The organism is Faecalibacterium sp. OF03-6AC (assembly GCF_003478175.1).
Classification (GTDB): domain Bacteria; phylum Bacillota; class Clostridia; order Oscillospirales; family Ruminococcaceae; genus Faecalibacterium; species Faecalibacterium taiwanense.
In genome coordinates, this window is record NZ_QUEN01000005.1 from 112769 (window position 1) to 170439 (window position 57671).

48 protein-coding genes (2 of these 48 running past the window's edge) are annotated in these 57671 nt (G+C 58.1%); 3 read left to right on the forward strand and 45 right to left on the reverse strand.

Annotated elements, in window-relative coordinates:
- From rpsL to coaD, 16 genes are all read right to left on the reverse strand, one after another.
- Positions 1 to 235 carry the 5' portion of a 30S ribosomal protein S12 gene (gene rpsL, locus DXA66_RS07510; RefSeq protein ID WP_005940205.1) on the reverse strand. It extends 194 nt beyond the left edge of the window, so only the first 235 of its 429 coding nucleotides appear in the window; its start codon is at positions 233 to 235; its stop codon lies off the left edge, out of view.
- A gap of 288 nt (positions 236 to 523) precedes the next feature.
- Positions 524 to 4096 (reverse strand): DNA-directed RNA polymerase subunit beta', encoded by a 3573-nt coding sequence (gene rpoC / locus DXA66_RS07515; RefSeq protein ID WP_118527943.1) that lies wholly within the window; start codon positions 4094 to 4096, stop codon positions 524 to 526.
- A gap of 128 nt (positions 4097 to 4224) precedes the next feature.
- Positions 4225 to 8067 (reverse strand): DNA-directed RNA polymerase subunit beta, encoded by a 3843-nt coding sequence (locus DXA66_RS07520; protein WP_118527945.1) that lies wholly within the window; start codon positions 8065 to 8067, stop codon positions 4225 to 4227.
- 51 nt (positions 8068 to 8118) lie between these two features.
- Positions 8119 to 8337, reverse strand: coding sequence for a hypothetical protein (locus DXA66_RS14120; RefSeq protein WP_143405523.1), 219 nt, complete (start codon positions 8335 to 8337; stop codon positions 8119 to 8121).
- A gap of 275 nt (positions 8338 to 8612) precedes the next feature.
- Positions 8613 to 9692, reverse strand: coding sequence for an RNA polymerase sigma factor RpoD (gene rpoD / locus DXA66_RS07525; protein WP_118527947.1), 1080 nt, complete (start codon positions 9690 to 9692; stop codon positions 8613 to 8615).
- Between the two features lie 50 nt (positions 9693 to 9742).
- Entirely contained in the window at positions 9743 to 11518 is a 1776-nt protein-coding gene (gene dnaG, locus DXA66_RS07530) for a DNA primase (protein ID WP_118527949.1), read from the reverse strand.
- Between the two features lie 25 nt (positions 11519 to 11543).
- Complete coding sequence (locus tag DXA66_RS07535) at positions 11544 to 12542, reverse strand: deoxyguanosinetriphosphate triphosphohydrolase (RefSeq protein WP_097778128.1); 999 nt, start codon at positions 12540 to 12542, stop codon at positions 11544 to 11546.
- A gap of 167 nt (positions 12543 to 12709) precedes the next feature.
- Entirely contained in the window at positions 12710 to 13330 is a 621-nt protein-coding gene (locus tag DXA66_RS07540) for a YigZ family protein (RefSeq protein WP_118527951.1), read from the reverse strand.
- 195 nt (positions 13331 to 13525) lie between these two features.
- A complete protein-coding gene (locus tag DXA66_RS07545; RefSeq protein WP_118527953.1) occupies positions 13526 to 14464 on the reverse strand; it encodes a CAP domain-containing protein in 939 nt (312 codons plus the stop codon).
- Between the two features lie 624 nt (positions 14465 to 15088).
- Positions 15089 to 16183 carry an acryloyl-CoA reductase electron transfer subunit beta gene (gene acrA / locus DXA66_RS07550; protein ID WP_097778131.1) on the reverse strand — a complete coding sequence of 365 codons (1095 nt, stop codon included), beginning with the start codon at positions 16181 to 16183 and terminating at the stop codon, positions 15089 to 15091.
- Between the two features lie 21 nt (positions 16184 to 16204).
- Complete coding sequence (gene acrB / locus DXA66_RS07555) at positions 16205 to 16999, reverse strand: acryloyl-CoA reductase electron transfer subunit gamma (protein WP_097778132.1); 795 nt, start codon at positions 16997 to 16999, stop codon at positions 16205 to 16207.
- A 17-nt stretch (positions 17000 to 17016) separates the two neighbouring features.
- Positions 17017 to 18186, reverse strand: coding sequence for an acyl-CoA dehydrogenase (locus tag DXA66_RS07560; protein ID WP_097778133.1), 1170 nt, complete (start codon positions 18184 to 18186; stop codon positions 17017 to 17019).
- A 104-nt stretch (positions 18187 to 18290) separates the two neighbouring features.
- Complete coding sequence (locus tag DXA66_RS07565; RefSeq protein WP_097774829.1) at positions 18291 to 19163, reverse strand: 3-hydroxyacyl-CoA dehydrogenase family protein; 873 nt, start codon at positions 19161 to 19163, stop codon at positions 18291 to 18293.
- Between the two features lie 197 nt (positions 19164 to 19360).
- On the reverse strand, positions 19361 to 20146 hold the full coding sequence (locus tag DXA66_RS07570; RefSeq protein WP_097778134.1) for an enoyl-CoA hydratase-related protein: 786 nt from the start codon (positions 20144 to 20146) through the stop codon (positions 19361 to 19363).
- 122 nt (positions 20147 to 20268) lie between these two features.
- The gene (locus tag DXA66_RS07575; RefSeq protein WP_118527955.1) at positions 20269 to 21486 is read right to left on the reverse strand and encodes an acetyl-CoA C-acetyltransferase; all 1218 of its coding nucleotides are present in this window, start codon (positions 21484 to 21486) and stop codon (positions 20269 to 20271) included.
- A 79-nt stretch (positions 21487 to 21565) separates the two neighbouring features.
- Positions 21566 to 22072, reverse strand: coding sequence for a pantetheine-phosphate adenylyltransferase (gene coaD, locus DXA66_RS07580; protein ID WP_118527957.1), 507 nt, complete (start codon positions 22070 to 22072; stop codon positions 21566 to 21568).
- 513 nt (positions 22073 to 22585) lie between these two features.
- On the opposite strand from coaD, the gene DXA66_RS07585 reads away from it, so the two are divergent.
- Positions 22586 to 23932, forward strand: coding sequence for a butyryl-CoA:acetate CoA-transferase (locus DXA66_RS07585; RefSeq protein ID WP_118527959.1), 1347 nt, complete (start codon positions 22586 to 22588; stop codon positions 23930 to 23932).
- A gap of 48 nt (positions 23933 to 23980) precedes the next feature.
- Entirely contained in the window at positions 23981 to 25246 is a 1266-nt protein-coding gene (locus DXA66_RS07590) for an AI-2E family transporter (protein WP_187119386.1), read from the forward strand.
- A gap of 389 nt (positions 25247 to 25635) precedes the next feature.
- Here the strand turns inward: DXA66_RS07590 and glmS are convergent, their stop codons facing one another.
- The 25 genes from glmS to DXA66_RS07715 form a co-directional block, all read right to left on the reverse strand.
- Entirely contained in the window at positions 25636 to 27456 is a 1821-nt protein-coding gene (glmS, locus tag DXA66_RS07595) for a glutamine--fructose-6-phosphate transaminase (isomerizing) (protein ID WP_118527963.1), read from the reverse strand.
- 301 nt (positions 27457 to 27757) lie between these two features.
- Entirely contained in the window at positions 27758 to 28315 is a 558-nt protein-coding gene (locus DXA66_RS07600) for a hypothetical protein (protein ID WP_118527965.1), read from the reverse strand.
- Positions 28312 to 29181 (reverse strand): DUF5685 family protein, encoded by an 870-nt coding sequence (locus DXA66_RS07605; protein WP_118527967.1) that lies wholly within the window; start codon positions 29179 to 29181, stop codon positions 28312 to 28314. Before DXA66_RS07605 ends, DXA66_RS07600 begins: the two co-directional genes overlap by 4 nt.
- A gap of 272 nt (positions 29182 to 29453) precedes the next feature.
- Positions 29454 to 30659, reverse strand: a complete 1206-nt coding sequence (locus DXA66_RS07610) for a class I SAM-dependent RNA methyltransferase (protein WP_118527969.1) — start codon at positions 30657 to 30659, stop codon at positions 29454 to 29456.
- 105 nt (positions 30660 to 30764) lie between these two features.
- Positions 30765 to 31334, reverse strand: coding sequence for a S1 RNA-binding domain-containing protein (locus DXA66_RS07615; protein ID WP_118527971.1), 570 nt, complete (start codon positions 31332 to 31334; stop codon positions 30765 to 30767).
- Between the two features lie 39 nt (positions 31335 to 31373).
- Positions 31374 to 31679 (reverse strand): septum formation initiator family protein, encoded by a 306-nt coding sequence (locus tag DXA66_RS07620; protein WP_097778142.1) that lies wholly within the window; start codon positions 31677 to 31679, stop codon positions 31374 to 31376.
- A 30-nt stretch (positions 31680 to 31709) separates the two neighbouring features.
- Entirely contained in the window at positions 31710 to 32150 is a 441-nt protein-coding gene (locus tag DXA66_RS07625; protein ID WP_118527973.1) for a hypothetical protein, read from the reverse strand.
- Positions 32147 to 32431 carry a YabP/YqfC family sporulation protein gene (locus DXA66_RS07630; protein WP_097778144.1) on the reverse strand — a complete coding sequence of 95 codons (285 nt, stop codon included), beginning with the start codon at positions 32429 to 32431 and terminating at the stop codon, positions 32147 to 32149. The genes DXA66_RS07625 and DXA66_RS07630 overlap by 4 nt, the downstream gene beginning before the upstream one ends.
- Before the next feature lie 48 nt (positions 32432 to 32479).
- Positions 32480 to 32737 carry an RNA-binding S4 domain-containing protein gene (locus tag DXA66_RS07635; protein WP_005940129.1) on the reverse strand — a complete coding sequence of 86 codons (258 nt, stop codon included), beginning with the start codon at positions 32735 to 32737 and terminating at the stop codon, positions 32480 to 32482.
- Between the two features lie 70 nt (positions 32738 to 32807).
- Complete coding sequence (locus DXA66_RS07640; RefSeq protein WP_097778145.1) at positions 32808 to 33077, reverse strand: HU family DNA-binding protein; 270 nt, start codon at positions 33075 to 33077, stop codon at positions 32808 to 32810.
- A gap of 55 nt (positions 33078 to 33132) precedes the next feature.
- Positions 33133 to 33843 (reverse strand): MazG family protein, encoded by a 711-nt coding sequence (locus tag DXA66_RS07645; RefSeq protein WP_243089054.1) that lies wholly within the window; start codon positions 33841 to 33843, stop codon positions 33133 to 33135.
- Between the two features lie 161 nt (positions 33844 to 34004).
- Positions 34005 to 34439, reverse strand: coding sequence for a zinc ribbon domain-containing protein (locus tag DXA66_RS07650; protein WP_118527977.1), 435 nt, complete (start codon positions 34437 to 34439; stop codon positions 34005 to 34007).
- Between the two features lie 169 nt (positions 34440 to 34608).
- Complete coding sequence (locus tag DXA66_RS07655; protein WP_097778148.1) at positions 34609 to 35571, reverse strand: uridine kinase; 963 nt, start codon at positions 35569 to 35571, stop codon at positions 34609 to 34611.
- Positions 35537 to 37006, reverse strand: coding sequence for a coproporphyrinogen dehydrogenase HemZ (gene hemZ / locus DXA66_RS07660; protein WP_118527979.1), 1470 nt, complete (start codon positions 37004 to 37006; stop codon positions 35537 to 35539). Before hemZ ends, DXA66_RS07655 begins: the two co-directional genes overlap by 35 nt.
- A gap of 12 nt (positions 37007 to 37018) precedes the next feature.
- Positions 37019 to 37636 (reverse strand): MBL fold metallo-hydrolase, encoded by a 618-nt coding sequence (locus DXA66_RS07665; RefSeq protein WP_118527981.1) that lies wholly within the window; start codon positions 37634 to 37636, stop codon positions 37019 to 37021.
- Positions 37637 to 37641: 5 nt separating this feature from the next.
- Positions 37642 to 38103, reverse strand: a complete 462-nt coding sequence (gene dtd, locus DXA66_RS07670; protein WP_005940113.1) for a D-aminoacyl-tRNA deacylase — start codon at positions 38101 to 38103, stop codon at positions 37642 to 37644.
- 3 nt (positions 38104 to 38106) lie between these two features.
- Entirely contained in the window at positions 38107 to 40446 is a 2340-nt protein-coding gene (locus DXA66_RS07675) for a bifunctional (p)ppGpp synthetase/guanosine-3',5'-bis(diphosphate) 3'-pyrophosphohydrolase (RefSeq protein ID WP_097778151.1), read from the reverse strand.
- 1 nt (position 40447) lies between these two features.
- Positions 40448 to 42580: a single-stranded-DNA-specific exonuclease RecJ gene (gene recJ, locus DXA66_RS07680; RefSeq protein WP_097778152.1), complete on the reverse strand. Its 2133-nt coding sequence runs from the start codon at positions 42578 to 42580 to the stop codon at positions 40448 to 40450.
- Positions 42577 to 43929, reverse strand: coding sequence for a 5-bromo-4-chloroindolyl phosphate hydrolysis family protein (locus DXA66_RS07685; RefSeq protein ID WP_243089055.1), 1353 nt, complete (start codon positions 43927 to 43929; stop codon positions 42577 to 42579). The genes recJ and DXA66_RS07685 overlap by 4 nt, the downstream gene beginning before the upstream one ends.
- A 10-nt stretch (positions 43930 to 43939) precedes the next feature.
- A complete protein-coding gene (locus DXA66_RS07690) occupies positions 43940 to 45535 on the reverse strand; it encodes an NAD(P)/FAD-dependent oxidoreductase (protein WP_118527985.1) in 1596 nt (531 codons plus the stop codon).
- 23 nt (positions 45536 to 45558) lie between these two features.
- A complete protein-coding gene (locus DXA66_RS07695; protein WP_118527987.1) occupies positions 45559 to 46863 on the reverse strand; it encodes a YbbR-like domain-containing protein in 1305 nt (434 codons plus the stop codon).
- Complete coding sequence (gene cdaA / locus DXA66_RS07700) at positions 46860 to 47759, reverse strand: diadenylate cyclase CdaA (RefSeq protein WP_005940107.1); 900 nt, start codon at positions 47757 to 47759, stop codon at positions 46860 to 46862. The genes DXA66_RS07695 and cdaA overlap by 4 nt, the downstream gene beginning before the upstream one ends.
- A 16-nt stretch (positions 47760 to 47775) precedes the next feature.
- Positions 47776 to 48951 carry a 2-C-methyl-D-erythritol 2,4-cyclodiphosphate synthase gene (gene ispF / locus DXA66_RS07705; protein ID WP_371287949.1) on the reverse strand — a complete coding sequence of 392 codons (1176 nt, stop codon included), beginning with the start codon at positions 48949 to 48951 and terminating at the stop codon, positions 47776 to 47778.
- Between the two features lie 127 nt (positions 48952 to 49078).
- Complete coding sequence (locus DXA66_RS07710) at positions 49079 to 50761, reverse strand: phospho-sugar mutase (protein ID WP_118527989.1); 1683 nt, start codon at positions 50759 to 50761, stop codon at positions 49079 to 49081.
- A gap of 121 nt (positions 50762 to 50882) precedes the next feature.
- On the reverse strand, positions 50883 to 51239 hold the full coding sequence (locus tag DXA66_RS07715; RefSeq protein WP_180806617.1) for a hypothetical protein: 357 nt from the start codon (positions 51237 to 51239) through the stop codon (positions 50883 to 50885).
- Positions 51240 to 51399: 160 nt separating this feature from the next.
- Here DXA66_RS07715 and DXA66_RS07720 point away from each other — a divergent pair, with 160 nt between their 5' ends.
- Positions 51400 to 52938, forward strand: a complete 1539-nt coding sequence (locus DXA66_RS07720; protein ID WP_118527991.1) for a YifB family Mg chelatase-like AAA ATPase — start codon at positions 51400 to 51402, stop codon at positions 52936 to 52938.
- A 149-nt stretch (positions 52939 to 53087) separates the two neighbouring features.
- On the opposite strand, the gene DXA66_RS07725 is transcribed toward DXA66_RS07720, so the two are convergent.
- The 4 genes from DXA66_RS07725 to DXA66_RS07740 form a co-directional block, all read right to left on the reverse strand.
- The gene (locus DXA66_RS07725) at positions 53088 to 54527 is read right to left on the reverse strand and encodes a TrkH family potassium uptake protein (RefSeq protein ID WP_118527993.1); all 1440 of its coding nucleotides are present in this window, start codon (positions 54525 to 54527) and stop codon (positions 53088 to 53090) included.
- 12 nt (positions 54528 to 54539) lie between these two features.
- Positions 54540 to 55910: a Trk system potassium transporter TrkA gene (trkA, locus tag DXA66_RS07730; protein WP_118527995.1), complete on the reverse strand. Its 1371-nt coding sequence runs from the start codon at positions 55908 to 55910 to the stop codon at positions 54540 to 54542.
- 168 nt (positions 55911 to 56078) lie between these two features.
- On the reverse strand, positions 56079 to 57398 hold the full coding sequence (locus DXA66_RS07735) for a thymidine phosphorylase (RefSeq protein WP_118527997.1): 1320 nt from the start codon (positions 57396 to 57398) through the stop codon (positions 56079 to 56081).
- 172 nt (positions 57399 to 57570) lie between these two features.
- Positions 57571 to 57671, reverse strand: the end of a protein-coding gene (locus DXA66_RS07740) for an ABC transporter permease (RefSeq protein WP_118527999.1). It continues 817 nt past the right edge of the window; the window shows 101 of its 918 coding nt (coding positions 818-918); the start codon falls outside the window, past its right edge; its stop codon occupies positions 57571 to 57573.

The following is a 57671-nucleotide window of genomic DNA, read 5'->3' on the forward strand; positions in this document are numbered from 1 at the left end:
AAGAGGTGACCTCGATACCATTCGTGAGGCGGACACGAGCAACCTTACGCAGAGCAGAGTTGGGCTTCTTGGGGGTCATGGTACGAACAGCAGTGCAGACACCACGCTTCTGGGGGCTGTTCAGATCAGAATACTGTTTCTTCTGAGAATTGTAGCTCTTCAGCAGTGCGGGAGCGGTGCTCTTGGTAGCCAGAACCTGACGGCCCTTGCGTACAAGCTGGTTAAAAGTAGGCATTTTGTTTCTCCTTTCTTAATAATGCACATCGGACTTTTTCCGACTTTTTTGCCGCACTATCCCCATGAGGGATGCGCAACAGTTATATAATACTCGCTTTACAGGCGGATGTCAACAGTTTTTGCAAAGTTTTTTGCATTTATTCCAGATTTTTTCTTTCAGCATTTTTTCGACGCAAAACGCACGGTTTTCTCCCCTGTTTCCGCTTTTCCGGGCATATAAAAACCGCCCTGCAGGCGGATGCCCACAGAGCGGTCCATTGTTTTATTTCAGAAGAAGGAGCTTTGCTTACTGTACAGCAGCTGCCAGTTCAGCAGCGACCTCAGCATCGCGCTCAGCCTCACGGTTCTTCAGATCCTCACGGACTTCCGGCAGACCGGTACCTGCGGGGATCAGCTTACCAATGATGACGTTCTCCTTCAGGCCGGCCAGCGGGTCGACCTTGCCCTTGATGGCAGCTTCGGTCAGCACGCGGGTGGTCTCCTGGAAGGATGCAGCGGACAGGAAGGAGTCGTTTGCCAGAGCAGCCTTGGTGATGCCCAGCAGCACCTGCTGGTACTCGACCAGCTTCAGGCCCTCTTCACCAGCGTCGATGCGCTGCTGCAGATCGGCGTTGATGTTCTCCACTTCCAGACGGCTTGCCAGTGCACCGCCAATCAGGTTGGAAGAACCGGAATCCGTCACGCGCACTTTGCGGCACATCTGACGGACGATGACTTCGATATGCTTATCGTTGATTTCAACGCCCTGCAGACGGTAGACCTTCTGAACTTCGTTGATCAGGTAGTTCTGGACATCCTCCAGACCCTTGATTGCCAGAATATCCTGCGGATACAGAACACCTTCACGGGTGATGATGTCGCCCTTCTCCACACGGTCACCCGGCATCACGCGGGAATGCTGGGTGAACGGGATGGAGTAGCTCTTTACGACCTCGGCACCGTTCTCGTCCTTGCCGGTCACCTTGATAACGACATTCTTCTTGGTATCGTCCTGAGAAACGACACCAGAGATCTCGCTCATGATGGCCATGCTCTTGGGACGGCGGCTCTCGAACAGCTCTTCAACACGGGGAAGACCCTGCGTGATATCTTCAGCAGATGCGATACCGCCGGTATGGAAGGTACGCATGGTCAGCTGCGTACCAGGCTCGCCGATGGACTCTGCGGCGATAACGCCGACAGACTCGCCCAGACGGACCGGCTCGCCGTTTGCCATATCGGAACCGTAGCAGCGTGCGCAGACACCGGTCTTTGCACGGCAGGTCAGCAGGCTGCGGATCTTCAGCTTGGTAATGCCAGCAGCCTCGATCTCGTTTGCATCGTACAGGTCGATCATCTTGCCTTCGGGCACGATGACCTTGCCGGTGACGGGGTTGACCACATCGCCCACAGCGAAGCGGCCGATCAAGCGCTCGCGGAAGCTCTCGATCTTCTCCTTGCCCTCGTGGATCTCAGACACCCACAGGCCGTCGGTGGTGCCGCAGTCGATCTCGCGCACGATGACATCCTGAGAGACATCGACCATGCGGCGGGTCAGGTAACCGGAGTCAGCGGTACGCAGAGCGGTATCGGCCAGACCCTTACGGGCGCCACGGGCAGAAACGAAATATTCCAGAATATTCAGACCTTCACGGTAGTTGGCACGAATGGGCATCTCGATGGTGTGGCCGGCGGTGTTTGCCAGCAGGCCGCGCATGCCGGCCAGCTGCTTGATCTGGTTCATAGAACCACGAGCACCGGAGTCTGCCATCATATAGATCTCATTATCCTTGGGCAGGTTGTCTGCCAGAGCCTTGGAGACCTTATCGGTGGTAGCCTGCCAGATTGCAATGGTCTGGTTGTAGCGCTCGTTGTCGGAGATCAGGCCGCGGTTGAACAGCTTGCCGACCTTTGCGATCTGCTGGTCAGCCTCAGCGATCAGCTCCTGCTTCTGCGGCGGGATCACAGCGTCGCACACAGCGACGGAGATCGCAGACAGAGTGGAGTACTTGTAGCCCTGCGCCTTGATGGCATCCAGCATCTTTGCACACTTGCGGGTGCCGTTGCGGGTCATGCAGCGGGAAATGATATCGGGCAGAGTCTTCTTGGTCACGCGGAAGCTGACCTCGTACTCCAGCCAGTGCTCGGGATCAGTACGGTCGATATAACCCAGATTCTGAGGAACAGGGTTATTGAAGATGATGCGGCCGACGGTGGCTTCCACCAGACCGGTGCGCTCCACGCCGTCAATGGTCATGGTGCGGCGCACCTTGATGGGTGCGTGCAGGGTAACGATGTGCTCTGCATAAGCCATCAGGGCTTCGTTCTCATCGCGGAACACCTTACCTGCGCCCTCGTCATTTTCACGAACGGTGGTCAGGTAGTAGCTGCCCAGGATCATATCCTGCGTAGGCACGGTAACAGGTGCGCCGTCAGAGGGCTTCAGCAGGTTGCCGGAAGCCAGCATCAGCATCTTGGCCTCACGGCAGGCATCCTCGCCCAGGGGCAGATGCACTGCCATCTGGTCACCGTCGAAGTCGGCGTTGAATGCGGTACATGCCAGCGGGTGCAGCTTGATTGCACGGCCCTCCACCAGCACCGGGTTGAACGCCTGAATGCCCAGACGGTGCAGGGTAGGTGCACGGTTCAGCAGAACGGGGTGGCCCTTGATCACCGTCTCCAGGCTGTCCCACACTTCGGGCTTAGCGCGCTCCACCATCTTGCGGGCGGACTTGATGTTGTTGGCAATGCCCTTCTCCACCAGATCCTTCATGACAAAGGGCTTGAACAGCTCCAGAGCCATTTCCTTGGGCAGACCGCACTGATCCATCTTCAGCTCAGGGCCGACGACGATAACGGAACGGCCGGAGTAGTCAACACGCTTGCCCAGCAGGTTCTGACGGAAGCGGCCCTGCTTGCCCTTCAGCATATCGGAAAGGCTCTTCAGGGCGCGGTTGTTGGGGCCGGTGACCGGACGGCCGCGGCGGCCGTTGTCGATCAGGCTGTCCACTGCTTCCTGCAGCATACGCTTCTCGTTGCGCACGATGATGTCGGGAGCGCCCAGCTCCAGCAGACGGCGCAGACGGTTGTTGCGGTTGATCACGCGGCGGTACAGGTCGTTCAGGTCGGAGGTGGCAAAACGGCCGCCGTCCAGCTGGACCATGGGGCGCAGGTCAGGCGGCAGAACAGGCAGCACATCCATGACCATCCATTCAGGACGGTTGCCGGAAATGCGGAATGCCTCAACTACTTCCAGACGCTTGAGGATGCGCACGCGCTTCTGGCCGGAGGACTTTTCCACCTCGGCAGTCAGCTCTTCACTCAGCTGATCCAGATCGATCTCCTTCAGCAGATCCTGAATGGCCTCAGCGCCCATAGCAGCCTCGAACTCATCACCGTAGTGGTCGCGCATCTCACGATACTCGCTCTCGGTGAGCAGCTGCTTCTTTTCCAGACGGGTAGCGCCCGGATCCGTGACGATATAGCTTGCAAAGTACAGCACCTTCTCCAGCAGGCGGGGGCTGATGTCCAGCATCAGGCCGATGCGGCTGGGGATGCCCTTGAAGTACCAGATGTGGCTGACGGGAGCGGCCAGCTCAATGTGGCCCATGCGCTCACGGCGGACCTTAGCCTTGGTCACTTCAACGCCGCAGCGGTCGCAGATCTTGCCCTTGTAGCGGATGCGCTTATACTTACCGCAGTGGCACTCCCAGTCCTTGGTAGGTCCAAAAATGCGCTCACAGTACAAGCCGTCGCGCTCCGGCTTCAGGGTGCGGTAGTTGATGGTCTCAGGCTTTTTGACCTCGCCGTAGCTCCAGTTGCGGATCTGCTCCGGGGAGGCAAGGCCGATCTTGATGGAATCGAAAACGTTGTTTTCCATGAAACGAACCCTTTCTTAATCTCTAGTTGTCTCGATGATACAGGCGGCTTTCTTGTTCAGACCACAGGCCCCTCTCCCCTGCCGCAGCACGCGGAACAGGGGGCTTGAGGCTTGTGTTCTTTGTCTGATCAGAAATCTACTTCGTCAGAAGAAGCGGGAGCTTCGGCACCGGAGTTATTGTCCTCCAGCACAGAAGGATCATCGAAACCGGCATCGGCATCCTTAATATTATAATCGTTGAGCAGTTCGCTCTCCTGCACGACGTTCTCAGTGCCGGCAACATCGCGCATATCAAAGCCGGTCTCTTCGTCGTCGAAGTTCTGACGCATGTCGATCTCGTTGCCGTCCTTGTCCTGAACAACAACGTCCAGACCCAGAGACTGCAGTTCCTTCAGCATAACGCGGAAGGACTCGGGGATGCCGGGCTGCGGGATCGGCTCACCCTTAACGATGGCCTCGTAGGTCTTCACACGGCCCTCCACGTCGTCGGACTTGACGGTCAGAATCTCCTGCAGAGTGTAAGCAGCGCCGTAAGCTTCCAGTGCCCAGACTTCCATTTCGCCAAAGCGCTGGCCGCCGAACTGGGCCTTGCCGCCCAGAGGCTGCTGAGTGACCAGAGAGTAGGGGCCGGTAGAACGTGCATGGATCTTATCATCGACCAGGTGATGCAGCTTCAGGTAGTACATATAACCGACGGTAACGCGGTTATCGAACTTTTCGCCGGTGCGGCCATCGTAAACGGTGGTCTTGCCATCGCGGTCCAGCTCGATCTTGGAGAAGTCGATGATGTGTCCCTTCTCGCCCATGATCTTGGGGAGCTTCGTGGGATATGCAGGAGCATTCTCGCCATGCCACATCTCGCGGGCGGTATCAAAGGTATCGCCGATGTCGTTCTCACGAGCAGAGTCGAAGACGGGAGTCATGACCTTGATGCCGCATGCCTTGGCAGCGTAGCCCAGGTTGACTTCCAGCACCTGACCGATGTTCATACGGGAAGGCACGCCCAGAGGGTTCAGCACGATGTCCAGCGGGGTGCCGTCGGGCAGGTAGGGCATGTCCTCCTGCGGCAGAATGCGGGAAACGACACCCTTGTTGCCGTGACGGCCTGCCATCTTATCGCCAACGCTGATCTTGCGCTTCTGGGCAATATAGCAGCGGACGACCTCGCGCACGCCGGGCTGCAGTTCGTCGCTGTTCTCCGGGGTGAACACCTTGACGTCCACGATGATGCCGTATGCACCATGGGGCACGCGTAGAGAAGTATCACGCACTTCGCGTGCCTTCTCGCCGAAGATGGCGCGCAGCAGGCGCTCTTCAGCGGTCAGCTCGGTCTCGCCCTTCGGGGTGACCTTACCGACCAGAATGTCGCCGCTCTTGACCTCGGCACCGATGCGGATGATGCCGCGCTCGTCCAGATCCTTCAGTGCATCCTCGGAAACGTTGGGGATATCACGGGTGATCTCTTCGGGTCCCAGCTTGGTGTCGCGGCTCTCGGTCTCGTACTCTTCAATATGAATGGAGGTGTACACGTCCTCGCGCACGATCTTCTCGTTCAGCAGAACGGCATCCTCGTAGTTGTAGCCTTCCCAGGTCATGAAGCCGATCAGAGCGTTCTTACCCAGAGAAATTTCGCCGTTGCGCATTGCAGGGCCGTCGGCCAGCACCTGACCGGCCTTGACGCTCTCGCCGACCTCCACGATGGGACGCTGGTTGATGCAGGTGCCTGCGTTGGAGCGTGCGAACTTGACCAGAGGATAATCCTCCAGCTCGCCCTTGTTGTTGCGCACAACAACATGGTCGGCATCCATCTTCTCAACGATACCGTCATTCTTTGCCAGAACAGCGGTGCCGGAGTCGGTAGCAGCCTTGTACTCCATACCGGTAGCAACGATGGGCTGCTGGGTGACCATCAGAGGCACTGCCTGACGCTGCATGTTGGAACCCATCAGAGCACGGTTACAGTCATCGTTCTCCAGGAAGGGGATGCAGGCGGTAGCAACAGAGACCATCATTCGCGGAGAAACGTCCATGTAATCGACTTTCTCTGCATCAATTTCAAGGATCTCGTCGCGGCGGCGGGCAGACACACGGGGACGGATGAAGTGCTTGCCCTCATCCAGCGGCTCGTTGGCCTGTGCCACAACGTACTCGTCCTCGACATCAGCGGTCATATACTCCACTTCGTCGGTAACGACCTGCTCGAGCAGGCGGCCGTTCTCGTCGTAGGTCTTCTTGACCTTGCGGTACGGAGCTTCCACGAAGCCGTACTCGTTGATCTTGGCGTAAGATGCCAGATAGGAGATCAGACCGATGTTGGGGCCTTCAGGAGTCTCGATGGGGCACATACGGCCATAGTGGCTGTAGTGAACGTCGCGGACCTCGAAACCTGCGCGGTCACGGCTCAGACCGCCGGGGCCCAGAGCAGACAGGCGGCGCTTGTGGGTCAGCTCAGCCAGCGGGTTGTTCTGATCCATGAACTGGGACAGCGGAGAAGAACCGAAGAACTCCTTGATGGCTGCCACCACCGGACGGATGTTGATGAGGGCCTGCGGGGTGATGACGCTCTGATCCTGGCTCTGCAGGGTCATACGCTCACGGATGACGCGCTCCATGCGGGAGAAGCCGATGCGGAACTGGTTCTGCAGCAGCTCGCCCACGCTGCGGATGCGGCGGTTGCCCAGATGGTCGATATCATCGGTGGTGCCAATATTGTGGCCCAGACCGTTCAGGTAGTTGATGGAAGCCAGAATATCGGCGACCGTAACGGTGCGGCCGATCAGCTGGTCGTGGTTGCGGCGCAGCATCTCCTTCTGCTCTTCCACATCAGAGGTGGTGTCGAGGATCTTCTTGATCTCATCGAAGGAGCAGCGCTCGTTGATGCCGCACTCCTTCACGTCGAAGGAGAAGAAGCCCTGTGCATCCACACAGCCGTTGGTGATAACCTTGACCTTCCGGCTCTCTTCCTTCATGGGATCGTCGAGTTTCAGCACGACCAGATTCACACCGGCATTGTCAGCCTTCTCAGCCAGCTCGCGGGTGATCTTGGCACCAGCCTCGATCAGGATCTCGCCGGTCAGCGGAGCGACCACATTCTCAGCAGCCACCTGACCGGTGATGCGGCGTGCCAGAGACAGCTTCTTGTTCATCTTATAACGGCCGAAACGAGACAGGTCATAACGGCGCGGGTCGAAGAACAGCATGTTGATCTGGCTGGTAGCAGACTCCACCGTGGGAGGCTCGCCGGGGCGCAGCTTGCGGTAGACCTCCAGCAGGCCCTCTTCCTGATTCTTGGTGGTATCCTTTTCCAGAGTAGCGAGGATGCGCTCATCGTCGCCAAAGAAGTTCAGGATGTCCTCGTTGGTGGACAGGCCCAGTGCACGGCACAGCACGGTGACAGGCAGCTTGCGGTTCTTATCGATACGGACATAGAACACATCGGAAGCATCGGTCTCGTACTCCAGCCATGCGCCGCGGTTGGGGTTCATGGTGGCGCTGTACAGGTCGTTGCCCACCTTATCCTTGGCATCGCCGTAGAACACGCCGGGAGAACGCACCAGCTGGCTGACGATAGCACGCTCTGCACCGTTGATCACAAAGGTGCCGGCATCGGTCATCAGCGGGAAATCGCCCATGAAGATCTCCTGATCCTTCACTTCGCCGGTCTCCTTGTTCAGCAGACGGGCGGTGACGCGCAGGGGTGCTGCATAGGTCACGTCGCGCTCCTTGCACTCCTTGATGCTGTACTTCGGCTCCTTATCCAGGCGGAAGTCCACAAAGCTCAGTGCCAGATTGCCGGTGTAGTCCTCAATGGTGCCGATATCGTGGAAGACCTCTTTCAGGCCCTCGTCCAGGAACCACTGATAAGAGTTCTTCTGGACCTCGATCAGGTTCGGCATACTGATGACTTCGTCGATGTGGGAGAAGCTCATGCGCTCGGTTTTGCCGAGCTTTACGGGCTTGACTTTCATCATAAAATCAACCACTCCTTACTTTTATACTCTACGGGATGTCGTATACACGGGTCAAATTTGAGCAGACACACATAATTCGACCCGCGTCGAAGGGAACCTTTCGGCGTTTTTCACAAACTTTTCGGTTTGACCCGTCCAGCCACCGCCTGCGTATTCCTCTTTTTGGCGCACTAGTCCATTATGTGATACTAATGCAGTATACACCCTAAAAGCCTTGCTGTCAAGCCATTTTTCAGATTTTTGCCAAAACAAATTTATTTTTTCTTTCATTTTCGCACGCCCGGTTGCGTGTTGTGTTTTGCTGTTTTAGGGCTTGATTTTTTTATTTTGCACGTTCCTGTTCATAATCCCCTTGTGCAATTTGTCTATCTTTGCTCTTGTGTTTTGGCGTATTACTTTTACAGTCGGATATGCCCGTTTTCCCTTGCGGCCCTTTTTTGTGAAAAAGCAGCTCAGAAAAGCTCGCAGGCTTTTCTGAGCTGCAAATATAAAAATAATGTTTCCTCTAATATTGCCAGAGCGCAAGCGGCGGCAATTATAATCGTTCACTCATCCAGATAATCCCGCAGACGTTTTGCACGGCTGGGATGCCGCAGCTTGCGCAGGGCCTTGGCTTCGATCTGCCGCACCCGCTCCCGGGTCACATTGAACTCCTTACCCAGCTCTTCCAGCGTATGCGCCCGGCCATCCTCCAGCCCGAAGCGCAGTGCAATCACCCGCTCTTCTCTCGGTGTCAGGCTCTTGAGCACGCTGAACAGTTCCCGCCGCAGCAGCTGCCGCCCGGCTTCATCCACCGGGACGCCTGCATCCTCGTCCTGAATAAAATCTTCAAGGTGGGCATCCTCTTCCTCGCCCACCGGCGTTTCCAAGCTGATGGGGTCCTGCGCCAGCTGCAGCAATTCCCGCACACGGTCCGGCTCCATGTCCAGCTGAACAGCGATCTCTTCCGCGGTAGGCTCCCGGCCATTTTTCCGCAGCAGGTCACCCGTCGTCTTTTTGACCCGGTTGATGCTCTCCACAAGGTGCACCGGGATGCGGATGGTCCTCCCCTGATCTGCAATGGCGCGGGTGATGGACTGACGGATCCACCACGTGGCATAGGTGGAAAATTTGAAGCCGCGCTCCGGCTCAAACTTTTCCGCCGCCTTCATCAGGCCGAGATTGCCTTCCTGAATGAGATCCAGAAACGGCAGGCCCCGCCCCGCATAGCGCTTTGCCACCGACACCACCAGCCGCAGGTTCGCTTCGCTGAGCTTCCGCCGGGCATCCTCGTCCCCTGCCTGCGCGGCACGAGCAAGCTCCGCCTCCTGCTCTGCCGTCAGCAGCGGCACCCGGCCGATCTCCTTCAAATAGGCCTTTACCGGGTCGTCCAGCGCCACCCCCTCTGCCGAAAGCTCATGTTCCAGCCTGCCGATCTGCGTTTCATCCAACGCAGGCAGGTCCGCTTCCTCTTCGGTCAGGTGCACGCCGCGGGCCTCCAGTGCCGTATACAGCTCGTCCAGCTGCGCCACATCGTAATCCTGCTCGTCCATGGCACGGCTGATCTGCTCCGGTGTCAGGGCATGGCGGCGTGCCCGCGCAGCCAATGTTCTGGCCAATTCCTCCGTTTGCGACAATTTCTGCATGGTTCCTGCTCCTTTCCTCTCCTGCTCCAGCCGGAGGGGAAAGCGGGGGATCATTCTTCTACAGGCACATTTCCCTGCTTCTTTTCGCGCATCGACTGGAGGTAATCACTCAGTTCCTCATTGGACATATGCGCCGCCTTGCCTGCCATGGGCATCCCCCGGGCAATGCGGTCCAGATACAGCCGGATATCATCCGGCGTACAATTCACATCGCTGTATTGTGCCGCAAGATGGCTCAGTTCATTCAGCGCTTCTTCGCTTACAAAAGCGCGCAGTGTGGTCAGGCTGATCTCAATGCCCTCCTGTCGGCAGCGCAGCATGGCTTCAAACAGCTCCTTCTGCTGCGGCAGCACGAACTGTTCTGCGGTCAGCTGCCCCTGCACCAGATCGATATAGTGCGGCTCCCGCAGCATGGCCGCCAGCAGCCGCTGCTGTGCACTGGCAATGCCCAGCGCCTGACTGCCGCCCGCACTGTACGGCACGCTGATCTGATTCATCTCACCGGACTTGAGCGCCTGCTGCTTTTTCTCCCAGCGGTGCTTGCTGCCCGCCCTCTTCACGGCGGTCTCCAGCTGGGTCATGATAGCTGTTTTGGAGATGTTGGTCTCCTCAGCCAGACGCCCCGCATACACTTCCTGCTCGGTAGGGTTGGAGCGCTCTGCCAGCATATTCACAGCTTCCTTCACGTATTCCAGCCGCTGGGCATCCTGTGCCAGATCATACTGGCTGCGCAGACGGCCCAGCCGGAAGTCCAGTGCATTGCCCACACCATCCAGCAGAGCCTTGAACCGCTCTGCGCCATACTTTTTGATGTACTCGTCCGGGTCCTTTGCACCGGGGATCTGCAGCACACCCACCTTTACCGGGCTGTTGCGGAACAGTTCCAGCGAGCGCAGCGTGGCCTTCTGGCCTGCTTCGTCCGAATCGTAGCTCAGGATTACCTCGTCAGCATACTCGCTGATAAGCCGCACCTGCTCCGGGGTCAGGGCCGTGCCGCAGGCGCACACTGCTGTGTCGATGCCTGCCTGATGCATACTGATCACGTCCATGTAGCCCTCGCACAGCACGAACCGGCGCACCGCGCTGCGCTTTGCGATCTGCAGCGCAAACACCGTCTCTGATTTGTGGTACACCAGCGTTTCCGGGCTGTTGACATATTTCGGTTTGGAATCGTCCAGCACGCGCCCGCCAAACGCAATGATGTTGCCGCGCAGGTCAAAGATGGGGGTCATCACCCGCTTCCAGAACAGGCAGTAGATGCGGCCGGACGCACTGCGCTTGAACAGGCCGCTGGCATCCAGCTCCTGCTGATTGTAGCCCTTATCGCGCAGGAACTGATACAGCGCCTGTCCGTCGTTGGGCGCATAGCCCAGCCCGAACCGGACGATCGTCTTGTCGTCCAGACCGCGCCGCCGCCAGTAGGCACGGGCCTGCCGGGCTTCTTCCACGGTGGAGTTCAGGCAGGCGTGGAAAAACCGTGCTGCCTCCTTGTTCATGGAGAGGATGCGGCTGCGCATCCGGCCTGTTTTGTCGTCCTCCTGCGGCTCCGGCATACCGGCCCGCGCTGCCAGCAGCTTAACGGCCTCCGGGTAATCGATGCTGTTGATCTTTTTCGTAAAGGTAATGGCATCGCCGCCTGCGCCGCAGCCAAAGCAGTAAAAGCTCTGGGTGTCCGGGTAGACGTAGAATGAGGGCGATTTTTCGCTGTGGAAGGGGCACAGGCCGCCATACAAACGTCCCTTGCGCTTGAGCTGCACATAGCTGCCCACCAGCTCCACAATGTCGGTGCGGCGGGTCAGTTCTTCAATGTATTCGTGTGGGATCATGGATCTTTCAAACGACCTTTCGGATTTATAGGACATGCCACTTCCGGGGCACAAACAATTCCTCAAACGTGCGGATGGCAAATTCATCGCTCATGCCACTGATGTAATCAGTCACTGCGCGTTCTCTGCCCTCCTGATAAGCCAGCTGGATGTAGAAATTGGACATCCGGTCCACATGGTTCAGGTAGTAATCGTACAGTTCCCCGATCACCTTGTCCACCTTCTGCTCTTCCCGCTTGGCGGTCTTGTCCACGTACACGGTGGCGTACATGAAATCCCGCAGCGCAAGGAAGGCTTCGTTTTCCTCTGCGCCCACCTTCACATCCCCATCGCTGTTGGCAAGAATACTGTTGATCATGGTGGTGATGCGGGCAGATTTTGTCTGGCCCAGCACGGCGGTGCATTCCTTCGGCAGGGTGGCTGGGTCCAGCACACCGGCGCGCACCGCGTCCTCAATGTCGTGGTTCACATAGGCGATCTGATCCGCCATGCGCACGATGCGCCCTTCCGGCGTTGCCGCCCAGGTGCCCTTTGTGTGGGTCACGATGCCGTTGCGCACCTCCCACGTCAGGTTCAGGCCCCGGCCGTCCTTTTCCAGCTTGTCCACCACACGCAGGCTCTGCATGTAGTGCTTGAAGCCGTCCGGGCACAGCTCATTCAGCGCGCGCTCCCCGGCATGGCCAAACGGCGTGTGGCCCAGATCATGGGCAAGGCTGATCGCTTCGGTCAGATCTTCGTTCAGTCGCAGGGCGCGGGCAATGGTCCGCGCGATCTGCGAGACCTCCAGCGTATGGGTCAGTCGGGTGCGGTACAGGTCTCCCTCCGGCGAGAGGAACACCTGCGTCTTTTGTTTGAGCCGTCGGAATGCCTTGCAGTGCAGCACCCGGTCACGGTCACGCTGGAACACCGGCCGGATCGGGTCCTGCTCTTCCGGCAGCATGCGGCCGCGGCTCTGGTCGCTGAAGGTAGCCCACGGCGCGAAGGTCATATGTTCGATCTCTTCTGTGCGCTGACGTACATCCATACAAAGTCGCCCTCCCTTTTTGTCGCCATTCCCCCTCTCTGTTTCGGCACAGCCGATCCCAATTGCTGCGTCTGCGGCAATTGTAGCACACCCGCTTTGTCGAAGGGGGAAAAAGCCTGTCGGTTCGCAAAATAATGCTTGCTTTTTTATTTTTGCCGCTGCTGGGTTCAGAACGGTGCGTAGAACGGGTCGGATACCGTCACCTGTGCGCTGCCGCGCGTCAGCTCCCGCAGCTGTTCCAGCAGCGGGCCTTCGGTGTGTTCCGGCATCTGCCAGCACAGGGTCACGCGATCCGTGAACTGCGGCGCGGCCTGCTTTGCTCCCGCTGCATCGATCAGCAGCGATGCACGCTCATAAAGGGAGTAATCCACCGTCACGCGCAGCTCCACCACGCTGCGCACCGTGACCACCTCGGCATTTTCCAGTGCACGGGCCGTAGCCGTGGTGTATGCACGCACCAAACCACCGGTGCCCAGCAGCACACCGCCAAAGTAACGGGTCACCACCACGATCAGATCCGTCAGGCCGCTGTGCTGCAGCACCTCCAGCGCTGGTGTGCCCGCCGTCTTGGCCGGTTCCCCATCATCTGAATAGCGTTCCCGGTTGCCTTCCCGCAGGCGGTAGGCATACACATTGTGGCGGGCGGTGCGGTTGGCCGCACGCACCTGTTCCAGAAATGCAACGGCAGCTTCCTCGCTGTCCGCAAATGACAGCGACGCAATGAAGCGGCTCCTCTTTTCCTCGTATTCTCCTGTGGCCGTGCCACGGATGGTGCGGTAATCCTCCACTGTGGTTCCTCCTGCATGTTATTCAAATCAAGTATAACATAAATCGTCCGTTGTGCAACCACTGCCGCATACGTTTTTGCGTCAAGGCCAGCTCCCTGTACTGCTGCCCGCATGTTCTCTGCCAGAAAAAAGCGCAACAAAAAATCGGCCAAGCCTTGCAGCTCAGCCGATCTTTTATTAGAAGAAAGCAGATGATCACTTCGTAAAAAGCTGGATCCACTGATGGCCCCAAGTGCTGGAGCTATTGTAGTAGTAGCCCACACCCATTGCACGAGCTTCGGGATCCAGAATGTTTGCGCGATGGCCTTCGGAGTTCATCCAGGCATTCACGACTTCTTCAGGAGAAACGCTGCCCCATGCGGCATTCTCGCCAGCAGCGGCATCCGTCACGCCGTACTCGCTGAGAACAGTGTACCACTTGGTACCATTGGGACGAACGTGAGAATTGACGGTTGCGATCTCTTCGGCGCGCTGCTGAGCAGCTGCGGTGAGCTTTGCATCGCCCATGACCAGGGGCTGCAGGCCGTACTTTGCACGCTCGGCATTGACCAGATCCAGAACTTCCTGACGGTAGTTGCTGGTGTAAGAGTTTTCGGGGTAAGAGAAGATCAGCACCCAGTAGTTGTTGTAAACGCCGCCTTCGTAGTGGCCCACACTCATGGTGGTCACATCCGCATTCAGCATGCGCTCACGTGCGAAATCAATGTTCATCCACTGATCCACCGCTGCATCGGGGGTAGAAACGCCAGCTATGTAGTTTTCACCAACAGACACATCGTCGATACCATTCTCGGCGAAGATGGTGAAATCGCGCTGACCGTTGGGACGAACGTAAGAGTAAGAAACAGCCAGCTCTTCAGCGCGCTCCTGAGCGGCATTGTTGTGGCTGCTGTCGCCCAGCTGAACGGGCTTCAGGCCAGCCTTTGCGCGCTCGTTGTTTACGCGGCGCAGGAACTCGTTCTGATAAGCTTCGTCCTGAAAGTTGATGTAGGAATTTTCTTCTTCGACGGAGACAGAAACCGAAGCCTCAGCTGCGTTTGCAGTAACGGGCTTGAGAGATGAAGCACCAAAAACTACAGCCAGAGTCATAGCTGCTGCTGCGATATTCTTCAGGGTGCGCATCTCGAGTTTCATAAGACATCCTCCGTAAGCCTTTGTATATAAAAGCTTTTTTGCATTCCTGCGAATGCGTGCCGCAACATATTCGCAACGCTTTCGTTTCAAACGTGTCACTCTTGTGCAACAAGAGTATCACAAGAATATCTCATCGTCAAGGGGTTTCTGTCGATTTTTTTGAGAAAAAATGCAAAAAAATCAAAATTCCCTGTTCCAAAAGCGTTTCACAAGTGCAACAGGCTCAACCAGGATCCCGTAAATTTGTTACGCCTGTGTTGCACTTCACCGTTTTCGGGATTGTTTCGTCACACTTTACGTGTTGCATTTTATTTTTCTACACTTTTTCTGCAGTGTTTTTCATGCATTTTTCCGTATGTTTATTCGCTTACATGCATATTTCAAAGTATAACAGACTTTTGTGTGCGCTTTTTCCGTTCCACTCCCCTCCCGCAGCCCTTTTCTGGGCTGCAGCAGGCCTTTGGCTGTACTTTCTGCAACAAAAAACAGCACAGGCAGCCTTTTCAGGGCCATCTGTGCTGTGCCGTATTTCTTATTTAAAAATTATATAAAAAGAAGAGCGGCTCCGAAGAGCCGCCCTCCCACAATTCAGGCTATGCTATAAAAAGATCTCGCGTCAGTCGATTACTGAGCAGCCTTTGCTGCCTCGATCTGCTTGATCAGCTCGGGCACGACCTTGAACAGGTCGCCCACAATGCCGTAGTCGGCAACACCGAAGATGGGTGCGCCCTCATTCTTGTTGACAGCGATGATGCACTCGGAGTCCTGCATACCAGCAGTGTGCTGGATAGCGCCGGAAATGCCCAGAGCAACATAGATCTTGGGATGCACGGTCTTGCCGGTCTGGCCAACCTGATGGTCAGCAGTCATCCAGCCTGCATCGGTGACGGCACGGGAAGCGCCCACAACGCCGCCGCCCAAAGCGGCAGCCAGCTGCTCAGCCAGCTCAATGCCCTTGTTGACATCCTTGCTGATGCCGCGGCCAACAGAGACGATCACGTCTGCGCCGATCAGATCGACCAGCTTTTCAGCTGCCTTCTCAACGCTCAGCACTTCGGTCTTAACGTCGTCAGCGGTCAGGCTGAAGGCGGGCTTCACGATCTGGCAGGCATCAGCCTTGGCCTGATCGAAGGGAGCCTTCTTCATAACGCCCGGGCGGACGGTGGACATCTGCGGACGGAAGCGGGGGCAGATGATGGTAGCCATCAGATGGCCGCCGAATGCGGGACGGGTCATCTTCAGGTTGCGATCCTCATAATCGAACTTCTGCTTGGACAGGTCGATGGTGGAGCTTTCCTTCAGGAATTCGACATACTTTGCAGTGTCGATATCCAGATGGGTAGCATCGGCGGTCAGGCCGGTGTGCAGGCGGGCTGCGCAGCGGGGGCCGAGATCGCGGCCGATGTTGGTTGCACCGATCAGCAGGACTTCGGGCTTATACTCGTTGACCATGTCGCACACGACCTTAGCGTATGCATCGGTGGTGTAGTCCTTCAGCAGGGGGCTGTCGCAGACCATGACCTTATCAGCGCCATAGCCGCCCAGTTCCTTGGCAATGCCTTCCACGTTGTCGCCCAGCAGCAGGCCGGTGACCTCGCAGCCCAGCTCATCAGCCAGCTTGCGAGCCTCGCTCACCAGCTCGAAATCAGTGGACATCAGTGCGCCCTGGCGCTGCTCGCAGAAGACCCAGACGCCCTTGTATTCGTTAAAATCAGCCATTGTAATCCTATGCTCCTTTCATCAGATCAGGTGCTTCTTGGCCAGGATACCAGCCAGCTGGGCAGCAACATCGTCGCCCTTCAGCATGGTGCCTGCGCCCTTCTGCGGAGGAGTGAAGGACTTAAAGACGTTCGTCGGAGAACCCTTCAGACCGATGGTATCAACCTCGATCAGCGGATCGTCCTTCAGTGCGTTGTAATCAAACACTTCCATCGGCTTATCGTAGCAGGTGAAGATGCCGTTCACGCTCATGTAACGGGGCTGGTTCAGCTCCTTGATGCAGGTCAGCAGGCAGGGAGTCTGCACCTTGACCATCATGTAGCCGTCTTCCAGCATACGCTTCACAGTCAGGGTGTTGCCATCCTTCTGGATGTCTGCCACATAGGTGACCTGAGGCAGATGCAGCTTTTCAGCGATCTGCGGGCCGACCTGTGCGGTATCGCCATCGATTGCCTGACGGCCGCAGAACACAACGTCCTCGGGGCCAACGCCGATCTTGTTGACAGCAGCAGCCAGGATCTGGCTGGTTGCAAAGGTATCGGAGCCGCCGAACTCACGGCCGGAGACCAGAACAGCCTTATCAGCGCCGCGGGCCAGCAGCTCACGCAGCATGCCTTCTGCCGGCGGGGGACCCATAGTAACAACAACGACCTCGCAGCCGGTCTCGTCCTTCAGCTTCAGAGCAGCCTCCAGAGCGTTCAGGTCATCGGGGTTGGTGATGGTAGCCATCGAAGCACGATCCAGAGTGCCGTCAGCCTTAACGGCGACCTTGCCGGAGGTATCAGGAACCTGCTTTACACAAACAATTGCTTTCATTGTAACTCTTGCCTCCCTTACTTCAGCAGCGCGCCGGAAATGACCATCATCTGCACTTCGCTGGTGCCCTCGTAGATCTCGGTGATCTTGGCATCACGCATCATGCGCTCGATGGGATAGTCACGGGTGTAGCCGTAACCGCCGAACAGCTGCAGGCAGCGGCGGGTCACATCGCTTGCGGTGCGGGCTGCGATCAGCTTTGCCTGAGCAGCCTCGACGCTGTAGCGGACCTTCTTACCGTCCATAGCCTCCTGCTTCTTCAGAGCAGCGGCGTAAACCAGATACTTTGCAGCCTCAACGCGGGCCTTCATCTCAGCCAGCTCGAACTGAGTGTTCTGGAAAGCTGCGATGGCACGGCCGAACTGCTTGCGCTCCTTGACGTAAGCCACGGTCTCCTCCAGAGCGCCCTCGGCAATGCCCAGAGCCTGAGATGCGATACCGATACGGCCGCCGTCCAGAGTAGCCATAGCCAGCTGGAAGCCCTTGCCGCGCACGCCCAGCATACGATCCTTCGGAATGCGGCAGTCCTCAAAGATCAGCTCGCAGGTAGAAGAACCGCGAATGCCCATCTTGTCCTCAGCCTTACCGACGGAGAAGCCCGGGTCGGTACGCTCCACGATGAAAGCAGAGCACAGCTTGGTGGGACGGCCCTTCTTGTCCAGCACATTGTCGGTGACGGCAATGACGATGAACACATCAGCAAAACCTGCATTGGTGATGAAGATCTTGGAGCCGTTCAGCACCCAGCAGTCGTCCTCTTCCTTTGCAATGGTCTGCTGGCCCTGTGCATCGGTGCCGGCACCCGGCTCGGTCAGGCCGAAAGCACCCAGCCACTCACCGCTGCACAGCTTGGGCAGATACTTTGCCTTCTGCTCGGGAGTACCATTTTCATAAATAGGAGCAGCACACAGGCTGGTGTGAGCAGAGACGATGACACCGGTGGTGCCGCAGACCTTGCTCAGTTCTTCCACTGCCATGACGTAGGACAGCACATCGCCGCCTGCACCGCCGACCTCAGTCGGGAAATAAATGCCCATCATGCCGAGCTTGCCCATCTTTTCGACGGTCTCTTTGGGGAAGTACTCTTCCGCATCAACCTTCTTTGCCAGGGGCTTGACTTCGTTCTCAGCAAACTCGCGGTACATTTTCTGTACCATCTGCTGCTGCTTGGACAGAGTAAAATCCATCGCTATATCCTCCTAACGGGTCTTTTTCATTTACCGGAATTGCCCGGTGCAAACAAATTCCTCCCGGCCGCTTTTCCACGGTCGGGAGAAACGTTTATCAGAATTTACAGCTGGTCAACAGGGGTCTTGGTGCGGTCTGCGTTGTAAACGTAGAAGCCCTTGCCGCTCTTGCAGCCCAGGTTGCCGCCGCGGACCATCTTACGGATCAGCGGGCAGGCACGGTACTTGCTGTCGCCGGTCTCCTTGTACAGCACATCCATGATGGCCAAGCAGATATCCAGGCCGATGAAGTCGCCCAGCTCCAGGGGACCCATGGGGTGGTTGGCACCCAGCTTCATAGCGGTGTCGATGCCGGCGATATCGGAAACGCCTTCCATCTTGATGAAAGCAGCTTCGTTGATCATGGGGATCAGGATACGGTTGACAACGAAGCCTGCAGCCTCGTTGACCTGAACCGGCTGCTTGCCGATGGCAACAGAGATCTCCTTGATCTTCTCAACGGTCTCAGCGGGAGTGTTGCAGCCTGCGATGACCTCGATCAGCTTCATGCGGTCTGCGGGGTTGAAGAAGTGCATGCCGACCAGCGGACGGCCAACGCCCTTGCCGATCTCGGTGATGGACAGAGAAGAAGTGTTGGAAGCGAAGATGCACTCGGGCTTGCAGATCTTATCCAGTTCGCCGAAGGTGGTCTGCTTGACCTTCATATCCTCAAAAGCAGCCTCAACGACCAGATCGCAGTCAGCGCACAGGTCTTCCTTCAGGCCCGGGGTGATGGCAGCAACGATAGCGTCTGCCTTTTCCTGCGTCATCTTTCCCTTGGCAACTAGCTTCTCGTAGCCCTTCTTGATCTTTGCCAGACCATTCTCGGCCCACTCCTGCTTGATGTCGCACAGAGCAACGGTGTTGCCCTCAACCTGTGCAAATGCCTTTGCGATGCCCTGGCCCATGGTGCCAGCGCCGATAACACCGATCTTCATAGGAAACCTCTCCTTATCAATCAATAATGTAGTTGATTTGCATCAAATGGTTACTCCTTCAGCCACGGCTTCGCCGTGACAGCTCCCTCAAGGAGGGAGCCTCTGGCGAAGAGATAAAGCTTTCGGTTTTGCCAAGGTCTCCCTCTCAGAGGGAGGTGGCATCGTGCAAGCGATGACGGAAGGAGTCTTTTTCGATTTTAGTTGTTGGTGAACACTGCCTTGGGCTTCGGCTTCTCACGGCTCAGGAAGCAGGCCATGCCTTCCTTCTGGTCGTGGGTCTCGAAGCAGTCGCCGAACAGCTTTTCCTCGACCTCAACAGCCTTCTCGATGGGCAGGCTGATGCCGCCGTTGATTGCCTTCTTGCAGTTGCGCACAGCGATGGGTGCATTCTTTGCGATCTTGCCGGCCAGCTTCAGCACGTTCTCCATCAGTTCAGCCTGAGGATACACAGCGTTCACCAGACCAATGCGCAGAGCCTCGTCCGCCTTGATGTTCAGTGCAGAGTAGACCAGCTGCTTTGCCATACCCATGCCGACCAGACGTGCCAGACGCTGGGTGCCGCCGAAGCCCGGGGTGATGCCCAGACCCACTTCCGGCTGGCCGAACACAGCGTTGTCAGAGCAGATGCGGATGTCGCAGCTCATAGCCAGCTCGTTGCCGCCGCCCAGTGCAAAGCCGTTCACGGCTGCAATAACGGGGATGGGGAAGCTCTCGATCATCAGGAACACATCATTGCCCAGCTTGCCGAAGGCCTCGCCCTCTGCCTTGGTCATGGTGCTCATTGAGCCGATATCTGCGCCTGCCACGAAGCTCTTGTCGCCTTCGCCGGTCAGAACGATGCAGCGGACAGTCTCCTGATCCACAGCCTCAAAAGCTGCCTTCAGGTCTGCCAGAACTTCGGGGTTCAGGGCATTCAGTGCCTTGGGACGGTCGATGGTGATGATCTCAACTGCGCCCTGCACCTCGGTTTTTACAAATGCCATTGTGAAAACCTCCAATTCAAATCTTATCAATTATCACAAACAGCCCCCGGACGGAGGAAAGGCTCTCCGGTTCCCTTCCCCGTCCGGGTCTGTCATTCAGTCAGGATTCCAAGAGGTGGAACTTAGTCCATCTCAACGATGGTAGCGCAGCCCATGCCGCCGCCGATGCACAGGGTAGCCAGACCCTTGTGAGCACCACGGTGCTTCATAGCATACAGCAGGGTGACCAGGATACGAGCGCCGGAAGCGCCGACCGGGTGGCCCAGAGCGATTGCGCCGCCGTTGACATTCAGCTTATCCTTATCGAAGCCCAGAGCCTCGCCGACAGCGATGGACTGTGCTGCGAAGGCCTCGTTTGCCTCGACCAGATCCATGTCAGCAACGCTCATGCCGGTCTTAGCCATGACCTTCTTGGTAGCAGCGATGGGGCCCAGACCCATGACTTCCGGCTCAACGCCAGCCAGAGCACCTGCGACCCAGGTAGCCAGAGGCTTCACGCCCAGCTCCTTGGCCTTCTCCTCGCTCATGACGACCAGAGCAGCAGCGCCGTCGTTGATGGCAGAGGAGTTTGCAGCGGTCACGATGCCGTCCTTGGTGAAAGCGGGCTTCAGCTTTGCCAGCACTTCGGGAGCGCTCAGACGGGGACCTTCATCGGTATCGAACACGGTGTCACCCTTCTTGCCCTTGATCACAACGGGAACGATCTCGTCCTTGAAAGCGCCGTCCTTGATGGCCTTGTCAGCCTTCAGCTGGCTGTTGTATGCGAACTCGTCCAGCATCTCACGGGTGATGGGGCTGTAGCCGTATTTCTTCTGATAGGTCTCGTTGGTGCAGACATTCTCAGCGGTCATGCCCATGTGCTTGTTGAAGCCGCAGGCATCCCACAGAGCATCGTTGACCATGGTATCCACGATCTCGCTCTTGCCCATGGGTGCGCCCATGCGGTAGCCGTAACGAGCCTTCTGCAGTGCGAAGGGAGCCATGTCCATGTTCTCCATGCCGCCTGCGACCACGATGTCAGCATCGCCAGCCTCGATCATCTGAGCAGCCATGTTGACGCAGTTCAGACCGGAACCGCACACCACGTTGACGGTGACAGCCGGGGTCTCGATGGGCAGGCCAGCCTTCAGAGCAGCCTGACGAGCGACGTTCTGGCCCAGACCGGCCTGAATGACGCAGCCCATGTAGACATGGTCGACCTGCTCGGGAGCGACGTTTGCACGGTTCAGAGCTTCCTTGATGACGATGGAGCCCAGCTCAGCTGCGGGAACGTTTGCCAGAGTGCCGCCGAACTTGCCAATAGCGGTACGGCATGCAGATGCGATAACGATCTTTTTCATGTGAATAGCCTCCTGAATTGTGTATGTGTTACTTTTCGTAAGCCATTTTTATCAAAACGCCCGTAGGCGCTTTTACAAATTAGGTCTCGGGGTCTTTTTTCTGCCGGATCAGCGCATACTTTTCGTTGACCGCTTTTTCCACACTGGGTGTGACGAACTTGCTGATGTCGCTGCCGTAGTAAGCTGCCTCTTTTACAATGGTGGATGAAAGGTAGCTCCACTTGATGCTCGTTGCCAGAAACATGGTCTCGATGCCGGGCATCAGTGCGTGATTGGTCTGCGCAAGCTGGATCTCGTTTTCAAAATCCGTCACCGCCCGCAGGCCCCGCACCATCACCGAAGCGTGCCGTTTCTTGGCGAACTCCACGGTCAGGCCGTCGAAGCTCTCCACCGAAACATTCTGGATGCCCTTGCAGCATTCTTTTAGAAGCTCCACGCGCTCCTCCACGGTGAACAGCGGATTCTTTGCGCTGTTGTTGAGCACCGCCACGATCAAATGATCGTTGATCTTTGCCGCACGCTTGATGATATCGAGATGCCCTTTTGTGACCGGATCGAACGAACCGGGATAAACTGCTGTTGCCATCGTTTGGTGTCCTCCTTGGGCGCTGTGAAAAGCGCGTTTTGGTTCTGCCATGATAGCACTTTCCAGTCTTGGGTGCAAGATTTTGTGCAAGCTGTACGTTTTATCGTTAAATTTTAAACAATCAACGTTGTGCCACATCGCGGCAACTTGCTACGCTATAAGTAAACCACATCGTCAAAATTTTATCAAGTCCTTTTGCAAAGATTTTTGGTTTTTAAGCACCAAACAATCGTTCAAAAACTCTGCGAATTTTGTCCATATTGCCAGTCGGCCAAAATTTTCTCGATAAACTATTGATTCCGCACATTGTTAATGTTATAACTAAGTTGCGCAGATCTGCTGCCCTGTCCGGCAGCTGCCTTCTGCTGGTTATCAGGATATCGTCCGCCTGTGTCAGAGCTGTGTTCAAATTGTCAACAGGTGGTAAACATCCTGCAAAGATTTGTTCGCGCAGGAAGAGTAAATGATAAATTTACAATTCCTTTATTTTATTATAGGAGAGGATGGTTTATAATGGATTTTACGGAACTGTATGCTCAGAAGAAAATGACCGCCGCTCAGGCTGCCGCACTGGTCAAAAGCGGTGACTGGGTGGATTACGGCTGGGCTGTGAACACCCCTGTGGCGGTGGATGCCGAGATCGCAAAGCGTCTGCCTGAGCTGGAAGGTGTCAACTTCCGCGGCGGCATCCTGATGTGGGTGCCCGCGATCTTCCAGATCGACGATCCCGCTGCACACATGACATGGAACAGCTGGCATATGGGCGGCATTGAGCGCAAGGCCATTGCACAGGGCTTCTCCTTCTACTCCCCCATCCGTTATTCCGAGCTGCCCCGCTACTACCGCGAAAGCCCGGATCCGCTGGATGTGGCGGTGTTCCAGGTGACCCCCATGGACGAGCATGGCTACTTCAACTTCGGCCCCAGTGCATCTCATCTGGGTGCTGTGTGCGAAAAAGCCAAGAAGATCATCGTTGAGGTCAACAAGAACATGCCCCGCTGCCTTGGCGGCATGGAGAACTGCATCCACATTTCTCAGGTCACCGGCATCGTGGAAGGCGAGAACCCGCCCATCGGCCAGATGGCCGCTCCCGGCGCTGCTACCGAAGTGGATCTGAAGGTTGCCAACCTGATCGTTCCGCAGATCCCCAACGGTGCCTGCCTGCAGCTGGGCATCGGCGGTATGCCCAATGCCATCGGCAGCCTGATCGCACAGAGCGATTTGAAGGATCTGGGCGTGCACACCGAAATGTATGTGGATGCCTTTGTGGATATCGCCAAGGCCGGCAAGATCACCGGTGCATGCAAGCAGCTGGACAAGGGCCGTCAGGTCTACGCCTTCGGTGCCGGCACCCAGAAAATGTACGATTACCTGAACGATAACCCGGAGTGCATGTCTGCACCCGTGGACTACACCAACGATATCCGCAGCATCTCCGCACTGGATAACTTTATTTCCATCAACAACGCTGTGGACATCGACCTGTTCGGTCAGGTGAACGCCGAGACTGCAGGCCTCAAGCACATCTCCGGTGCTGGCGGTCAGCTGGACTTCGTTCTGGGCGCATACCTTTCCAAGGGCGGCAAGAGCTTTATCTGCCTGTCCTCTACCTTCTTTAATAAGAAGACCGGCCAGCTGGAGAGCCGCATCCGTCCCACTCTGGAAAACGGCAGCATCATCACCGATACCCGTGCCAACATCCACTACCTGTGCACCGAGTACGGCTGCGTGAACCTGAAGGGCCTGACCACCTGGGAAAAGGCCGAAGCTCTGATCAGCGTAGCACATCCCGACTTCCGTGAAGACCTGATCAAGGAAGCCGAAAAAATGCACATCTGGCGCAGGAGCAACAAAATCTGATAAGTGCCGCGGAGATTCCTGCTGTCCGCGGCTGAAATGGAGTCTATCATGATGGACAAAAAGCCGCACATCAAGCCCTATCTCTACGGGATGTTGGCAGGATTTGGAGCGATCTCCCTGAGCATCATCTTCTTTTTCCTGATCTACCGCTTCGATGGTTTTGGCGATGCCATCTCCACGCTGACCGGCATTCTGATGCCATTCATCTACGGTGCCGTCATCGCCTACCTGCTCAAGCCCGTGTGCAACACCATCGAGAGCTTTCTGCGCCGGTTCATCCCGGAAAAGATGCATGGTCTGGTCAATGTGCTGTCCGTTGCGCTGACCATCCTGTTCGGCCTGCTCCTCATCTACGCTTTGTGCATGATGATCATTCCGCAGCTCATTACCAGCGTGACCACCCTGTACTACACTGCGCAGCGCAACCTCGCAAAGTTCGTGCAGTGGGCGAATCATGTGGAGTTCATTGAGAACAACCAGCAGATCATGGACATGCTCAACTCTGCTTATGCCACCATCAGCACCAATATCGATGATCTGATCAAGACCCGGCTCCTGCCCTCCATGCAGAACATCGTCAGCGGTGCCGCAGTGGGTGTGCTGAACGTAGTGACCATGGCCAAGAACCTGATCATCGGCATCATCGTGGCCGTGTATATGCTGGCCAGCCGCAAGCGCTTTGTGCAGCAGGCCAAGCTGGTGCTCTACAGCATCTTCAAGCCTCGCTGGGCAGAGCTGATCAAGGAAGAAGTGAAATACGCCGATAAGATGTTCGGCGGCTTCATCAACGGCAAGATCATGGATTCCGCCATCATCGGCGTGCTGTGCTATATCGGCTGCCTGATCTTCAAGTTCCCCAGTGCCCTTCTGGTTTCCGTGATCATCGGCGTGACCAATGTGATCCCCTTCTTCGGCCCGTTCATCGGTGCCGTGCCCGCCACCCTGCTGATCCTCATTCAGAACCCCATCAAGGCGCTGTGGTTCGTCCTGTTCGTTCTGGTGCTGCAGCAGCTGGACGGAAACGTGATCGGCCCCAAGATCCTGGGCAACACCACCGGTCTTTCCAGTTTCTGGGTACTGTTCGCCATCCTGCTGTTCGGCGGTCTGTGGGGCTTTGTGGGCATGATCGTAGGTGTGCCGCTGTTTGCAGTCATCTATGATGTGATCAAAAAGCTGGTCATCTACGGCCTGAAGCGCAACAAGGAGATCGACCTGCTGCAGACTTACCACGACAACTTCGGTGACCCGGAGGACGATGTTCCGGTAGAAACGTCTGCATCGGAAGCACCTCCTGTCGAAACAAATAATCTATAAATCACAATGCCCCGGCATTCCATGTGATATGCTGCCCCTAGAGTAGACAGAGTAAAAAACAAAAGCTCTGAGTACTCTGGGGGTATTTTCATGTCAAGAAAGAACAATCACTATTCACTGTTGACTGCTGCAACAACCGCCGTTACCAGCACCGTCTGTTCATCCAGATGCCGATGCTGGCAGATGCCGATGCAGGCTCATGTCGGTGCCATGAACCGAGCTTCCTGATCCCGATTTTGCACAAAAAATTCGCCGTCTCCTTGTGGAAACGGCGAACAAAAACCTTATATTATTTTTTCTACTTGACAGAATGCACTTCAGTGATTCAGAGCGGGTCCTGTTTTTTTATTTCTGTTTCGTGCAGAGCTTTCTGGCTGCGTTTTATGCCGTCACTCCACGGTCACGCTCTTGGCCAGATTACGCGGCTTATCCACGTCACAGCCGCGCAGAACAGCCATATAATAGGCGAACAGCTGTAACGGCACAATGAGCTGCAGCGGCATCAGGATATCCTCATACTCATCCAGCCGGATCACGGCATCTGCCACGCCTTCCGGCACCACAGCATCCTTTGTGGTAAACAGCAGCACCCTTGCGCCGCGGCTGCGGGTCTCCTTGGCATTGGAAATGGTCTTTTCGTACACCTGTTTCTGGGTGGCCAGTGCGATCACCGGCACGCCATCGGTGATCAGGCTGATGGTACCATGTTTCAGTTCACCGGCTGCATAGGCATCCGAGTGCACATAGCTGATCTCCTTGAGTTTCAGGCTGCCCTCCAGCGAGAGCGCATAGTCGAACCCGCGCCCAATGAAGAAGCAGCTCTGGGTGTTCACATAGCGGCTGGCAAGGTACTTGATCTGCTCACAATCTGCAAGGCGCGGCTTGATGACCTCCGGTGCGCGCAGCAGCTGGGCCGTAAAGCGGCGGGTCTCTGCCTCGCTCAGCCGTCCGCACGCATAGGCCAGCCGCAGTGCAAACAGATACAGCACGCACATCTGCACCATATACGCCTTGGTGGATGCTACCGCGATCTCCGGCCCGGCGTAGGTGTACATTACATAATCTGCGGCACGTGCAATGGAGCTGCCCACCACATTCACGATGGCCAGCACCGGCACGCCGCGGCTCTTGGCCAGCTTGAGCGCTGCCAACGTGTCGCTGGTCTCGCCGGACTGGCTGATGATGATGACCAGATCGTTCTTTTCCAGAATGGGGTCCCGGTAACGGAACTCGCTGGCAATGTCCACCTCGGCGGGCACACGGGCCAACGTTTCGATGGCAGACTTGCCCACCATACCGGCATGCATAGCCGTACCGCAGCCCACCAGATGCACCCGGCCAATACCGCGCAGCACTTCATCGGTCAGCTCCGGGATGCGCAGCACCGGCAGTCCGTCCTCTACACGGGGGCTGACCGTGGCCATAATGGCCGCAGGCTGCTCGTTGATCTCCTTGAGCATAAAGTGGGGATAGCCGCCCTTTTCGGCAGCTTCCATATCCCAGTCCGCCGTCAGCTGCTGGCGCTCCACCGGCTCACCAAATTCGTTGTAGAAGCGGATGCCCTCTGTGGTGCAGACGGCCATATCCCCTTCTTCCAGCACGCTGTATTTCCGGGTATACTTGAGCAGTGCCGGAATATCCGAAGCCACAAAGTTTTCGCCCTCGCCCCAGCCGACGATCAGCGGGCTTTCCCGCTTGACTGCAAAAATGGTGTCCGGGTAATCCCGGAACAGCACGGCCAGCGCATAGCTGCCGCGCACCTTGGCAAGCGCCTGCTGCAGTGCACGCAGCGGGTCACCGGTATAGCAGCTGTCGATCAACTTTACCAGCACTTCGGTGTCCGTCTCACTCTGGAAGGTATAGCCTTTTGCGGCCAAGCGCTCCTTGAGCAGGCCGTAATTTTCAATAATGCCATTGTGCACAATGCTCACACGCGGGGTCGAATGCGGGTGGCTGTTCACATCGCTGGGCTCGCCATGGGTAGCCCAGCGGGTGTGGCCGATGCCGCAGAAGCTTTGTGCCAGCTGCTGCGCCGCCAGCTTTTCCCGCAGGGCGGTGAGCCGTCCTTTGCTTTTTACCACGCGGATGCCGCCGTCCAGCGCAAGCGCCACACCGGCGGAGTCGTACCCGCGATACTCCAGCTTTTCCAGACCATCCAGCAGCACGTCCTGCGCACTGCGCTTACCGACATAACCAACAATGCCGCACATACAAAACACCTCCATACCGACCGTTCCCGCGCAAAAAGGCGCAGTGATACCCAGTCAGCTTCCTAGTACAGTTTATGTTCTTGTATGGCTTTCTTTGAAGGGATCTGTTGCGGTATTGCTGCCGTTTTTTGCCCTTCTCTGCGGCTGGTCTAGCCCTCAGCCGGAGAAACATCCGCCGAATCTTTCGATGATTCCTCTCCTCGTCACCCTCGCGGCTGTCACCCGCGTGGCCCGGCGCTTTGCGTTACCTGTGTGCTGCGCTCTCCCCTTTCTGATGCCCCATTATAGCACAAAGGCTGGCTCAGCGCCAGCCCAAAGTTTTATGAAGTTTCGGCCGCCAGACCAGCCGGTACATCATGAGCATGTTATGCAATGCCCGGTCGTACAGCACAAAGGCAACATTGCCCATGGCCAGCGTTGCCAGCGAGACCGCCAGCGCGGTGGTGCGCAGCTCCTGCGAAATGCTGCCCGCCGGCACCAACAGAAATACCAGCCCGTACATGGCCAGCACTGTGCCGTTGCACAGCAGCAGCTTGCAGACAATGCACAGAACCGCAGGGCGGATGCGCTCAAACTTCGGCTTTGCCAGCGGGTAATACCCCAGCAAAAACACAAAGATCAGCGCTACTTCCTTATCCGGCACGAACAGCAGTGCCAGCAGGCTGACTGCCGCATAGGCCGTCAAAGCCAGCTGCATCCCGCACTCCACGCAGACTGTTGCAACAAGAAAGCCCGCCACTGCAGGCGCAATGAACATGGCAATGGGGATCACAGCTCCCAGCAGCATCAGTGCGACGCACAGCGCCGCCACAATGCCGCAGTAAGCCATGGCCCAGCTTTTTTGATGGTTTTGCTTCATGGGATCTCCCAGTTTTCATGCTCAGCACCGGCTTCCAGCGGGTCCACCGCATGGTGCAGACCAAGCAGCATGATGTTATCCAGCAGGCCGCGGTTCAATTTGATGTCCAGCATACTGTACACGCGAATCAGATCGTTGGCGGCAGCCAGTGCCTGACGGCGGGCATTCTCCACCGCCGCAGCCTGTCCCTGCAGGTCGTTGACTACGAACACGTTGTAGCGGCCACTGCGCTTGTCCATCTCAAAGCGCTCAGCCTTATCCAGCAGGTAAAAAATGCGGCCGATGCTGCTGCCGATGTAGCGCATGCTCTTGCGCTGGCTGGGGTCGTCGGTGGCAAGGGTGGAATACAGTGCACCGTAAATGTTGCTCATGGGTTCAGCGGCAAGAGAGTAGTTCTTGGCGCTCAGGTTCATCTGCACCACGGCCTGATCCCGCTCCTGCACGAACAGCCGTTCCAGCGCCGGGTTCTCCTGCACGGCACGCTCATAGGCGCGGCGCAGCAGCAAACGGTCCACCGCACGGCGCAGGCGCTTGAGCGGCCGCAGCTCGCTGTATTTGCGGTCCTGCAGGTTGTGCCAGCCCAGCAGCACCTCCACCTGTGCGGCCAGCCGGATGCCCTGGGTCTGGCACATGAGCCTGCGCCAGGCCAGTGTGCCCGGGACCCGCTTGCGCTGGCAAGTGGCCTGCCGCCCGGCCAGACTGTCCGAAAGGATGGCAAACAGCACGCCGTTGCTCCGCAGCAGATGGCAGGAATATAATCCGTACGCCTCGTACAGCTGACGTCGCACCCCGCGCAGATAGCGCAGGTAGATATTGTAATCCCGGATGGTGAGCTCCGGCAGATATGGCCGCATCCTACCCTTCATACGCACCTTTTCCTCCTCGGAAGAACCGCAGAATAATAAGGTAAGTATAATCCATTTTCAGCCCGGGTTCAACCATCCTTTGTAAAAAGAGCATGAATTTGTCTCATCTTTGCCGCACGTGGCACGGAACACAGCGTAAAACTTCCTGTGTTTGCGTTCATTTCCATCTCCTGCCAATTCAGATCCCGCTTTGTTTTTTTTTTCGGTAATTACCGGCTGCAATGTAAAAAGCCGCACTGGACAGCTCCGGTGCGGCAGGTAACATTTTTCAATTACTTCTTGTTAAAGCGGTTCGGTGCAGTGCGCTTGCCGTCAAAGCCGGACTTCGGCATCGGCTTTGCAGTGTGCTCAAGCTTGGGCGCGCTGTAGTACATATACAGCTGGCAGGGGATCATGCCGTTGTACATCTTGCGGCGCTTGTTGGCACGCTTGCCGTAGTGGGTCTCAAAATCCATATCGGCAGTGATCGCATACACGCCTGCACAGGGGTGTGCTTCCATCTGCCGGCCCAGCGTGCGGGCCAGCTTTGCAGCACCTTCAATGGTGCTCATGCGCTCGCCATACGGGGGATTCGTCAGCACGATGGCCTCCTGCTTTGCGGCAAAGTCGGCCACATCAGCCACTTCAAAGTGGCAGCGCTTTTCCACACCGGCCAGCTTTGCGTTGGCGTTGGCCAGAGCCACAGCGGCAGGGTCGATATCATAGCCAAAGGCTTCAAAGCCCACATCCAGCTTGGCCTCGGCCAGTGCCTTCTGACGCTGCTCGGCCCAGATGGCTGCCGGCACAAAGCCATAGCGCTCGGCGGCAAAGCGGCGCTTCAGGCCGGGGGCAATGTTCATGGCTTTCTGAGCAGCTTCGATCAGCAGCGTGCCGCTGCCGCAGAAGGGGTCCTCCACCAGACTGTCGCGGCGCACACGGCCAAGGTCTGCAATGGTAGCGGCCAAAGTCTCGCGGATGGGTGCCTCCATGGCGTTGCGGCGGTAGCCGCGCTTGTGCAGGCCCTCGCCGGTGGTGTCCAGCATGATCTCACACTGATCCTTGCGCAGCATGAAGCGGATCTTGTACTCCGCGCCGGTCTCCGGCAGCACAGAGGTGTGGTGCTTTGCCATCAGGCGCTTGACCACAGCTTTTTTGATGATGCTCTGGCAGGCAGGCACACTGGACAGCTGGCTGTTCAGTGAAGAGCCGGTGACCGGAAAGGCTGCGTCTGCGGGCAGCAGCTCCTCCCACGGGATATCGTACACGCCGTCGAACAGGTCATCAAAGGTGGCGGCCCTGTAGCGGGCCAGCAGCAGCATCACGCGCTCCACCGTGCGCAGATTGAGGTTTGCAGCAGCGATCATCTCTGCGCCGCCGGCAAAGCTCAGACGGCCATCGTCCACGCGGATATTCTCTGCGCCGATGCGGGTCAGCTCAAATTTTGCAGTGGATTCACACCCAAAAAAGCAGGGCGCGATCAGTTCAAATTTTGCAGGCATTGTGTTTCCTTTCTTTTATTACGGAAAAAACAGACCTGCCCGATCAAATGAGACAGGTCTGTTTCCGTTATTTTGATCAGGCTTGAAAAGCGCAGGCCTTTCCGCTCAGCGGCGGCCACCGCGGCCGCGAGGCGCATAACCACCGCCGCGGCGGTTATTGGTCTCGTGATCAAGATCGGCCATCTTCTCTTCGCTCTGGCTCTTGAAGCGGCTCATCATGTCCTCAAAACTCATGTTATCGGAACGGACGGGAGCCTTGGGCTGCCATACACGGGGTGCGCTGTCGCGGGCAGGGCCTCTGCCGCCCTCACGCGGGGGGCGGCCAGCGCTGCCGCGGCCTGCACCAAAATGACCACCCTCGCGGGGGCCGCCCGGACGGGGACCACCAGAGCGCGGACCGCCTGCAGGGCCTCTGCCCTCACGCGCCGGGCGCGGAGGCGGCGGCAGCAGGCGCTTGATGGACAGCGCGATCTTGCCATCCGGTGCAATGTTGATCACCTGCACCTTGACGATATCACCATCGTGCAGAACAGCTGCAATGTCCTGCACGAACTCGTTGGACACCTCGGAAATATGGACCATGCCCACACGGCCCTCCGGCAGTGCGACAAAAGCGCCAAACGGCTTTACACCGGTGACGCGGCCCTCGAATACGTTCCCTACCTCAATTGCCAAAACTCAATACTCCTTGTTTTCCATAGAATGGGCAGCAATTCAGCTGCCGGTCACATCCACAAAGATGCGCTCGTTGGGTGCAGCGTAATTGTAAGAATCCCGCGCGACCCACTCGGTGATCTGGTCTGCATCGCCGCTGAGAATGCGCTGCATCTCCTCGTTTTCAGTCTTTTGCTGGGCGATCTGCTCGTTCAGCGTGTCCAGCTCCGCATGTTTGGAGCTGATGGTGACCTGATTGGAAATGTATGCTGCCAGCATACTCAGCAGCAGCAGGACAAAAAACACCCGTACAAGCGTTTTAACGACCACTTTCTTCTTGCGTTTTCTGCGGTCCGGTGCTGCCATGATCTCTTCTGCCCCCGTTGCATTTGACTCTTACTTTAACACATATGAATTATACATCATGCGGCGCTGGTTTGGCAAGTTCTTTTTGCGCTTTTTTGCAGTTCTTTTTGCGCTGCGGCGTAGTTTGCGCGCCTTTCTCCGCCGGGCGCGCCGCCGCTCTGCCGGCCGGAGCACCCGGCGCTGTAAAACGCCTCCCGCTGCACGCAGCGGTGCACCCAGCACAAAGGCTGCTGCACCGGCACCGGCAAAGGCTGCCGCAGCCATGTACCAGCGCAGAACACCGGCACTGCTCTGCCCTGCTGCGTAGCTCTGCACAGCAGCCAGCACAGCACCCATCCACACCAGATCCGGCGCAAAAGCTGCACGCCCTCTGGCCGGGAATACAGCCCGCAGTGCGCCGATACTGGCTCCCAGCACCGTGCAGGCAGCGATCTCCTGCCCAAGGGCTGCAGGCGGCAGTACCGGGATCATCGCAGCAGGCGGCGCAGAAAACCGCCCGCCGGTACGCTAGCCGTATATTCCAGCGTGTCGATGCGGCCGGTGAACTTCGCCTCCCCGGTCTCCAGATCCAGCGCCGCCATGTTCAGCTGCGCCCCGGTCAGGTGCAGCGTACCCTTGCCCGTTTCCATGGCAGCGCTGTCGGCATTGCAGTGCAGTACCTTCTGCACACCGGTCACCGTCAGGCGGGCGCGGCTTTCCAGGATCAGATCGTGCGGCGCGGGCTGCGGGTCTCTGGGTGTTTTTTCCGGCATGGTTCGTCTCCCCTTTTCTGGTGCATCCTATGCACCGGACCGGGGCTTTTATGCCTGCTCGCCCTCTGCAATGATCTCGTACATCTCGCGGGCCACATCCTTGGTGCGCGGCTCCACATCCGAGAGCACCTTTACCTTGATGGGCCGGTTGCCGAAGGTCACTTCGATGATGTCGCCCGCCTTGACGGCCTGACTGGCCTTGGCGATCTTGCCGTTGATGAGGATGCGGCCTGCATCGGCCACCTCGTTTGCCACGGTGCGGCGCTTGATCAGGCGCGAAACTTTCAAATATTTATCCAGACGCATGGATCTTCCTCCTGTTACAAAAAATGCCGCCGCACCCTCTTGCAGGCAGCGGCGGCAAAGCAGATACAGCTTACAGGGTGTCCTTCAGGGACTTGCCGGGCTTGAACACGATGCTGCGGGAAGCGGCAATGGTGATCGGCTCACGGGTGCGGGGGTTGATGCCCTGACGCTCGGCGCGCTCACGCACCTCAAAGGTGCCAAAGCCGGAAATGGTGATCTTTTCGCCCTCAGACATGGCCTTGCTCAGTGCTTCAAACACAGCATTGACAGCCTGCTCAGCACTCTTCTTGCTCATCTCAGTGTTCGCAGCAACCTGTGCGATCAGATCGGTCTTCGTCATAAAAATACCCTCCAGATTTGTTACTTGGTGTTCTTTTTTTCTCTATCGGAGCAGGTCACTCGACCTGAGTACCGCTTTGTTCTTTCTGCGCCAGCAGTTCTGCACAATAGCGCTTGGATGCAAAGGTCAGCGCTTCCTCCGCGTCCACACCTGCCAGCCGCATGGCATTGGCCGCAGCAAACAGCAGTTCTCCCGCCGCCTGTGCGTCCTGTTCCCGGTTCCAGTCGTCCAGCGCTGCCTGCAAAGCCTGCCGTGCCGTTTCCGGCACAGACTGCTCTGTCCCGCAGCGGTCGGCACGCTTCTGCAGCTTCTGGGCACGCATCAAAGCAGGCAGCGTAACCGGCACTGTGCCCAGCTCATCAGCCAGAGTGGTGCGGCCCTTTTCCTTATTTTTGAGCGCATCCCAGCCGTTTATACCCGCATTTTGTGCCGCCGAGGACGCAAAGATGTTCGGATGCCGGAACACCAGCTTCTCGCACACCTCACGACAGACATCCTCAAACGTAAAGCGCCCGCGCTCTTCTTCGATCACCGCATGGAACGCCACCTGCATCAGCACATCGCCCAGCTCTTCCTGCATCAACTGCGGATCGTCAGCATCAATGGCCTCCAGCGCTTCGCAGGTCTCTTCCAGAAAGTTCTTCCGGATGGAAGCATGGGTCTGTACCTTATCCCACGGACAGCCGTTCTCCGGGTCCCGCAGGATACGCAGAATTTCCAGCAGCTGCTCTGCCGTATAGGGTGCCTTTGGCTGCCAGTCCAGCACAGCGTTCACCTGCCTTGTAAAAGATACTGTATATTGTATCGCATCTCATGCAGTTTTGCAAGACAAAGTGCGCAAATTTCCCGCATTTCGCCTGCATTTTCCGCTCGCAAAAACAGGACGGTGTCCTGTGGGGAGCGCCGCCCTGTTGCTGAACCGTTTTATTACAGCTGTGCACCGCACTTGTTGCAGAACAGTGCATCGTCCGAGACGGGAGCACCGCACTGCGGGCAGGCTTTGTGCTCTTCCGGCACAGCTTCGGCAGCAGGGGCTTCCGGCTGGTCGGCAGGAACTTCCTCGTGCACCACATATTCCGCCTCGGCAGCTTCCGCCGGGGTCAGGGATGCTTTCAGGCGGGCGATCTCCTGCTCGATGTGATCGATCATCTCGATATACCTATCCACCAGCGGCTGGTTCTCTTCCTTGCCCTTGGCCAGACTGTACACCAGTGCGCCCAGCTGGCGCTGTGCCTTGAGCAGCTTGCCCTGCTCATTTACGATCAAAGCCTGAGTCTTGCCCTTTTCGGCCAGATCCAGCGCAGCGTTCTTGCCTTTTTCGGCATATTCCAGACCCATTTCCTTGATCTTGTTGAAATCCATAAAAGACACCTCTCTTACTATCGGCCTGTTTATCGTGGGCCATGTGCGGATGTTATCTCCATTATAGCGCACAAGCCGCTCATTTGCAACGAACGGGCCGCATTTTTTACAGTTCGGTGCCGGTTTGGAAACAATTTTTTCGCATTCGGCCTAAATTTACACGATAAGTTCACACATCGGCATTCTGTGCCCTGCGGTCGGCTGCGCCGCCGTAGAATTCCCGCAGCATGCTGTCCTCCGGCAGCAGCTCCAGCTCCAGCGGTGCCACATGCTCAAAGCGGCGGGCTGTCTCGTCCCACAGCTCTGCATTGTGGCCTTCCAGCGTGAACTGACGGCGCACCACGCCCAGCAGCTTGGAGATCAGGCCCAGCTCGTAGGTAAAGGAGGTATCCAGCAGAAAATCTGCCGTGGTCTTGAAGCCCTTGATATACCGCGTCTCACCGTCCAGCACGCGGTCCCACATGGCAAGGGTCTTTTCCGGGCTGCGGCCGCGCGCTGCAGCGTCCCGCAGGGTGCGGCGGCACAGGCGGATATCCTGCGTGTTGATGACGCGGCGGCCATCGATGCAGTATTCCTCCCGCAGGCCTGCATAGATGCGGTAGATGTCGTCGCCCTTTACAAGGCCGGTCAGCTCCGGGTTCAGCGCATGGATGCCCTCCACGATGCATACACCGCCCTGCAGGTCGATGGGCTCCACCTCTGCCGAGCGCTTTTCGGCAGAGAAATCGTAGATGGGCAGCACGGTCTTGCCCGTCTCGCTCAGCTCCCGCAGGCACTGCTTGATGAGAGGCAGATCCAGCGTATCGGGGTTCTCGTAGTCCAGCGTGCCGTCCGGCAGGCGCGGATAGAACTCTGCGCCTTTGAAGAAATTATCCAGACTGACCACCTGCGCCGGGGTCCCGCGCTTTTGCAGAGCCTTTGCAATGCAGTGGGCGCTGGTGGTCTTGCCGCTGGCCGACGGGCCGGTGAGCATGACGATCTTTGCGCCGGAAAGCTGCACTTTCTGGGCGGCGTAATCTACCCTTTGGGCATAGCTCTGCTCACTCAGGTCGGCAAGTGCCTGCGGGCTGCGGGCTGCCACATTGTACAGATCGATCTCAACCAGACGTTTGGGTACCCAAATCGTGATCATAAAAATCAGCCACTCCTTTTTTGCGTTCCAGCACCTCCGCAAAACGCTGGATATATTCGTTCGGATACTTAAAATTGAAAATGCGCTGCATCCGTTTGCCGCCGTCGGCCACCAGCTTGGTGCTGCCGCCTGCACCGGCGGAGAGGATGGTCTGGACTTCCTCCATGATATAGATGTTGTAATATCCCTCGTGGCCCGGCTTGCACCAGCCCACGTTTTCCAGGTTCTGCAAGGTATTCTTCTGGCGGTAGAGGTAGTAGGGCCGATAACCCGCCTCGGCCAGCAGATGGCACTTTTCCAGCATGGCGGCTACATCGGCGTAGTCGTTCTCCTTCTGGTCCTCAATGACGATGCGGGAAGCGCGCTTGAGGGTGAGGGTGTGCACGGTGATGTTCTCCGGGTCCAGCGCGATGGCCTGCCGCAGGCTGCGCTCAAAACTTTCCACCGTATCGCCGGGCAGACCGGCGATCAGGTCCATGTTGATATCATCATGACCGGCCTTGCGCGCTTCGGCATAGCAGTCCAGAATGTCCTGCGCCGAGTGCTTGCGCCCAATGCCCGCCAGCACCTCGTCCGAGAAGGTCTGCGGGTTGATGGAGATGCGGGTAGCGCCGTATTCCTTGATGACCGCCAGCTTTTCGGCATCCGTGCAGTCCGGACGGCCTGCCTCCACCGTATATTCCACGACCTTCGAGAGGTCAAAATTCGCCCGGACCGTGCCCATCAGCTGCCGCAGCTGGTCGGCAGACAGGCTGGTGGGCGTGCCGCCGCCAATGTAGATGCTGCAAAGGGTAAGCCCCGCCTTTTCTGCCTGAATGCGGATCTCTTCCACCTCTTTGCACAGGCAGTCCACATAGGGCTGCACCATCTTGCGGTCGCGGTCCAGATTGCAGCTGACAAAGCTGCAGTAGCTGCACCGGGACGGGCAGAACGGGATGCCGATGTACAGGCTGTAGGTCCCGGGTTCATTGCCCACTTTCAAAATCGGCTCCTGCAGGTCGGCAATGGCCTTGGCCATCTGGTATTTCTGCTGGGAGCAGTCGAACCGGTCAAGGAAAAAGTGGTCGATCTCCGCTTCCGTCCAGCCTGCGGCGCGCTTGTCGTGGATGAGCCGCACCGGGCGCACACCGGTCATTTTGCCCCATGGCGGGCGGATGCCGGTCCAATCCCGCAGCAGATCATAGGTCAGGCTGGCAAGGCTGAATTCCGGGGTCTCGCCGCCCTGTTCCACAGGCGCGGGCAGCGGTGCGTGTCGTTCAGCACTTCTGCCGTCCTGACGCACCAGTGCATGCAGACCGTCCGGCGTTTTTTCTGCCCAGACGCAGTCCTCGGCGTTCTCCGGCGGGGTGAGGGTGAGCGGTGCCATGGGGTAAAACAAACGCACCAGATGCTCCACTTCGTAGCCGGAAGGCAGGCCGGTAATATAAATCTTCATGTTGTTCACTCTTTAAAATAAATCATTGTTGCCGCGCACAGCGCTGCGGATGAAGTAATTGTTGTCCAGTTCATCGCCAAAGGTGGAGAACTCGCCATGGCCGGGCAGCACCTGCGTACTGCGCGGGATGGGCAGCTTTGCCAGTTTACGCAGACTCTCGGCCATCTGTGCACTGCTGCCGCCCTCCAGATCGGTACGGCCGATGCTGCCTGCAAACAGGGTATCGCCGCAGAAGAGATACTCGCCGCACAGCAGCACCACGCCGCCGGGCGTATGGCCGGGCGTGTGCCAGACCGTGAACTGCAGCTCGTCTACCGAGACAGTCTCCCCTTCTGCGTAGCCGCAGTCCGCTGCGTTCAGCGGATACATGCGGTCGCCTGCAAGGTCGGCAGCCTCACAGTAGAGCTTTGCGTTCCACTCGGTGCGCAAGGCTTCGGCGCTGCCCACATGGTCGTAGTGGCCGTGGGTGCACAGGATGGTGGTGAGCTGCGCATTGTTTTCCTTTAAAATTTTATCGTAGGTCTGCGCATCTGCCGCCGGATCAATGATCACGGCATGGCCTGCGTCGGAAATGAGCAGGAAGGTATTGGTATACAGCGGCGCAGCGCCCGGAATATGAAAAGCCTGCATGGCGGTCACTCCTTTTTCTTCCACTCGTCGGTATCGATGATAATGGTGCAGGGTCCTTCGTTCACAAGAGCCACCTGCATGTCCGCGCCAAACTCGCCGTGCTGAACATCCTTCAGGCCCTGTTTGTTCATCTCTGCAAGGAACAGCTCATAAGCATCCACGGAGAGCGGCGGCTTTGCGGCCTTGATAAAGCTAGGCCGGTAGCCTTTTTTCGTGTCGCCGTAAAGGGTGAACTGGCTCACCACCAGAGCCGAATAGCCAAGGTCCTTTGCGCTGAGATTCAGCTTGCCCTCTGCGTCCGGAAAGATGCGCAGGCCCGCGCATTTATCGGCAAGCTTGGGCACGATGTCCAGACTGTCGGTATCCCTGACACCCAGCAGGATCATAAGGCCCGGCCCGATGGCCCGCGGCTCACCGCCGTTTACCCGCACACTGGCGGAAGAGACCGCCTGAATGACTGCACGCATGTTTTAGCTCCTTGTCACCTTGAGCACGTCCTTTACCTTGGAAAGTCTTGCGACCACACGGTTGAGGTGCTCGGTATTGTTGATGCCGATGGTCAGGCTGACCATGGCGCAGTTGTTTTCCACCTGACGGGCGTTCACCGCATAGATGGGCACCCGGATATCCGCCAGCGCAGCCAGCACATCCTGCAGCAGCTCGTTGCGGTTCAGCGCGATGATCTCAATGCCGGCCTTATAGCTGTCCTTGACGCTGTCGGCCCAGTACGCCTTGACCCAGCGGGGGGCGTTGGTGGGATCCTTCATGCTGGAAATGGCGTTCACGCAGCTCTGCTTGTGGATAGAAACGCCAAAGCCGCGGGTGATAAAGCCCACGATGGGGTCGCCCGGCAGCGGGCTGCAGCACTTGGCAAACTTGATGGGGGTGTTATCGAAGCCTTCCACCACCACGCCGTCGGTAGCGTGCACACGGCTCAGATCCACCTTAGGCAGGTCTTCCCCGGCCTTTTCCTCCGAAGTTTTCAGCTTCTGCCACTCCTCCTTGAGCTTGGGCAGGCAGTTGGCAATGGTCATGCCGCCGTAGCCGATGGCGGCATAAAGCTCCTCGGCATTGTTCTGGCGCAGGCGGCGGGAACAGCTGTTGATAAAATCGTCCAGCTGGTCGTCCGGAATGATGATCATTTCCCTGCGCAGCTCACGGGCCAGCGCATCACGTCCCTGCGTGATATTTTCCTCGCGGCGCATCTTTTTGAACCAGTTTCGGATCTTGCTCTTCGCTTCGCTGGTGCGCACGATCTTGAGCCAGTCGCGGCTGGGGCCTTTGTCCGCCGGGCCAAGGATCACTTCGATGATCTCGCCGGTGGAAACGATGTGGTCGATGGGCACCATGCGGTTGTTCACCTTGCAGCCCACCATGCGGTTGCCCACCGCCGAATGGATCGCATAGGCAAAATCGATGCAGGTGGCGCCGGTGGGCAGGTTGATGACATCGCCCTTGGGGGTAAAGGCAAACACTTCCTCCGGCAGCAGGTCGCTCTTGAGGTCGTGCAGCAGATTGCCGGAATCCTCGCTGACGCGCTGGTTTTCCAACAGCTGGCTCACCCATGCCAGACGTTCGTCCAGCTTGTCGTGGCCATCCAGACCTTCTTTATACTTCCAGTGGGCCGCAACGCCGTACTCGGCCTGCTCGTCCATCTTGCGGGTGCGGATCTGCACCTCAAAGGGGATGCCCTCGTGGCCGATGACGGTGGTGTGCAGGCTCTGGTAGCCATTGGGCTTGGGAGTGGAGATATAGTCCTTGAAGCGGTTGGGCAGCGGATGGTACATATCGTGGATGAGGCCCAGAGTGCTGTAGCACTCGGCCAGCGTATCCAGAATGACACGCACCGCATAGATATCGTAGATTTCATCAAAGGACTTGTTCTGCATGATGGTCTTGCGATAGATGCCGTAAATGCTCTTGACGCGGCGCTTGATGGTGGCACCCTCAATGCCGCTCTCGGCCAGCCGCCGCTCGATCACACCGGACACCTTTGCAAGGAACTCCTCGCCTGCACGCTCACTGAGCATCCGGCTGATCTCCTCGTAGCCCACAGGGTCAAGGTAATGCAGGCTGCGGTCCTCCAGCTCTTCCTTCACGTTCAGGATGCCCAGACGGTTGGCGATGGGGGCATACACCTCCATGGTCTCGCGGGCTTTATCGCGGCGCTTCTGTTCCGGCCATGCATCACCGGTGCGCATGTTGTGCAGCCGGTCGCACAGCTTAATGATCATCACGCGCACATCGCGGCTCATGGCCAGCAGCATTTTGCGCAGGTTTTCGGCCTGCAGTTCTTCAATGTTGGAGAACTGGATCTTGGTCAGCTTGGTCACGCCGTCCACCAGCAGGGCAACTTCCTCGCCAAAGGCAGCTTTCAGGTCGTCCAGCGTAGTGGGAGTGTCCTCCACCACATCGTGCAGCAGGGCCGCAGCAATGCTCTCGGAGTCCATACCAAGATCCAGCACCAGCCGTGCCACAGCCAGCGGATGGCAGATATACGGCTCGCCGCTGCGGCGGCACACCCCCTTGTGGGCAGTGTTGGCAAGGTCATATGCCTTTTCGATCATCTCCATATTGTAGGAGCGGCCGCTGGCCTTGATGGCCTCACACAGCTTTTCCCAGGTAACGATCTCCGGCCGCACCTCCGAAGGCAGAGTTCCTTCCGGTGCATCGGCCAGCTGTGCTGTTGCAGAAACGGTAGCCGTTTCCTGCACCGGTACCGGCTGATGCAGGTGGGTCTTTGCGGAGTAGAGATCCTCTTCCCGCACCGGCTTCGGTGCAGGGACAGCAGTTTTCTTTCCCTCTGGCATTTTACATTCCCTCCAAACATTTCAGGACCGGGGCATCGGCAAGGTTCTTTTTGCCCTGCGCAGGCACAAGATCCAGATATTTTGCTCCGCCCTTTTCCACCGTGGCGATCAGTCCCACCTGTTCCAGAGCCGTGACCGCCACCAGCGTTTTGCCTGTATTTTCCTCGCCCAGTTTTGCGCACAGCGGCTGCAGATCTTCTGCGTGCCAGCGGCGCGCCTGCAGCTCACGGTACACTGTGACGATATCACTGCGCTCAGGCGTAATAAGCTTTTTCTGTTCCTCGGTCAGGGGTGTGCCGCGGCGCAGCGCCGCCACAAAAGCAGCCTGCTCCGCAAGCTTTGTGCCCAGCCCTGCCGGGTGCAGGTCCAGAATGCGGCCCGAAAGCTGTGCGCCCCGGGGCGAATCGTAGACCGAAAGGTTCAGCGCAGCATCCACCACATCGCCCATGGCATAGGGCAGCTGTTCCGGCGGCATACCGAACCACACGGCATACACGCTGGCATTGCCCTGCCGCAGGCGCAGGCGGCTGTGCCTGCCCTCCGATACCGGGTATACCCCATCCAGCACGGCGTTCTGCAAAAGGAACACCGGGGTCGGGTTCTCGGCCCCATAGGGAGCCAGCTGGTCGAGCTTCCGCACACTTTCCACGGTCACACGGTCCAGATGGATGGGCAGGTCGCACTCCAGCGGGGTGGTATGCAGCACCGGGCATTCCCGTGCTGCCCAGTCGTTCAGGCGGCGGCGCAGAGCGGGCAGATTTTCTTCCCGCACCGAAAGGCCCGCAGCCATGGCATGGCCGCCGTAGCGGATGAGCAGATCTGCGCAGGCACCAATGCAGGCATGCAAATTGAAGCCCTGCACGCTGCGTCCGCTGCCCTTGCATTCGCCGTGCTCGTCGATCGTCACCACGATCACAGGTCGGCCGGTGCGTTCCACCAGCCGGGATGCCACGATGCCAATGACACCGGGGTGCCAATCGCGGCCCCACAGCAGCATCACGCGGTCTTCCAGCCGCTCCGGTTCCTGTTCCAGCAGTTCCTGCGCGGCCTTGAAGATCTGCAGCTCTGTCTCCTGACGCTTTGTATTGATCTCGTTCAGTTTATGGGCCAGCTCTGCGGCGCGGTCCGGGTCCTCACACATCACCAGCTGCAAAGCCGTAACAGCGTTGTCCATGCGGCCAGCCGCATTGATGCGGGGCGCAATGGCGTAGCTGACATTTTCTGCGGTGACCGGTTTGCCCGCAAGGCCCACCTCTTCCAGCAACGCTTCCAGACCCGGACGGTCCGTGTTCTGCAGCTGGCGCAGGCCCGCCTTGACAAGGGTGCGGTTTTCGCCGGTAAGCGGCATCACGTCCGCCACAGTACCCACAGCGGCAAGGTCGCCGCAGTAGTCCAGCATTTCTTCCGGCGGGCAGCCATCCAGTGCGGCACACAGCTTGAACGCCACGCCCGCACCGCACAGGCCCTTGAAGGGACTGGTGTCGTCCTCACGACGGGGGTCTACCACGGCAATGGCCTTGGGCAGAGTTTCCGGCGGCAGATGATGGTCGGTAATGATCAGGTCAATACCCAGTTCAGCGGCATAATCGGCTTCTTCCACAGCAGAAATGCCGTTATCCACCGTCACGATCAGCTTGCAGCCCTTATCGTGGATGGAACGGATGGCATTGCGCGAAAGGCCGTAGCCGTCGCCCTCGCGGCTGGGCAGCATACATTTTACGGTAGCCCCCATGCCCTTGAGATGCTGGTACAGCAGGGCCGTGGCCGTCACGCCGTCCACGTCATAATCGCCGAACACCACAATGGTCTCGCCCTCGTCAATGGCCCGCCAGATGCGCTCGCAGGCCTTGTCCATATCGGTGAGCAGCGAAGGGTCGCTCAATTCTTCCTCACCGGCAAGCAGGGTCAGTGCTTCGGTAGGGTCGGTGATGCCGCGGGCCGTCAGCACGCCCGCCAACAGGGCATTTTCCTTCTGCTGGGCGGCAAGGGCGGCCGCATATTTTTGCTCGCTCCACGGCTCGTCGTCCTGTGCGTTATATTCCAGTTCTTCGGTGGCCTGCTCCGCAATCGCCTGCGTCAGCTCCCGCAGCGCGGCACGGTCCAGCGGCTTCAGATTCCATGCACGGTAGGTCATTCAAAATTTCCTCCCGTCAGGCCGTCGTTGGCCAGCATTCCCTGCAGGGCAGCGATCTCAGAAGAGACATCCATCGCTACATCCGAGAGCAGCGTATCGTACAGGGTGTCGTAGGCCTGATTCAGCGTGTGAAGGATGCCCGCGATATCGCGGCGGATGGTCTCGGCGTTTTCGCCCTGCTGGCCCTGCACATCGTTGTAGGTGTGCAGCAGCTTGAGGGTGGTGGGGATATAGTATTCCGCAAAGCGGCGGGCCTTGGGCAGGCTTTCCGGGTGTGCTTCCAGCCAGTCACAGATGGCAGTGGTGGTGGTCTGCATATGGTCCAGCTCTTCGCGGCCCTGCGCATCCTGCATCAGCTGTTTTTCCTGCTGCAGCACGGCGGCAAAGCGGCGCGCCGTTTCCAGATTGAGCGGCACATCGTCTGTTTTTTCTGTCGCCGGTTCCGGCTGCGGCGGTGCCTTGGAGGCTGCGGCAGCTTCCTGCGCGGCACGGTAATCCTCAGCAGTCAGGTAAAGCTTTTCCGCTTTTTCGTCCACCCATGCACTCAGCCAGCCATTGCGGATGAATCTGCGCACCCGCTTGAGGGCACGGGCCTTTTTCTCGTCCACGGCTTCCAGCGGCAGGCCCTTTTTGCAGTCAAAGCCTTCTGCTGCCTCGGCCAGACGGAGCAGCGTCTTGCTGGCCTTCAGGCGGGATGCACCGGCAGTGATCATCCACACGAACACGGCGGTGACAGCCGCAAAGCACCAGCCGGTGATCCGCACCGCCCCCAGCGCAAAGCTGCCCATGGCTGCAGCATTTTCAGCCATAAAGCTGTCCTGCAGAAGAGCCTGCAGAACAGCCGTATTGGGCGTAAACAGGCCCGCCGCACCCAGACAGGAAACCGCCGTGATGCCAAAGATCACCGTAAACGTAATGCCGACTGCCAGCAATGCGCAGCCTGCGCTGTAGCGCTTTTTGGCACTGGCGCGGATCTCATCTGCCGGGGTCGTCTCTGCCTTGCCGAACATCTGCCGGAACCAGCCGGAAACACCTGCGGCCTGCGCGTTGATATCGTCCTCATTCAAGCCCTGTTTTTTCGTATTCTGCGCATTCTGGCGGCTGCGGTAGTATTCATCCCGGCTTCTGCGGAACGCCTTTGCCGCTTCGCCAAGGCCAAAGTTTGCAGCATTCACCGCCGCACGGCCCACACCATAGGCGCGGTCGCCAATGTCCTCCCCTTTGCCCTCAAAGCCATGGGCAAAGGCATCCGACACGGTATCGCCAAAGGCGCGCAGCTGGTCTTCCAGCTCCTGCTGCACCTGACGGCCCTCATTTTCCCTCATTGTATCGTTTTCACGATCGTTCATCAAATTCTTCTCACCCTTCTGCCGGTGCATACCGGCTGATGATGGCGCGGGCCACCCGCAGGCCATCCACGGCGGCGCTCATGATGCCGCCCGCATATCCGGCACCCTCGCCGCAGGGATACAGACCTGCCAGCTGGGTGCATTCAAAATTTTCTTCCCGCTTCAGCCGCACCGGGCTGCTGGTGCGGGTCTCAAGACCCGTAAGGATCGCTTCCGGCGCGGTATAACCCGCAATTTTGCGCTCGTAGGCGCGCAGGCCCGCCCGCAGCGTTTCGGCCAGCTCCTGCGGCAGCAGTGCACCGAGGTCTGCCGCAGCAACGCCGCGGTCATAGGTAGGCTGCACGCGTCCAATGTTCAGCTGGCCGCGCCCTTCCAGAAAGCTCTGGATGTTCTCTGCCGGAGCGGCATACTCCCCTGCACTGCGCCCAGCGGCGTAGGCTCTGGCTTCCAGTTCCCGCTGGAACGCGATGGCCCGGCGCGGATCGTCTGCAAAATCCTTGCCGCCCACGCTCACCACCACGGCCGCGTTGGCATTTTTGCCATTGCGGGCGTGAAAGCTCATGCCGTTGGTCACTACACGGCCTTCCTCGCTGGCCGATGCCACCACCTGCCCGCCGGGGCACATGCAGAAGGTGTAAACGCACCGCTCCCCCACATGCTGGGAGAGCTGATACTCGCCCCGCGGCAGAGCCGGATGCCCGGCAGCCTCGTGATATAAGCTCTTTTCGATCTCACTCTGCAGATGCTCGGCGCGGAAGCCCACGCTGAACGGCTTGCATTCCAGCTGCAGGCCGCCGTCCATCAGCATCCCGAAGGTATCGCGGGCCGAGTGGCCCACCGCGAACACTAAAGCTTCGCAGGCAAAGGTGCCATTTGTGGTAAAAATGCCGGTGAGCTGACCATTTTTCTGTTCAAAGCCGGTCAGGGCCGTGTTGAAATGCACCTCACCGCCCAGAGCTTCGATCTCCTTGCGGATAGAGGTGATCACACCGCGCAGCAGGTCGGTGCCCACATGGGGCTTCTGCTTCCAGGCGATCTCCTCCGGCGCACCGTGCTGCAGGAACACCTCGGTGACAAAACCGCACAGCTCATCGCCGATGCGGGTGGTCAGCTTGCCGTCCGAGAAAGTACCGGCACCGCCCTCGCCAAATTGAATGTTCGCATTCACATCCAGTTCGCCGGTAGCAGAAAAATGTTCCACTGCCTTTACGCGCTTGTCCAGCGCCGGGCCGCGCTCCAGCACAATGGGCTGATAGCCCTGCCGGGCCAGCAGCAGCGCTGCAAACAGGCCCGCCGGGCCAAGGCCGCACACCACAGGCCGATGTGCCAGTGGCTGGATGCCATTCTGCACCGAAAAATCCACCTTCTGCTGCAGAGAAGCATCACCACAGCGGGCTGCAAAAGCCGCTTCCTCGGCAGGTTCTTTCAGGGTGACAGCCACGGTATACACCAGCTTGGGCTGGCCGTGGCGGGCATCCACCGAGAGCTTTGCCACGCCCAGATGCTGCACCTTTCCGCGCGGGATGCGGGCGGCGTGCAGGGCTTTTTCAAATGCCTGCGGCTCTCCGGCAGAGAGCGGCAGACGGATGTTGCGAACCAGAATCATGTTATCGTGTGTTCCTTTTTGTTTCAGTTGCTTTCGATGCGGCACTGCAGCACATAGCTGCCCAGTGCAAAGATCTTGCCGTTGGAGGGCACATACAGGCGGCAGGCGATGTTCTGCTCGCCGGTCGCCACCGAGAAATCCTCGGCATCGATCTCAATGACCACCTGCTCCGGGGTCAGCGTTTCGATCGCACCCTTGGGGCCACAGAGCGTTACATTCATCAGGCGTTCGGTCTGCACCGTCAGCTGGTAGGTAGAGGGCAGGTTGACCACCTGCACGCAGGTATTGGGCAGGTTCATGGTCTTGGTGCCCAGATTGGAACAGTCAAAGCTGACCGTAATGGTGGAAATGTTATCCAGCAGATAGATGTCTGCGGGCAGGTCGATGGGCAGCTCATAGCTCTTGTTCAGTGTAAAGGTGGAAAGGTCGATATTGCCGATGGGCAGCGTGGACAGCATATCGATCTTGGCTGCCGGACCTGCCACCTTGAGCTGCTTGCGGCTGAGTGCATATACCAGCACCGAATCATCAAAATCACGCGGTGCATTGATGAAATTCACGTCCACCGGCAGCGTTGCCATCTTGTACACCTGCAAGGTCACATCCACGCTGTTCTCTTCCAGCTCCGTGTACTCAAACTTGACTTCCTTGCCGCCGGAGGTATAGAAGCGCAGCGGCGTGTTCAGCGTGACGGACTCGGTCAGTTCGCCGCTGTAGGTCACCTCTGCTGTGCAGGTAGCAACTTTATCCAGCTCACTGCTGGGGCCGGAAAGGGTGATATTCTCCTTGGAAACATCCGTACTATAAAGGATATAGCCGTCCGCGATGGTCAGGTAGTTGGTGGTAATGGTAACGGGCAGGGTCTTTTCCTCCACCACGTCAAACACCACATCCACCGTGTTGTCATTGCCTTCCATGGTCACGGTCACACCGTTCAGCAGGCCGTTGGCACCGCGTACCAGCAGGCGCAGGGTCTTTTCGCCGCTGTCGCGTACGCTGGAAAAATCCGGGTAGACCACAAAGTCGGAAGCCGTCAGCCCGCCGATGGTGTAGCCGTCGCCGGAGATCTTCAGGTTCACGGTCTTGTCCTGTGCGCTGACGATGCTCAGGCCCCGGGAGGTGTAAGCAGCGGAATCGTAGGTATAATCCACCGGCACATTGTAAATGGTGTTGGTGGTGCCGGGCTGGACGATGATCGTGACCACCATCCATGCAACGATGGCGCCCAGCACCGAAAGTGCCAGCCGGATGCGGCGGTCGTCCAGAATGTTTTTCTTATGGGCGACCGCAGGCTTTGCGCCATTTTTCTTGTTGGGTTCGTTGTTCATTGCGCATCGTCCTCCTTCTGGCTGACCCATTTCCACAGACGGTCCAGCTGACCGCGCCAGCCGCTGACCGTCGTCTTTTCGGTGGTGGTCTCCTTAGGGATCATCTCATCCACCAGACGGGTATACAGGGTCTGGCGGTCAAAATGGCGGATCAGCACGCCGTTCTTTGCCATGGAGATGATGCCGGTCTCCTCGCTGACCACGATGGCGATGGCGTCGGAATTTTCGGCAATGCCAAGGCAGGCGCGGTGACGGGTGCCCATATCCTTGCCAAGATCCAGATTGTTGGAAAGCGGCAGCACACAGCCCGCGGCTTTGATGCGGCCATTCTCAATGATGGCAGCACCATCGTGCAGGGGCGTGCCCTCGTAGAAAATGGTGCCCAGCACTTCCAGATTGACCGCACTGTTCACCGGCGTGCCGGTGCGCACGATCTCCGAAAGGTTCGTGTGGCGTTCCAGCACAATCAGTGCACCGGTCTTGGTCTCAGAAAAGCGCTCTGCCGCATCGCAGATGGCAATGATGGCGCTGCGCCATGCACCTTTCAGGCTGGGATCGTTATAGCGGCCTTTGACATTGAACAGCTTGGCGGCCCACTGGTCGGTCTGGCCCATGCGCTCCAGCGCACGGCGGATCTCTGGCTGGAACAGCACCACCAGCGTCAGCAGGCCTACCTGCAGCAGTGAGTTCAGCAGCCATGTAACGGTACGCATGTTCAGCGTTTCTGCCACCAGATAGACGGCCATCACCAGCAGCGCACCCTTGAACAGCTGGCCGGCGCGGGTGCGGTTGACAATGCCCAGCAGCTGGTAAATCAGGAAGGAAATGATGATGATATCCAGCAAATCGACCAGTTTGAAGGTCTGGAAATTTGCAATGATCGCGTTCAGAGTCATTGGTACACGCTCCCGTTTACAGTGTTTCGATCAGGGCAACAGCGTGGGCGGCAATGCCCAGCCCCTCACCGGTAAAGCCCAGATGTTCCTCGGTGGTGGCCTTTACACTCACGGCATCCACCGGCAGGCCGAAGGCATCGGCCAGATTCTGGCGCATGGCCGGAATGTACGGCGCAAGCTTGGGCCGCTGACACAACAGCGTCGCGTCGATATTTTCAATGCGGAAGCCGTGCTCCTTTAAAATTTCGGCCACACGGCGGGCCAGCTTCAGGCTGTCGGCACCGGAGTAAGCCGGGTCATTGTCCGGGAAATGCTGGCCGATATCCCCCAGCGCAGCGGCACCCAGCACAGCATCCATCACCGCATGGGCCAGCACATCTGCATCCGAGTGGCCCAGCAGGCCTTTTTCAAAAGGCACTTCCACGCCGCCCAGGATCAGCTTGCGGCCTTCCACCAGACGGTGCACGTCATAACCATGTCCAATGCGCATTTTGTGTTCCTCTTTCTGATCCGGGCGGGGCAAGTCCTCGCGGGTCGTGATCTTATAATTGGCGTAATCGCCCTGCGTCAGCTGCACGGCGCGGCCGGTCAGCTCGAACAGGCTGCAGTCGTCGGTGACAAGGCGGGCTTTTTCGGCATCCAGCTCTTCCAGCGCAGCAAGGTACTCTGCGCGGTCAAAGCACTGAGGGGTCTGCACCGCATACAGGGTGCTGCGGTCGGGCGTTGTGTACACAAGGCAGGCATCCGGCACGGTCTTTCCGTTGCCGCGCGCTGCAGCCTTGATGGTATCCTTTACCGGTACGGCAGGTGCAGCTGCGCCGCACCTGGCCGCTGCTTCCAGCGCTGCTGTGATGACGGCCTGACTGACGAAGGGTCTTGCCGCGTCGTGCACTGCCACAAGCTCCCCTGCTGCCGCCAGCACGCCGTTTTTTGCGCTCTCGGCGCGGGTGGTGCCGCCCGTTACGATCTGCACAGGCTTTGTGCAGTCTGCTGCCTGCTGCTCCACAAAGGCGCGGTTCTTACCGGCCACCAGCACGATCTCCGTGACAAGCGGGTCCTGTTCAAACGCGCGGATGCTGCGGTGCAGCACGGTCTCGCCGCCCAGATCAAAGCTGAGCTTGTCAAAGCCCATGCGTGTGGAAGACCCCGCCGCCACCAGCACTGCGGATACTCTCTTTTCCAATTTCTTCACCTGCCCAATTCCTATAGTAAGCCATATTTTATTATAGCGTATAACTTCCCAAACTGCAACCAATATTCTACAGCAAAAATGCCCCTCTGCACACAGCAGAGGGGCACAAACTTGTTCTTGATGGAGTTTACTTCAGGATCGGCTCAATGGCAGCAGCCAGAGCATCCTTCTGTGCCTGTGCTTCAGCCAGATCCTTGCCCAGAGTGGTGAAGTAGGTCTTGATCTTCGGCTCCGTGCCGGAGGGACGCACCACAACGGTAGCGCCGTTTTCCAGTGTGTAGATCAGCACGTTTGCAGCGGGCAGGCCGGTCTCCTCGGGCTTCTTGTAGTCGGTCACCTTGACCACCTTGTGGCCAGCCAGCTCGGCGGGCGGGTCATCACGCAGCTTCTGCATGATGGAAGCCATCTTCTCCATGCCGGTCAGGCCGGGGAACTCGAAGCTGTCCACCTTGTTCAGGTAGCGGCCATACTGTTTATAGATCTCTTCCAGACGCTGCTTGATGGAGGAACCGATGCTGCGGTAGTAAGCGGCCATTTCGCAAATCAGCATGGAACCGATGACGGCATCCTTATCGCGTACATAGGGGCCGGCCAGATAGCCGTAGCTCTCCTCGAAGCCAAAGATGAAGCGGTCCACCTCACCGGCAGCTTCCAGATTTGCGATCTGGTCGCCGATCCACTTGAAGCCGGTCAGCACGCTGCGCATTTCCACGCCGTAGTGTGCGGCAATGGCATCGGCCAGAGGAGTGGATACGATGGACTTGACGGCCACCGGGTTTTTGGGCATGGTGCCCTTCTCGATGCGGCCTGCGCAGATGTAATCCAGCAGTAGAGCGCCCATCTCGTTGCCGGATACCAGCTCATAGCTGCCATCCGGGCACTTCATGGCAATGCCCACGCGGTCGGCATCGGGGTCGGTGGCCAGCATCAGGTCGGCACCAGTCTTGGTTGCCAGCTCCAGACCCAGCTTCAGAGCCTCGAAAATTTCGGGGTTCGGGTAGGAGCAGGTGGTAAAGTAGCCGTTGGGGTACTCCTGCTCGGGCACGATGGTGATATCGGTGATGCCCATATCGTTCAGCACATGAGTGACAGGCACCAGACCGGAACCATTCAGCGGGCTGTACACCAGCTTCAGGCCGGCAGTCTTGCACAGGCCCGGGCGCACCTGACGGGCCTCAATGGCATCATACAGTGCCTTCTTGCAGTCGTCGCCCACAAAGCGGATCAGTCCCTGCTCCACGCCCTCGGCAAAGGAGATGTACTTTGCACCGGTCAGCACATCCGTCTTCTGGATCTCATCGTACACGATGGCAGCAGCATCATCGGTCATCTGGCAGCCATCCGGGCCGTAGGCCTTGTAGCCGTTGTACTTGGCCGGGTTGTGAGAAGCCGTGACCATGATACCAGCATTGCACTGGTAGTAACGGGTAGCAAAGCTCAGTGCAGGCACAGGCATCAGAGCATCGTAAATGCGCACCTTGATACCGTTTGCCGCCAGAACGCCTGCGGCGGTCTTGGCAAAGATATCGCTCTTCAGGCGGCTGTCGTAGCTGATAGCCACAGTCTGGCTGCCGCCCTGAGTCTTGACCCAGTTTGCCAGACCCTGCGTGGCCTGACGCACAACATAGATATTCATACGGTTGGTGCCAGCGCCCAGAACGCCGCGCAGACCAGCGGTGCCAAACTTCAAAGCCACAGCAAAGCGGTCCTTGATCTCGTCATCATTTCCCTCGATCTTGGCCAGCTCCGGCTTCAGATCAGCGTCTTCCAGCTCTGCAGCCATCCAGCGCTTATATTCATCCAAATACATCTTGCACACCTTACCTTTTGTAAATTTTTCCGCAAAAAGAACAGGTTTGGTTAAACCTACTTATAATATAAACTCTCCGCATCCATGTGTCAATTGCGTAATCTGCAACAAGATTTGCAGTTCAAAACCGGCATATGGCACAAAATTCCAAGTTTTTCCCGGTAAAGTCGGGAACTGTCCCGGCCTCGCCTGCATTTTCCAGCAGTTCATAACTCTGGCCTGCATCGTCCAGAACGTCCAGCCACTGCTCCAAACCGACGCTGTTTTCACACAGGTAGCGCAGCAGCTGCATTGCCCGGGCAAAACTGTCCTGCAGCAGCACCGCGCTGCGGCGCACCCGGCCATCCTGCTCCTGCCGCAGCTCCATTACAACGCCCTGCGCAGCGGCGGCGCCGCAATATACAAGGGTGTGGGCATGCTGCAGCCCTTCCAGTTCTGAATATGTACGGATATAGCGGCAGTATTCTTTGCTCATCATGGAAAACTCTCTCCTCTCTATCGCATTGACATCTTTCCTGCCCTTTACTATAATGAATTTAGAAGTATTTTTGTGTCGAAGTATGGCATAATCATCCATTATTTTCCACTTTTGCCAATTCTTTTCCGTCATATCATCCGCTGGGATAAGGGAGAACAACATGTATTCTGTTACCAGAAGCTTTGGTCTGAACGGCCTGAGCGGCTTTGCCGTGGCAGTGGAGGCCGACATTTCCGGCGGTCTGCCCGCCTTTTCCATCGTGGGCCTGCCGGATTCCGCTGTGCGTGAAAGCGCCGACCGTGTGCGCGCCGCCATCAAAAATCTGGGCTTCAAGTTCCCGGACCGGCGCATTACCATCAATCTTGCCCCGGCGGATGTGCGCAAGACCGGCCCGGTGTACGACCTGCCGCTTCTGCTGGCAGTGCTCACTGCCAGCGGCCAGCTGGAGGATGTGCCTGCCGACGCGGCATTTCTGGGCGAACTGGCACTGGACGGCACCCTGCGGCCGGTTTCCGGCGTGCTGCCCATGGCGCTGGCTGCAGCAGAAAATGGCACCCACGCCCTGTATGTACCTGCCGAGAATGCCGCTGAAGCAGCCGAGGCCTGTGCCGACAGCATGGCCGTCTACCCCGCCCACACGGCACGCGAAGTTGTAGATGCCCTGCGCGGCATCTCCCCGCTTGCCCCGGCGGCTGTTGTTCCCTTTGACCCTGCAGACGCCTGGGCACAGGTGCCGGATTTTGCGGACGTGATGGGACAGTCGCTGGCGCGGCGGGCTATGGTCATTGCTGCCGCAGGCGGACACAATGTTTTGCTCATTGGCGCACCCGGCACCGGCAAATCCATGCTGGCAAAGCGTCTGCCCGGCATCCTGCCGCCGCTCACCCGTGAGGAAGCCGTGGAGACCACTAAAATTTATTCCATTGCAGGGCAGCTGCCGCAGGGCCGGGGCCTGATCTCTGCACGGCCTTTCCGCAGTCCGCACCACTCGGCCAGTGCCGTAGCTCTGGCTGGCGGCGGCGCACAGTTCCGGCCCGGCGAGTGCAGCCTTGCCAACTGCGGTGTGCTGTTTTTAGACGAATTGCCGGAGTTCTCCCGCGAGAGTCTGGAAGTGCTGCGCCAGCCGCTGGAGGACGGCCAGATCACCGTGAGCCGCGCGGCAGGCAGTGCCACCTATCCCAGCCGCTTCCAGCTGGTAGCCGCCATGAACCCCTGTAAGTGCGGCTACTACGGTCATCCCACCCGGCAGTGCACCTGTTCGCCCAGTGCTGTACGGCAGTACCGCAGCCGTGTGTCCGGCCCGCTGCTGGACCGCATCGACCTGTGCGTGGAGATGGACCCCATCGCCTTTGACGAGCTGCACGCCGTCGCCCCTTCCGAGAGCAGCGCCGATCTGCGCAAACAGGTGCTTACCGCCCGGGCCATTCAGGCAAAGCGCTATGCCGCCCCGGGTTTTGAGGGTGTGCTCTGCAACGCCCAGCTCACCGCCGGGCAGGTGCGGCGCGTCTGCCGCATGACCCCTGCCGCCGAGCGGCTGCTGCGCGCCTCCTACGACGCTTTGGGCCTTTCCGCCCGCGCCCATGACCGTATCCTGCGGGTGGCCCGCACGGTGGCCGATCTGGCAGGCAAACAGCTGCTGGACGAGGACTGTGTGCTGGAAGCCTTGCAGTACCGGGCACAGGAAAAAGTGGAAGTATAAAAGCCTTTCCGTCTTTGCTTCGCAGCTCTGCCTTCCCCGAAAAGGGAAGGTCTTGTGTGGTTTACCGTTACGCGCAAAAAAAGCCATCTGTATCTTTCCAAATGCTCAATACGAGCAGGAGATCACAGATGGCTTTTTATAATTGCTTTTTAGAATCTGCGCCATGTATCCGGCAGGAACAGCACCAGCATCGGGAAGATCTCCAGACGGCCGGCCAGCATATCAAAGATCATCACCAGCTTTGCGGGGTTCGTAAAGCTGCCAAAGTTCATCATGGGGCCTACCTGCGCAAGGCCCGGGCCGATGTTGTTCAAAGTAGCTGCAATGGCTGTGAAGTTCGTCACCATATCAAAGCCATCCAGACTGATGAGCAGGAAGGAGACCACGAAGATGAAGAAATACGCGCCCATAAACACATTGGTGGTGCGGATGGTCTCGTGGTTCAGCAGCTTGCCGTCCATGCGGACGGGGGCCACCACCTGTGGGTGCAGCGCCTGCTTGAGCTCCTTGCCAAGGGTCTTGCCCAGAATGAGGATGCGGCTCACCTTGATGCCGCCGCCGGTGCTGCCCGCGCAGGCACCAATGAACATGAGCACCACCAGAATTTCTTTGGAGAGGGTGGGCCACAGGTCAAAATCACAGCTGGAAAAACCGGTAGTGGTGATGATGGAACCCACCTGAAAGGCTGCCTGACGCACCGCTTCGCCAAAGCTGTTATAAAGGCTGTAGATATTGGCCGTGATAATGCCAATTGCCACCAGAATAATGGCGAAGTAGCCGCGCACCTCCTCGCTGATGACGCGGTTGAATTTACGCAGCAGCAGCAGGAAGTAGGCATTGAAGTTGACACCGAACAGGATCATGAAGATAGTCACGACCCACTGGATGTAGGGAGAAAAGCTGGTAAAGCTGTCGTTCTTGAAGCCGAAGCCGCCGGTGCCCGCCGTGCCGAAGGCCGTGAGCATGGACTCAAACAGCGGCATGCCGCCCAGCATCAGGAATACCAGCTCCAGCACGGTGAGTGCAAAATAGATGCCGTACAGGATCTTTGCGGTAGACTGCACCTTGGGCACCAGCTTATCCACCTGCGGACCGGGGCTTTCTGCCTTCATCAGGTTGACGTGGGAGCCGCCGGTCAGGGGCAGCAGCGAGAGCAGGAACACCAGAACGCCCATGCCGCCGATCCAGTGGGTGAAGCTGCGCCAGAACAGAATGCCCTTGGGCAGATCCTCTACCCCGGGCAGGATGCTGGCACCGGTGGTGGTAAAGCCGGACACCGTCTCAAACAGGGCATCCACCGGGTTCGGGATGCAGCCCGTCACCACAAACGGAACGGCGCCCACGATGGAAATGACGATCCAGCTCAGCGAGGTAGCAGCAAAGCCCTCCCGCATATAGAACATCTTGCTTTTAGGCTTGATGCCGCGTAGGGCGTAGCCGATGGCGGCGCTGACTGCCGCCGTGATCAGAAACACGCCCAGCACGAACCATTCGCCGTAGATCCAGCTGGCCGCTGCGGGCAGCAGCAGCAGTGCACCCTCGATCAGCATGACATAGCCCAGCAGACGGAAAACGATCGCATAATTCATAGTCTGCCTCCGTCAACCCTCTGCGCCCTTGTCCAGAATATCGCGCAGGTCATGCAGACCATGCTCCAGCGTGACCACGATCACGTTGTCGCCCACCTGGATCTGGTCGCCGCCGCGCGGGATCAAAATCTGATGGCCGCGGGTGATGCAGCACAGCAGCAGATTCTTTTTCAGGTGCAGCTGGCTCAGGGGGACACCGGTGGCAGCGCTTTCCTCGTGGACGGTAAATTCCAGCGCTTCCACGCGGTCGTCCAGAATGCGGTACAGCGTCTTGATGTTGCTGCCCGCTTCGTTCTGCAGTGCACGCACATACTGCACGATGTAATCGCAGGTCATGTACTTGGGGTAGACCACGCTGCCCAGATCCAGACCGGCCAGAATATCATCAAATTCCAGACGGTTGACTTTGGTGACCAGCTTGCCGTTGGAGTGCTTTTTGGCAAACAGGGTCAGCAGCACATTCTCCTCGTCGATGTTGGTCAGGGCCACAAAAGCCTCTGTGGACTCCATGCCCTCCGAGAGCAGGAATTCGCGGTTGGAGCCGTCCTCGTTCAGGATCTGTGCGCCGGGCAGCTGCTCGGCCAGCTCCATGCAGCGGGCAGGGTCGCGCTCCACGATGCGCACACGCACGTGGTTTTCCAGCAGCTCCTGGCTCAGATAGAAGGCGATGGCACCGCCGCCCACGATGAAGGCATTGCGCACCGGACGCACCGGCAGGTGGATGCGCTGGAAGAACTCGTGGGCCTTTTCCTGTGTTGCAAGGAAGGTGACCTGATCGCCGTTCTGCAGTACAAAGTTACCGTTCGGAATGATCACGCCGCCGCTGCGCTCCACTGCACACACCAGAATGTCGCTCTTCAGACGGGTGGGAATCTCGCGGATGGCCACGCCATCCAGCCCTTGCTCTGCAGTGAGTGCAAACTTGATCAGCCGCACACGGCCGTCTGCAAAGGTGTCGATCTTGCTTGCACCCGGGAAGCGCAGCAGATGGGAGATCTCCTTTGCTGCAGCCATTTCCGGATTGATGATGGCCGAAATGCCGATCTGCTTTTTGATAAAGTCCAGCTCATGACTGTAGGACGGGTTGCGCACACGGGCAATTGCATGGCAGTGGCCCGCCTTTTTGGCAAACATGCAGCACAGCAGGTTCAGCTCATCCGAACCGGTCACGGCAATGAACACATCCGCGTCTTCAATGCCGGCCTCTGCCAGCGTGGTGATCGAGGAACCGTTGCCCACGATGCCCAGCACATCGTAGCTTTCAGTCAGGTGCTCCACACGCGCTTTGTTGGTATCCACAATGGTCACATTATGGTCTTCCTCACTGAGCTGCCGCGCCAGCGCAGTACCAACCTTGCCGCCGCCCACCAGAATGATCTTCATAACAAGTCCTTTCTCTTTCCGCGTCCCTTCTGCCGGGACAGCACAAATCCATCATAGTATACCATATCTCCTGCCAAAGTTCCACTGTTTTCCACGTTATGCAACAAAAACCTGCCAAATGACGCAAAAAAGCCCCGGGAGATACCGTCCCGGAAGCTTTTATTTCATTTAATAGCGCGCCACGCCGTCCTTCGTTACAAGGGCATACACCAGCGGGGCTTCCTCCGGCTTCTCAGGGCCGTATCCAAGGCCGCTGCGGTACTCGGCGGCGGCAGCTTCAAACTTATCGGCTGCGCCGTAGAAGGTGGCAAGGCTCTCGCCCTTCTTTACGTAGTCGCCGCGCTTTTTATGCAGGGTGATGCCGGCGGCAAAATCCAGCGGGTCGCCCTTTTTCTGTCGGCCCGCACCCAGCAGCACGCTGGCAGAGCCAATCTTCTCGGCATCGTTCGCCACAATGTAACCGTCCTGCTCTGCCAGCAGCTCAAAGCTTGCCGCAGGCTTCTCGAACAGGCTGTAATCGTCCAGCACGCGGGTATCGCCGCCCTGAGCCGCAAACATCTCCTTGCACTTTGCAAAGGCAGAGCCATCGGCGATCACCGCCTCGGCCATGGCGCGGCACTCGGCAGGAGTGCCCTTATCGGCCAGCACCAGCATGTTCGCCGCCAGCTGCAGGCAGACCTCGGTCAGGTCGGCGGGGCCATGGCCCTTGAGCACATCCATGCTCTCCATCACTTCCAGACTGTTGCCGATGTTATGGCCCAGCGGGGTGTCCATATCGGTGATCATGGCGGCAACGCGGCGGCCATGGTGGGTGCCAATGGATACCATCAGCTTGGCCAGCTCAATGCTCTGGTCTACCGTTTTCATAAAAGCTCCGGTGCCGGTGGTCACATCCAGCAGGATGGCATCCGAGCCGGAAGCCAGTTTCTTGGACATGATGCTGGATGCGATGAGTGGGATGCAGCTGACGGTTGCGGTCACATCCCGCAGGGCATACATTTTTTTATCTGCAATGGCAATGCCCTCGCTCTGGCCAATGACCGACAGACCGATCCTGTTCACCTGCGCAAAGAACTCCTCCTGCGAGAGGGCGGTTCTGGTGCCGGGCACGCTCTCCATCTTATCGATGGTACCGCCGGTATGGCCAAGGCCCCGGCCGCTCATCTTGGCGATCTTCACGCCGCAGGCCGCCACGATGGGGGCAATGACCAGCGTGGTCTTGTCACCCACGCCGCCGGTGGAGTGCTTGTCCACCTTGATGCCCGGAATGGGCGAAAGATCCACCATCACACCGCTGTGAGCCATCACATCGGTCAGCTCTGCGGTCTCTTCATCAGTCATGCCGCGCAGATAGACAGCCATCATCCATGCAGCCATCTGGTAATCAGTCACTTCTCCGCTGACATAGCCATTGACGATCTGCTCCAGCTCCTCACGGCTGTGCGTACCGCCATCACGCTTTTTTGCGATCAGATCATAAACGCGCATCGTATCACGCTCCTCGTTTTTTTCAATAGTACGACATTATAAGATATAGTATAGCAAAATTCCAAACAAAAGCAAGTATCATTCTGTAAACTTTGCCCAATTTCAAACCAAAAAGGGCGCAGCCGCCCGGAAAAGCAGCTGCGCCCTTGTTTTGGGATCACGAGTCGTCGTTTTAGCGGGATCCCTTGTCGTAGGGGATGCCCTCTGCCTTGGGTGCCATGCTGTTCTTGGAGGTAAACGCCAGAATGATCATGGACGCCACGAACGGCATCA

Bases quoted from the DNA above. Each gene is read 5' to 3' on its own strand.
- rpoC (WP_118527943.1), bottom strand. From the start codon at position 4,096: ATGGAAAACAACGTTTTCGATTCCATCAAGATCGGCCTTGCCTCCCCG.
- DXA66_RS07520 (WP_118527945.1), bottom strand. From the start codon at position 8,067: ATGATGAAAGTCAAGCCCGTAAAGCTCGGCAAAACCGAGCGCATGAGC.
- DXA66_RS14120 (WP_143405523.1), bottom strand. From the start codon at position 8,337: ATGAAAGAAAAAATAAATTTGTTTTGGCAAAAATCTGAAAAATGGCTT.
- rpoD (WP_118527947.1), bottom strand. From the start codon at position 9,692: ATGCAGAAATTGTCGCAAACGGAGGAATTGGCCAGAACATTGGCTGCG.
- dnaG (WP_118527949.1), bottom strand. From the start codon at position 11,518: ATGATCCCACACGAATACATTGAAGAACTGACCCGCCGCACCGACATT.
- DXA66_RS07535 (WP_097778128.1), bottom strand. From the start codon at position 12,542: ATGGATGTACGTCAGCGCACAGAAGAGATCGAACATATGACCTTCGCG.
- DXA66_RS07545 (WP_118527953.1), bottom strand. From the start codon at position 14,464: ATGAAACTCGAGATGCGCACCCTGAAGAATATCGCAGCAGCAGCTATG.
- acrA (WP_097778131.1), bottom strand. From the start codon at position 16,183: ATGGCTGATTTTAACGAATACAAGGGCGTCTGGGTCTTCTGCGAGCAG.
- acrB (WP_097778132.1), bottom strand. From the start codon at position 16,999: ATGAAAGCAATTGTTTGTGTAAAGCAGGTTCCTGATACCTCCGGCAAG.
- DXA66_RS07560 (WP_097778133.1), bottom strand. From the start codon at position 18,186: ATGGATTTTACTCTGTCCAAGCAGCAGCAGATGGTACAGAAAATGTAC.
- DXA66_RS07565 (WP_097774829.1), bottom strand. From the start codon at position 19,163: ATGAAGATCGGTGTTATCGGCGCTGGCACCATGGGCCAGGGCATCGCA.
- DXA66_RS07570 (WP_097778134.1), bottom strand. From the start codon at position 20,146: ATGGCATTTGTAAAAACCGAGGTGCAGGGCGCAGTTGAGATCATCACC.
- DXA66_RS07575 (WP_118527955.1), bottom strand. From the start codon at position 21,486: ATGAAAAAGATCGTTATCGCATCTGCATGCCGTACCGCTATTGGCAAG.
- coaD (WP_118527957.1), bottom strand. From the start codon at position 22,072: ATGGCAACAGCAGTTTATCCCGGTTCGTTCGATCCGGTCACAAAAGGG.
- DXA66_RS07585 (WP_118527959.1), top strand. From the start codon at position 22,586: ATGGATTTTACGGAACTGTATGCTCAGAAGAAAATGACCGCCGCTCAG.
- DXA66_RS07590 (WP_187119386.1), top strand. From the start codon at position 23,981: ATGATGGACAAAAAGCCGCACATCAAGCCCTATCTCTACGGGATGTTG.
- glmS (WP_118527963.1), bottom strand. From the start codon at position 27,456: ATGTGCGGCATTGTTGGTTATGTCGGTAAGCGCAGTGCGCAGGACGTG.
- DXA66_RS07600 (WP_118527965.1), bottom strand. From the start codon at position 28,315: ATGAAGCAAAACCATCAAAAAAGCTGGGCCATGGCTTACTGCGGCATT.
- DXA66_RS07605 (WP_118527967.1), bottom strand. From the start codon at position 29,181: ATGAAGGGTAGGATGCGGCCATATCTGCCGGAGCTCACCATCCGGGAT.
- DXA66_RS07610 (WP_118527969.1), bottom strand. From the start codon at position 30,659: ATGCCTGCAAAATTTGAACTGATCGCGCCCTGCTTTTTTGGGTGTGAA.
- DXA66_RS07620 (WP_097778142.1), bottom strand. From the start codon at position 31,679: ATGGCAGCACCGGACCGCAGAAAACGCAAGAAGAAAGTGGTCGTTAAA.
- DXA66_RS07625 (WP_118527973.1), bottom strand. From the start codon at position 32,150: ATGATCCCGGTACTGCCGCCTGCAGCCCTTGGGCAGGAGATCGCTGCC.
- DXA66_RS07630 (WP_097778144.1), bottom strand. From the start codon at position 32,431: ATGCCGGAAAAAACACCCAGAGACCCGCAGCCCGCGCCGCACGATCTG.
- DXA66_RS07635 (WP_005940129.1), bottom strand. From the start codon at position 32,737: ATGCGTCTGGATAAATATTTGAAAGTTTCGCGCCTGATCAAGCGCCGC.
- DXA66_RS07640 (WP_097778145.1), bottom strand. From the start codon at position 33,077: ATGACGAAGACCGATCTGATCGCACAGGTTGCTGCGAACACTGAGATG.
- DXA66_RS07650 (WP_118527977.1), bottom strand. From the start codon at position 34,439: ATGGATTTCAACAAGATCAAGGAAATGGGTCTGGAATATGCCGAAAAA.
- DXA66_RS07655 (WP_097778148.1), bottom strand. From the start codon at position 35,571: ATGATCACGATTTGGGTACCCAAACGTCTGGTTGAGATCGATCTGTAC.
- hemZ (WP_118527979.1), bottom strand. From the start codon at position 37,006: ATGAAGATTTATATTACCGGCCTGCCTTCCGGCTACGAAGTGGAGCAT.
- DXA66_RS07665 (WP_118527981.1), bottom strand. From the start codon at position 37,636: ATGCAGGCTTTTCATATTCCGGGCGCTGCGCCGCTGTATACCAATACC.
- dtd (WP_005940113.1), bottom strand. From the start codon at position 38,103: ATGCGTGCAGTCATTCAGGCGGTCTCTTCCGCCAGTGTGCGGGTAAAC.
- DXA66_RS07675 (WP_097778151.1), bottom strand. From the start codon at position 40,446: ATGCCAGAGGGAAAGAAAACTGCTGTCCCTGCACCGAAGCCGGTGCGG.
- recJ (WP_097778152.1), bottom strand. From the start codon at position 42,580: ATGACCTACCGTGCATGGAATCTGAAGCCGCTGGACCGTGCCGCGCTG.
- DXA66_RS07685 (WP_243089055.1), bottom strand. From the start codon at position 43,929: ATGAACGATCGTGAAAACGATACAATGAGGGAAAATGAGGGCCGTCAG.
- DXA66_RS07690 (WP_118527985.1), bottom strand. From the start codon at position 45,535: ATGATTCTGGTTCGCAACATCCGTCTGCCGCTCTCTGCCGGAGAGCCG.
- DXA66_RS07695 (WP_118527987.1), bottom strand. From the start codon at position 46,863: ATGAACAACGAACCCAACAAGAAAAATGGCGCAAAGCCTGCGGTCGCC.
- cdaA (WP_005940107.1), bottom strand. From the start codon at position 47,759: ATGACTCTGAACGCGATCATTGCAAATTTCCAGACCTTCAAACTGGTC.
- DXA66_RS07710 (WP_118527989.1), bottom strand. From the start codon at position 50,761: ATGTATTTGGATGAATATAAGCGCTGGATGGCTGCAGAGCTGGAAGAC.
- DXA66_RS07715 (WP_180806617.1), bottom strand. From the start codon at position 51,239: ATGATGAGCAAAGAATACTGCCGCTATATCCGTACATATTCAGAACTG.
- DXA66_RS07720 (WP_118527991.1), top strand. From the start codon at position 51,400: ATGTATTCTGTTACCAGAAGCTTTGGTCTGAACGGCCTGAGCGGCTTT.
- DXA66_RS07725 (WP_118527993.1), bottom strand. From the start codon at position 54,527: ATGAATTATGCGATCGTTTTCCGTCTGCTGGGCTATGTCATGCTGATC.
- trkA (WP_118527995.1), bottom strand. From the start codon at position 55,910: ATGAAGATCATTCTGGTGGGCGGCGGCAAGGTTGGTACTGCGCTGGCG.
- DXA66_RS07735 (WP_118527997.1), bottom strand. From the start codon at position 57,398: ATGCGCGTTTATGATCTGATCGCAAAAAAGCGTGATGGCGGTACGCAC.